The 56,756-nt window shown below is 67.3% G+C and carries 50 protein-coding genes, 1 tRNA gene and 1 pseudogene (2 of these 52 cut by a window edge); 15 read left to right on the top strand and 37 right to left on the bottom strand.

Annotated features, from left to right (window positions below; genetic code table 11):
- The 5 genes from AC06E7_RS16205 to AC06E7_RS16185 form a co-directional block, all read right to left on the bottom strand.
- On the bottom strand, positions 1-1,175 hold the 5' portion of the coding sequence (locus AC06E7_RS16205) for an AGE family epimerase/isomerase (protein ID WP_478065332.1). The gene continues 19 nt to the left of window position 1, outside the view; 1,175 of the gene's 1,194 nt are visible here — the first part of the coding sequence; its start codon is at positions 1,173-1,175; its stop codon lies off the left edge, out of view.
- Positions 1,172-2,170 carry a carbohydrate kinase family protein gene (locus AC06E7_RS16200; RefSeq protein ID WP_478065331.1) on the bottom strand — a complete coding sequence of 333 codons (999 nt, stop codon included), beginning with the start codon at positions 2,168-2,170 and terminating at the stop codon, positions 1,172-1,174. Before AC06E7_RS16200 ends, AC06E7_RS16205 begins: the two co-directional genes overlap by 4 nt.
- Positions 2,171-2,177: 7 nt before the next feature.
- Positions 2,178-3,488, bottom strand: coding sequence for an L-fucose:H+ symporter permease (gene fucP, locus AC06E7_RS16195; RefSeq protein ID WP_426805865.1), 1,311 nt, complete (start codon positions 3,486-3,488; stop codon positions 2,178-2,180).
- A 43-nt stretch (positions 3,489-3,531) separates the two neighbouring features.
- Positions 3,532-4,599, bottom strand: a complete 1,068-nt coding sequence (locus AC06E7_RS16190; protein WP_093534539.1) for a LacI family DNA-binding transcriptional regulator — start codon at positions 4,597-4,599, stop codon at positions 3,532-3,534.
- A gap of 72 nt (positions 4,600-4,671) precedes the next feature.
- Positions 4,672-7,134: a GH92 family glycosyl hydrolase gene (locus AC06E7_RS16185; RefSeq protein WP_478065330.1), complete on the bottom strand. Its 2,463-nt coding sequence runs from the start codon at positions 7,132-7,134 to the stop codon at positions 4,672-4,674.
- Between the two features lie 354 nt (positions 7,135-7,488).
- Here AC06E7_RS16185 and AC06E7_RS16180 point away from each other — a divergent pair, with 354 nt between their 5' ends.
- Positions 7,489-10,569 (top strand): TonB-dependent receptor, encoded by a 3,081-nt coding sequence (locus AC06E7_RS16180; protein ID WP_426805867.1) that lies wholly within the window; start codon positions 7,489-7,491, stop codon positions 10,567-10,569.
- 387 nt (positions 10,570-10,956) lie between these two features.
- On the opposite strand, the gene AC06E7_RS16175 is transcribed toward AC06E7_RS16180, so the two are convergent.
- The 14 genes from AC06E7_RS16175 to hisS all read right to left on the bottom strand — a co-directional run bounded on the left by AC06E7_RS16175 (position 10,957) and on the right by hisS (position 25,089).
- Positions 10,957-11,694: a copper homeostasis protein CutC gene (locus AC06E7_RS16175; protein WP_478065329.1), complete on the bottom strand. Its 738-nt coding sequence runs from the start codon at positions 11,692-11,694 to the stop codon at positions 10,957-10,959.
- Between the two features lie 2 nt (positions 11,695-11,696).
- Positions 11,697-12,695, bottom strand: coding sequence for a glycosylasparaginase (locus AC06E7_RS16170; protein WP_478065328.1), 999 nt, complete (start codon positions 12,693-12,695; stop codon positions 11,697-11,699).
- A gap of 50 nt (positions 12,696-12,745) precedes the next feature.
- The gene (locus AC06E7_RS16165; protein WP_478065385.1) at positions 12,746-13,762 is read right to left on the bottom strand and encodes a glucokinase; all 1,017 of its coding nucleotides are present in this window, start codon (positions 13,760-13,762) and stop codon (positions 12,746-12,748) included.
- 125 nt (positions 13,763-13,887) lie between these two features.
- Positions 13,888-15,486, bottom strand: coding sequence for a calcineurin-like phosphoesterase C-terminal domain-containing protein (locus tag AC06E7_RS16160; RefSeq protein WP_478065327.1), 1,599 nt, complete (start codon positions 15,484-15,486; stop codon positions 13,888-13,890).
- Positions 15,487-15,575: 89 nt separating this feature from the next.
- Positions 15,576-16,199: a bifunctional phosphoribosyl-AMP cyclohydrolase/phosphoribosyl-ATP diphosphatase HisIE gene (gene hisIE, locus AC06E7_RS16155; RefSeq protein ID WP_478065326.1), complete on the bottom strand. Its 624-nt coding sequence runs from the start codon at positions 16,197-16,199 to the stop codon at positions 15,576-15,578.
- Positions 16,189-16,965, bottom strand: a complete 777-nt coding sequence (gene hisF, locus AC06E7_RS16150; protein WP_478065325.1) for an imidazole glycerol phosphate synthase subunit HisF — start codon at positions 16,963-16,965, stop codon at positions 16,189-16,191. The genes hisIE and hisF overlap by 11 nt, the downstream gene beginning before the upstream one ends.
- On the bottom strand, positions 16,959-17,693 hold the full coding sequence (hisA, locus tag AC06E7_RS16145; RefSeq protein WP_184123780.1) for a 1-(5-phosphoribosyl)-5-[(5-phosphoribosylamino)methylideneamino]imidazole-4-carboxamide isomerase: 735 nt from the start codon (positions 17,691-17,693) through the stop codon (positions 16,959-16,961). The genes hisF and hisA overlap by 7 nt, the downstream gene beginning before the upstream one ends.
- Positions 17,690-18,292: an imidazole glycerol phosphate synthase subunit HisH gene (gene hisH / locus AC06E7_RS16140; protein ID WP_093534481.1), complete on the bottom strand. Its 603-nt coding sequence runs from the start codon at positions 18,290-18,292 to the stop codon at positions 17,690-17,692. The genes hisA and hisH overlap by 4 nt, the downstream gene beginning before the upstream one ends.
- On the bottom strand, positions 18,289-19,362 hold the full coding sequence (hisB, locus tag AC06E7_RS16135; RefSeq protein ID WP_478065324.1) for a bifunctional histidinol-phosphatase/imidazoleglycerol-phosphate dehydratase HisB: 1,074 nt from the start codon (positions 19,360-19,362) through the stop codon (positions 18,289-18,291). Before hisB ends, hisH begins: the two co-directional genes overlap by 4 nt.
- Entirely contained in the window at positions 19,359-20,447 is a 1,089-nt protein-coding gene (gene hisC, locus AC06E7_RS16130) for a histidinol-phosphate transaminase (protein WP_478065323.1), read from the bottom strand. The genes hisB and hisC overlap by 4 nt, the downstream gene beginning before the upstream one ends.
- Positions 20,444-21,739, bottom strand: coding sequence for a histidinol dehydrogenase (gene hisD / locus AC06E7_RS16125; protein ID WP_210132414.1), 1,296 nt, complete (start codon positions 21,737-21,739; stop codon positions 20,444-20,446). The genes hisC and hisD overlap by 4 nt, the downstream gene beginning before the upstream one ends.
- Positions 21,736-22,647 carry an ATP phosphoribosyltransferase gene (gene hisG, locus AC06E7_RS16120; RefSeq protein ID WP_093534473.1) on the bottom strand — a complete coding sequence of 304 codons (912 nt, stop codon included), beginning with the start codon at positions 22,645-22,647 and terminating at the stop codon, positions 21,736-21,738. Before hisG ends, hisD begins: the two co-directional genes overlap by 4 nt.
- 11 nt (positions 22,648-22,658) lie before the next feature.
- The gene (locus tag AC06E7_RS16115; protein WP_068851414.1) at positions 22,659-22,985 is read right to left on the bottom strand and encodes a YerC/YecD family TrpR-related protein; all 327 of its coding nucleotides are present in this window, start codon (positions 22,983-22,985) and stop codon (positions 22,659-22,661) included.
- Positions 22,986-23,691: 706 nt separating this feature from the next.
- Entirely contained in the window at positions 23,692-25,089 is a 1,398-nt protein-coding gene (gene hisS / locus AC06E7_RS16110) for a histidine--tRNA ligase (RefSeq protein WP_478065322.1), read from the bottom strand.
- A gap of 145 nt (positions 25,090-25,234) precedes the next feature.
- On the opposite strand from hisS, the gene AC06E7_RS16105 reads away from it, so the two are divergent.
- On the top strand, positions 25,235-25,984 hold the full coding sequence (locus tag AC06E7_RS16105) for a Crp/Fnr family transcriptional regulator (protein ID WP_478065321.1): 750 nt from the start codon (positions 25,235-25,237) through the stop codon (positions 25,982-25,984).
- Between the two features lie 147 nt (positions 25,985-26,131).
- Here AC06E7_RS16105 and thrC read toward each other — a convergent pair whose 3' ends face one another.
- The 6 genes from thrC to AC06E7_RS16075 all read right to left on the bottom strand — a co-directional run bounded on the left by thrC (position 26,132) and on the right by AC06E7_RS16075 (position 33,006).
- Positions 26,132-27,421 carry a threonine synthase gene (gene thrC, locus AC06E7_RS16100; RefSeq protein WP_478065320.1) on the bottom strand — a complete coding sequence of 430 codons (1,290 nt, stop codon included), beginning with the start codon at positions 27,419-27,421 and terminating at the stop codon, positions 26,132-26,134.
- Between the two features lie 32 nt (positions 27,422-27,453).
- On the bottom strand, positions 27,454-28,368 hold the full coding sequence (locus AC06E7_RS16095; protein ID WP_184124338.1) for a homoserine kinase: 915 nt from the start codon (positions 28,366-28,368) through the stop codon (positions 27,454-27,456).
- A gap of 14 nt (positions 28,369-28,382) precedes the next feature.
- Entirely contained in the window at positions 28,383-30,905 is a 2,523-nt protein-coding gene (thrA, locus tag AC06E7_RS16090) for a bifunctional aspartate kinase/homoserine dehydrogenase I (protein WP_478065319.1), read from the bottom strand.
- Positions 30,906-30,992: 87 nt separating this feature from the next.
- The gene (locus AC06E7_RS16085; RefSeq protein ID WP_157771711.1) at positions 30,993-31,130 is read right to left on the bottom strand and encodes a hypothetical protein; all 138 of its coding nucleotides are present in this window, start codon (positions 31,128-31,130) and stop codon (positions 30,993-30,995) included.
- Positions 31,131-31,256: 126 nt separating this feature from the next.
- Entirely contained in the window at positions 31,257-32,204 is a 948-nt protein-coding gene (locus AC06E7_RS16080) for a DMT family transporter (protein ID WP_478065318.1), read from the bottom strand.
- Between the two features lie 73 nt (positions 32,205-32,277).
- Positions 32,278-33,006 (bottom strand): helix-turn-helix transcriptional regulator, encoded by a 729-nt coding sequence (locus tag AC06E7_RS16075; RefSeq protein WP_478065317.1) that lies wholly within the window; start codon positions 33,004-33,006, stop codon positions 32,278-32,280.
- Between the two features lie 143 nt (positions 33,007-33,149).
- Here AC06E7_RS16075 and AC06E7_RS16070 point away from each other — a divergent pair, with 143 nt between their 5' ends.
- Positions 33,150-33,635 carry a GNAT family N-acetyltransferase gene (locus tag AC06E7_RS16070; RefSeq protein ID WP_478065316.1) on the top strand — a complete coding sequence of 162 codons (486 nt, stop codon included), beginning with the start codon at positions 33,150-33,152 and terminating at the stop codon, positions 33,633-33,635.
- A 6-nt stretch (positions 33,636-33,641) separates the two neighbouring features.
- Here the strand turns inward: AC06E7_RS16070 and AC06E7_RS16065 are convergent, their stop codons facing one another.
- Positions 33,642-33,926, bottom strand: a complete 285-nt coding sequence (locus AC06E7_RS16065; protein ID WP_068851393.1) for a hypothetical protein — start codon at positions 33,924-33,926, stop codon at positions 33,642-33,644.
- A 154-nt stretch (positions 33,927-34,080) separates the two neighbouring features.
- A complete protein-coding gene (locus tag AC06E7_RS16060) occupies positions 34,081-34,530 on the bottom strand; it encodes a PA2169 family four-helix-bundle protein (RefSeq protein WP_478065315.1) in 450 nt (149 codons plus the stop codon).
- Between AC06E7_RS16060 and AC06E7_RS16055 the strand changes: the two genes are divergently transcribed.
- A complete protein-coding gene (locus AC06E7_RS16055; protein ID WP_478065314.1) occupies positions 34,523-34,702 on the top strand; it encodes a hypothetical protein in 180 nt (59 codons plus the stop codon). The two genes, AC06E7_RS16060 and AC06E7_RS16055, sit on opposite strands and share 8 nt — an antisense overlap.
- 77 nt (positions 34,703-34,779) lie before the next feature.
- Here AC06E7_RS16055 and AC06E7_RS16050 read toward each other — a convergent pair whose 3' ends face one another.
- From AC06E7_RS16050 to kdsA, 3 genes are all read right to left on the bottom strand, one after another.
- Complete coding sequence (locus AC06E7_RS16050) at positions 34,780-34,902, bottom strand: hypothetical protein (RefSeq protein ID WP_255220500.1); 123 nt, start codon at positions 34,900-34,902, stop codon at positions 34,780-34,782.
- A 186-nt stretch (positions 34,903-35,088) separates the two neighbouring features.
- A tRNA-Arg gene (locus AC06E7_RS16045) sits at positions 35,089-35,165 on the bottom strand.
- A 123-nt stretch (positions 35,166-35,288) separates the two neighbouring features.
- Entirely contained in the window at positions 35,289-36,134 is an 846-nt protein-coding gene (gene kdsA, locus AC06E7_RS16040) for a 3-deoxy-8-phosphooctulonate synthase (RefSeq protein ID WP_093534453.1), read from the bottom strand.
- 179 nt (positions 36,135-36,313) lie between these two features.
- Between kdsA and amaB the strand changes: the two genes are divergently transcribed.
- From amaB to AC06E7_RS16005, 7 genes are read left to right on the top strand one after another with little or no spacing between them, the layout of a single operon-like run.
- Positions 36,314-37,846, top strand: a complete 1,533-nt coding sequence (gene amaB, locus AC06E7_RS16035) for an L-piperidine-6-carboxylate dehydrogenase (protein ID WP_095364601.1) — start codon at positions 36,314-36,316, stop codon at positions 37,844-37,846.
- The gene (locus AC06E7_RS16030; protein ID WP_478065313.1) at positions 37,846-38,613 is read left to right on the top strand and encodes an SDR family NAD(P)-dependent oxidoreductase; all 768 of its coding nucleotides are present in this window, start codon (positions 37,846-37,848) and stop codon (positions 38,611-38,613) included. The genes amaB and AC06E7_RS16030 overlap by 1 nt, the downstream gene beginning before the upstream one ends.
- Positions 38,614-38,664: 51 nt before the next feature.
- On the top strand, positions 38,665-38,949 hold the full coding sequence (locus AC06E7_RS16025) for a DUF4190 domain-containing protein (RefSeq protein ID WP_068851376.1): 285 nt from the start codon (positions 38,665-38,667) through the stop codon (positions 38,947-38,949).
- A gap of 7 nt (positions 38,950-38,956) precedes the next feature.
- The gene (locus AC06E7_RS16020; RefSeq protein ID WP_478065312.1) at positions 38,957-39,727 is read left to right on the top strand and encodes a class I SAM-dependent methyltransferase; all 771 of its coding nucleotides are present in this window, start codon (positions 38,957-38,959) and stop codon (positions 39,725-39,727) included.
- Positions 39,728-39,736: 9 nt separating this feature from the next.
- Positions 39,737-40,792 (top strand): quinone-dependent dihydroorotate dehydrogenase, encoded by a 1,056-nt coding sequence (locus AC06E7_RS16015; protein WP_093534445.1) that lies wholly within the window; start codon positions 39,737-39,739, stop codon positions 40,790-40,792.
- Entirely contained in the window at positions 40,789-41,838 is a 1,050-nt protein-coding gene (gene murB, locus AC06E7_RS16010) for a UDP-N-acetylmuramate dehydrogenase (protein WP_093534443.1), read from the top strand. Before AC06E7_RS16015 ends, murB begins: the two co-directional genes overlap by 4 nt.
- Positions 41,839-41,870: 32 nt before the next feature.
- Complete coding sequence (locus AC06E7_RS16005) at positions 41,871-42,758, top strand: DMT family transporter (protein WP_068851364.1); 888 nt, start codon at positions 41,871-41,873, stop codon at positions 42,756-42,758.
- Positions 42,759-42,777: 19 nt separating this feature from the next.
- Here AC06E7_RS16005 and AC06E7_RS16000 read toward each other — a convergent pair whose 3' ends face one another.
- The 5 genes from AC06E7_RS16000 to AC06E7_RS15980 form a co-directional block, all read right to left on the bottom strand.
- Positions 42,778-43,803, bottom strand: a complete 1,026-nt coding sequence (locus AC06E7_RS16000; RefSeq protein WP_478065311.1) for a phosphotransferase enzyme family protein — start codon at positions 43,801-43,803, stop codon at positions 42,778-42,780.
- 114 nt (positions 43,804-43,917) lie between these two features.
- Positions 43,918-46,122 (bottom strand): hypothetical protein, encoded by a 2,205-nt coding sequence (locus AC06E7_RS15995; RefSeq protein ID WP_478065310.1) that lies wholly within the window; start codon positions 46,120-46,122, stop codon positions 43,918-43,920.
- Positions 46,119-47,330, bottom strand: coding sequence for a helix-turn-helix domain-containing protein (locus tag AC06E7_RS15990; protein WP_478065309.1), 1,212 nt, complete (start codon positions 47,328-47,330; stop codon positions 46,119-46,121). The genes AC06E7_RS15995 and AC06E7_RS15990 overlap by 4 nt, the downstream gene beginning before the upstream one ends.
- A 90-nt stretch (positions 47,331-47,420) precedes the next feature.
- Positions 47,421-47,945 (bottom strand): DUF3592 domain-containing protein, encoded by a 525-nt coding sequence (locus AC06E7_RS15985; RefSeq protein ID WP_306988937.1) that lies wholly within the window; start codon positions 47,943-47,945, stop codon positions 47,421-47,423.
- Between the two features lie 150 nt (positions 47,946-48,095).
- Positions 48,096-48,608 carry a helix-turn-helix transcriptional regulator gene (locus AC06E7_RS15980; protein ID WP_478065308.1) on the bottom strand — a complete coding sequence of 171 codons (513 nt, stop codon included), beginning with the start codon at positions 48,606-48,608 and terminating at the stop codon, positions 48,096-48,098.
- Between the two features lie 508 nt (positions 48,609-49,116).
- On the opposite strand from AC06E7_RS15980, the gene AC06E7_RS15975 reads away from it, so the two are divergent.
- On the top strand, positions 49,117-52,206 hold the full coding sequence (locus AC06E7_RS15975) for a galactose-binding domain-containing protein (RefSeq protein WP_478065307.1): 3,090 nt from the start codon (positions 49,117-49,119) through the stop codon (positions 52,204-52,206).
- A gap of 24 nt (positions 52,207-52,230) precedes the next feature.
- Here the strand turns inward: AC06E7_RS15975 and AC06E7_RS15970 are convergent, their stop codons facing one another.
- Complete coding sequence (locus tag AC06E7_RS15970) at positions 52,231-52,728, bottom strand: hypothetical protein (protein WP_478065306.1); 498 nt, start codon at positions 52,726-52,728, stop codon at positions 52,231-52,233.
- Positions 52,729-52,813: 85 nt separating this feature from the next.
- Positions 52,814-53,401, bottom strand: a complete 588-nt coding sequence (locus tag AC06E7_RS15965) for a TetR/AcrR family transcriptional regulator (protein WP_478065305.1) — start codon at positions 53,399-53,401, stop codon at positions 52,814-52,816.
- A 96-nt stretch (positions 53,402-53,497) separates the two neighbouring features.
- On the opposite strand from AC06E7_RS15965, the gene AC06E7_RS15960 reads away from it, so the two are divergent.
- The 3 genes and pseudogenes from AC06E7_RS15960 to AC06E7_RS15950 all read left to right on the top strand — a co-directional run.
- Positions 53,498-54,607, top strand: a complete 1,110-nt coding sequence (locus AC06E7_RS15960) for a response regulator (protein WP_095364615.1) — start codon at positions 53,498-53,500, stop codon at positions 54,605-54,607.
- A pseudogene (locus tag AC06E7_RS15955) lies at positions 54,604-55,110 on the top strand (MCP four helix bundle domain-containing protein); the annotation flags it as partial. The gene AC06E7_RS15960 and the pseudogene AC06E7_RS15955, both read left to right, overlap by 4 nt.
- Before the next feature lie 84 nt (positions 55,111-55,194).
- Positions 55,195-56,756, top strand: the beginning of a protein-coding gene (locus AC06E7_RS15950) for a response regulator (protein ID WP_478065384.1). The gene runs 2,275 nt beyond the window's last position; the window shows 1,562 of its 3,837 coding nt (coding positions 1-1,562); its start codon is at positions 55,195-55,197; its stop codon lies off the right edge, out of view.

Genomic DNA, 56,756 nt, shown 5'->3' with positions numbered 1-56,756 from the left:
ACTTCGTAGCACGCGCCCATGGTGTGGTAGTCGGTCTTGCCGGCCGGGCTCTTTTCGTTGCTGTATTTGCGGTTGTCCGCATCCAGGATTCGGTACCACGCGCCGTACTGGTGGTCGATCATGTGCTGCCAGGCGTACGCCCAGAGCTTGTCGTACCAGTCCCAGTAGACCGCGTCACCGGTACGCGCGGCCAGCAGCGCCGCGGTGGCCAGCGATTCGGCCTGCACCCAGAAGTACTTGTCGTCGTCGCACACGCTGCCGTCCGGTGCGAACCCGTAGTACAGGCCGCCGCGCGCTTCGTCCCAGCTGCGCTCGACGGCAACATCGAACAGGTGGCGCGCGGTTGGCACCAGCCAGTCGGCCTGCACATGGCGGTCGAGGATCAGCAGCAGCTTGGCCCACTCGGTCTGGTGGCCGGGCTGGAAACCCCACGGGCGGAACAGGTGCTTGGGGTTGTCGAGGTTGTAGTTCCAGTCGATCTGCCAGTTGCGGTCGTAGTGCTCCCAGACCAGCCCGTTGCCCTGCGCCGCCTGGCGGCGGGTCATGTGGTCGGCCAGCAGCAGCGCACGGTCGCGGTAGCGGGCTTCGCCACTGGCCTCGAACGCGGCCAGCATCGCTTCGCACATGTGCATGTTGGCGTTCTGGCCGCGATAGTCGCTGAAGTTCCAGTCGGCGTCGGCTTCGTCCTTGTACAGGCCGAACTGGGGTTCCCAGAAGCGCGTTTCCAGCAGCGCCCAGGTTTCATCCATCCACGCACGTGCTTCGCCGATGCCGGCCTTCAGCGCGCAGCTGTAGGCCAGCAGCACGAAGGCCACGCCGTAGCAGTGGTTGGTGGCATCTTCGACCACGCCGTCGCGCAGGGTCCAGGCGTAGCCGCCGGTGACCGGGTTGCGGTGCACCTCGCGCAGGTAGCGGATGCCGTGCTCCACCGCCTTCAGGTCGTCTGCCTTGCCGAATTCGCGGTAGGCCATGGCGTGGTTGAACACGAAGCGGGTGCTGCTCACCAGGTGGCGGTGGCTGGCGTCGTAGACCGTGCCATCGTCCAGGTAGTAGTGGAAGAAGCCGCCGTTGGGGTCGATCTCGTGCGGCTGGTAGAACGCCATGCTCTGCGCGATGTGCGCGCGCAGGAATTCCGGCGAACGGAAATCAGGCTGGGCGGGAATGGCGGTGGTCATGCGGCGGTTTCCTGTTGTTGCTGCAGCAGTGTCTGGACATCGGCCAAGCTCGGCATCGCGGCGAACGCGCCCTTGCGGGTCACGGCCAGCGCGCCGACGGCGGCACCGAAACGGATGGCGTCCTGCAGCCCGGCCGCGTCGCGGCAGAAGTCGACGAACGCATCGCCATCGGCACCGCGCTCACCGAGCGCGAACAGCAGCCCGCCTACGAACGCATCGCCTGCGGCGGTGGTGTCCACGGCAGGCACCTGGAAGCCGGTGACCACGCCGCTGCCATGGCGGGTGTGCCAACGCATCGGGGCCGCGCCATCGGTGACCACCACGGCCTGCGCATGCGCGGCCAGCAGGCGCTGGATGACCACGGCATTGCCGTCGGCGCCCAGCGGCGCGGCCAGGTATTCAAGTTCCTCGCGCGAGAGCTTGACCAGGTCGGCCAGCACCAGCGCTTCCCACAGCTGCGCGGTCGGGTCGACATCGGCCGGCCACAGCGCCGGGCGCAGGTTAAGGTCCAGGCTGACCATCGCGCCGGCCGCACGTGCGCGCTGCATGCCGTCGAGCGTGGCCTGGGCGATCGACGCTTCAGTCAGGCTGTTGGAGCACACGTGGAAGCTGCGGGTGCCGTCGAAACAGGCCGGGCTGAAGTGCTCGGCGCGGAACAGCAGGTCCGCGGCCGGCGGCCGGTAGAAGCTGAAACTACGCTCGCCGTGCGCGTCCAGCGCCACGAATGCCAGCGCGGTCTTGGCCGCGTCGGTGCGCACGACGCAGTCGGTGGCGACCCCGGCACCGGCCAGGCTCTCGGCAAGGAAGTCGCCGAACATGTCCTGGCCGAGCATGCCGGCGAAATGGGTGTCCGCCCCGAGCCGCGCGGCGGCCACGGCAACGTTGGCAGGGGCACCGCCGGCGTACTGCAGGAACGCGCGAGGCGTGTCCGGCGTGGCCGGCGGCTGCGCAAGTAGATCGATCAAAATTTCGCCGAAACAAACAATCTTGGTCATGACGCGCTCAGCCCCCCTGGCTGAAACCGGCGCGCGGGCGCGAGCCCCACACGCCGTAGAAGAGGATGTAGCCGTAGCACAGCAACGGCAGGATGAAAGACAGGTGCAGGCCGATGCGGTCGGCCAGCAGGCCCTGCAGGAACGGGATGATCGCGCCACCGACGATGGCCATGATCAGCAGGCTGGAGGCCTTGTTGGTCAGCGCGCCCAGCCGCTCGATGCTGAGCGCGAAGATGGTCGGGAACATGATCGAGTTGAACAGGCCGATGGCCACCACCGAGTACATCGCCACCTGCCCTTCGGTGGCCATGGTCACTGCCAGCAGCACCGCGTTGGCCGCGGCAAACAGGGTAAGCAGGAGGCGCGGGGAGAAGCGGGTCATGATCGCCGAGCCGGCGAAGCGACCGATCATCGCCATCGTCCAGTAGGCGGACACGTAGCCGGTGGCCTGCTGTTCGGTCAGGCCGCCGATGTTCGGCATCGACAGGTAATTGACCAGGAAGCTGCCGATCGAGACTTCCGCACCGACGTAGAAGAAGATGCCCAGCACCCCGAAGGTCACATGGCGGTGGCGCAGCGCATCCATCAGGGTGTGCTTGACCGGGTCGGCCTGTTCGGTGGTTTCATTCAACGCCGGCAGGCGGAACAGGTAGACGAACACCGCCAGCAGCGCCAGCGCGATCGCCAGGCCCACGTACGGGCCCTGCACCGACTGTGCTTCCTGGGTGCGGTAGGCCAGCTGTTCGGCCGCGCCGAGTGCGGCCAGTTCATCGGCACTCTTGACCGTGTTGCCGAGGATCAGCAGGCCGCCGAAGATCGGCGCGATCGCCGTACCCAGCGAGTTCAACGCCTGCGCCAGGGTCAGGCGGCTCGAGGCGGTCTGTTCCGGGCCGAGCAGCGCCACGTACGGATTGGCCGCCACCTGCAGCACGGTGATGCCGGTGGCGAGCACGAACAGCGCACCAAGGAAGGCTTCATACACCCGCAGTTCGGCGGCCGGCCAGAAGCCGAGCGCGCCAACGGCGGCGATGGCCAGGCCGGCCACGATGCCCTTCTTGTAGCCCAGGTGCGCCACCAGCCGACCGGCCGGCAGCGACATCAGGAAGTACGCGCCGAAGAAGGTGAACTGCACCAGCATCGCCTTGGCGTAGTTCAGTTCGAACACCGCCTTCAGGTGCGGAATCAGGATGTCGTTGAGGCAGGTCAGGAACCCCCACATGAAGAAGATCGTGGTGGCCACCGCCAACGCCATGCGCGTGTTGACCACGGGCGCGGTGGATGACGATGTGGGCAGGCGATGCGTTGGAGAAATGGGCATGCGTAACGCGCCTCAGTGTGCGGGCAGGTGAAAGGGAACGGGATCAGCCGACGGCGGGACCGCTGCTGTCACGGATACGGAGCTGCACCGGTGCCACGGTATGGCGCGGTGCGGCGGTGGGATCGTCCAGCCGCTGCAGCAGCAGTTCGGCCGCCTGGCGGCCGCGCTCGCGCGGATTGACGGTAAGGGTGGTCAGCGGCGGCAACGCCACCGCTGCTTCGGAAATGTCATCGAACCCGGTCACCGCGAAATCGCGGCCCGGCTGCACGCCGCGCGAGGCCAGGCCCAGCATCAGGCCCAAGGCTACCGTGTCGTTGTAGCAGACCGCTGCGGTGGGCACGTCGCCGGCAAACAGCTCGCCCGAACGCGCGGCGGCTTCCAACCGGTTGGGCGCCGATTCAATGAGCCAGTCCGGCTTCACCGACAACCCCGCCTCTGCCAAGGCCTGCGCGTAGCCAGTACGCCGCTGGTGGCAGGAGCTGGACTCGGCATGGCCGCCGAAGAAGGCGATGCGGCGATGGCCCTGCTCGATCAGGTGGCGGGTGGCCAGGTAAGCGCCCTGCTGGTTGTCCAGGGTGAGGAAATCCCAGTCGCCGCCCTTGAGCTCGCGGTTGAACAGCAGCACGTTGGCATAGCCCACGGCCTGGCGCACTTCGGTGGCATCGCTGCCTTCGGCCGGCGACAGGATCAGGCCGGCCGGGGTGTGCTCCATCAGCGTGGTCAACACCGCCTGCTGCCGCACCGGCGATTCACCGGTGCTGCCCAGCAGGGTCACGTAGCCCTTCGCGCCAAGCGCCTCGTCTACACCGGACGCGAATTCGGCGAAGAACGGGTTGGACAGGTCGTTGATGACCAGTGCCACGCTGGTCGAGGTCCGCCGGCGCAGGTTGGCTGCGCCGCGGTTGTACACATAGCGCTGCCGGCGCAGTTCGGCTTCCACCCGCGCGCGGGTGTCGACATTGACCAGCGGGCTGCCCCGCAGCACCAGCGACACCGTGGCGCGCGACACGCCGATGGCATCGGCGATGTCGGTCACGGTGACCGCACGTGCGGCACCGGCACGGGGCGTGCTGGCGCGGGTTCCCTTGGCAGCGGAAGTGTCCTTTTTCATCGTGGCGTCGGCGTCCTCATGGTCCTGCAAGCCTAAACGATCACATCGGTCAACGGATCGCGGCCGGCGGGCTCATTCCAGCGCGGCCCCCGGAGTGGCGCAGTACGACACCGGCAGGGCGTCGACCTGGGTACCCCAACCGCTTTCCGGTGCGGTATCGCCCAGGGTGTAGGCGATGGTGCCGCCCTGCTGCAGGCGGTTCCAGTCCACCCACACCGGGGCATGCGCCTGGCCATCGACCTGCACGCCCTGCACGTACTGCAGCTTGCGGCCGTCGGCACCGGGAGCCTGCAGGCGCAGCGTGCGGCCCTGGCCGAGGTCGACCTCGACCTTGGCAAAGCGCGGGGTATGCAGCAGGAACTCGCCGCTGCCCGGCACCGCCGGGTACAGGCCCAGCGCGCTGAACAGGTACCAGGCCGACATGGTGCCCAGGTCATCGTTGCCGGTGACGCCATTGGGCGCGTTGGTGAACAGCTGCTGCGCGGCGCGCACCACCGTGGCGGTCTTCCACGGCTGGCCGATCAGCGTGTACATCCACGGGGTGTGCAGGTCCGGCTCGTTGTTGGGGTTGTAGCGGTACTGGTTGTAGTAGCTGTACGGGCCCACCACCCATTCCTTGCGGGCGGCCTGCAGCGGCGACTGCAGCAGCGCGTCGTAGGCAAAGAACGCATCGAGGCGCTTGCCGGCGTTCTCGCGGCCGTGCATGGCCTGGACCAGGCCGGGGATGTCCTGCTGGGCCAGCCACTGGTACTGCCATGCCGTGCCTTCATGGAACCCATGGTGCGAGCGCGGGCTGTAATGCCCGTCGGCCGGCAGGTACCACTTGCCATCGTCCATGCGCGGGCGCGGGAAGCCGCTCATGCCGGTTTCCTCGTCACGCACGCTCGGGTCCCACACCTTCTGCCAGTTGCGGCCGCGCTGGCGCAGCACGCCGGCATCGTCGGCATGGCCCAGGCCATCGGCCATCTGTGCCAGCGCGCAGTCGGCCAGGGCGTATTCCAGGGTGGCCGAGCCGCCGTGGTGCGGATCGACATCCATGCCCTTGGACGGGAAGGCGCGGTCGTAGGCGACGTAGCCATTCTCAACATAGCCCGGGTTGCCCGAGCGGCCGGCATGCCGCGAGTTCATCGGCGGCAGTTCGAACGCATTGCGGCGCAGTGCGGTGTAGGCCTCGCCTTCGCGCCCGGCCAGCGCGCCGAAGCGCCACAGGTCGACCATGAAGGGGGTGACCGGGTCGCCGGTCATGATGTTGGTTTCGAAGTTCGCGTAGCCCCAGCGCGGCAGCCAGCCGCCCTGCTCGTTGATCGCGAGCAGGCTGCGGCCGATATCCCTGGTCACCTGCGGGCGGGTCAGCGCCAGCCACTGGTTCTGCGCACGGTAGGTATCCCACAGCGAGAAATACTCGTAATAGGTCCAGCCCTCGGCGCGGTGGATGTTGTCGTCGTAGCCACGGTAGCGGCCGTCGGCATCGCTGCCGGTCAGCGGCTGCAGCAGCGCGTGGTACAGCGCGGTGTAGAGCACGGTGCGGTCGTCGGCATGCTTGCTGTCCACGCGCACGGTGGACAGTTCCTTGCGCCACTGCTGCTGCGACAGGCTGCGCATGCGCTCGAAGCCAAGCAGGCGGCCATCCTGCATGCCATCGCTGCGCAGGTTGGCGCGTGCGCCGTCGGCATCCACGTGCGAAATGGCGCTGACCGCGGTTACCGCGCGGCCCTTGGACAGGTCGAAGCTCAGCCACGCACCGCTGGGCTTGAGCTCGCCTTCCATGCCATGGCGGGCGCCGGGCAGGCCACCGCCCTCGCCCCAGGTGCCATGGGCCTTGAACGGGCGGTCGAATTCGATGCGGAACCAGGTGGTGTACTGGTGGCCACCGCAGAAGCTCTTGGTGACCAGCTTGCCTTCGACCACGCGGTCGCCGACCACGTCGATCACGCTGCCGATCACCGAATGGCGCTCGTTGGCCTGGCCCACGTTGACCAGCACGTGGCCGGTACCGGCGTCGGCCGGGAAGGTGTAGCGCTCGGCGGCGGCACGGGTGCGTGCGGTAGCTTCGGCGTCGATGCCGCCGTAGCTGGTCAGGCGCACCTTGTAGTAGCCGGCCTGGCCGACTTCGCCTTCGTGGGTGTAACCGGAGGCGTAGGCCTTGTGGTCGAAGCTCTTGGCGTTGTCGGTATCGAAATCACCGCCCGGGCCGATGGTGCCGGTCACCGGCAGCACCGAGACCTGGCCGCCCTGCTCCCAGCAGCCTGCGCCGGACAGGAAGGAATGGCCGAAGCCGCGGATCTTGGGATCGTCATAGCGCCAGCCGGCATAGTGTTCGCCGATGGGGCTCACCTGGATCAGGCCGAACGGGGCCGAGGCGCCCGGGAACGTATTGCCGTCATCCTTGCTGCCGATGAAGGTGTTGACCTCCCGCTCGAGCGCGGCCGGGGCGGCCTGCAGCATCGGGGTGAAGGCCAGCACGGCCAGGCAGGCCAGGCCCGCCAGCGGGCGGCGCAGGGGCGGAAGGGCAAGGCGGGACGGCAATCGGCGCATGCAGTGGGTCCTATGGTTTGGATCGCTCCAAAGTCACGACGACGTGAATTTAGATCGATTTAAGTAAACCATGGACAAATTGCGGGATGCATTCTGCGGCGCAACATAACAGACCACCCACCAGGGGCCATAGGCACATCTGCCCCCTCCCCGTCCATATTGCGCAGCAGCATGCGTCCCGGGCCCGGCCGTGTTAAAAATTCGCCGCCAGCGGTTTAGATCGATCCAACTCCAAACCGTCACAGAACCGGCCACGGCGGGCGTGGAGCCCTGTAACCCCACGCCAATTCGGCCTCCGAATTTAGATCGATACAACGTGTCAGCCATACGCTTCAATCCAAGGGAGAGAGTGGAATGAACCAGATGTCCCGCAAACACGGCCGCGACGCGTTGTCGGCCGCCATCACCTTCGCATTGGCCGCCGCCGCCTTCGTGCCGGCCGCCGCGTTCGCCCAGCAGGCCACCACCCCGTCCGAGACCCCCTCGGCAACCACGCTCGACAGCGTGCAGGTGACCGGCTACCGCTACGCCATCGAGAAGAGCCTGCAGCAGAAGCGCGACGCCAACGCCGTGGTCGAAGTGATCACGGCCGAAGACGTGGGCAAGTTCCCCGACAAGAACGTCGCCGATTCGCTGCAGCGCGTGCCGGGCGTGGTGATCACCCGTGACGGCGGCGAAGGCAAGAGCGTCAGCGTGCGCGGTCTGGACCCGGACCTGACCCTGACCCAGTTGAACGGCAATTACATCGCCACCTCGGAAACCAATGACGAGGCGAGCCGTTCGTTCAATTACACCCTGCTGCCGTCGAACATGCTGTCCAGCGCCGAGCTGTTCAAGTCGCCCGAAGCGCGCATCGACGAAGGCGGCATCGGCGGCACGGTCATCCTGCACACCCGCCGCCCGCTGGAGATGGAGTCCAACTCCGGCTACGTGACCCTGGAAGGCACCTCCTCGGACAACAGCCGCGACGTCGACCCGCAGGCGTCGGCGCTCTACTCCTGGCACAGCGACGACGAGCGCTTCGGCGTGCTGGTCGGCGTGACCCAGCAGAAGCGCACCAGCCGCACCATGGAAGCCACCACGGAAAACTACCAGTGGTATGGCACCGACACCACTGCGCGCGACGTGTTCGGCAATGACATGAACCAGGGGGGTGTCAACTACTGGTGGGGCAACTCCGGCTTCAACGACCAGAACGGCCGCAACTACACCGACTTCTACATGCCGACCTCGGTGAACTTCGCGGTCAAGGAAGAAGAGCGCCAGCGCAAGGGCGGTCAGCTGACCTTCCAGTTCAAGCCGACCGACAACGTAACGCTGACGGCGAACTACTTCCGCTTCGAGCTGGAGGGTGACTACACCCAGAACATGCTCAAGATTCCGGAATGGAACATGGCCCGCTACAACCAGGACGGCAACTGGGCCGGCGGTCGCCTGCTCAACGGCCTGACCATGGATCCCAGCGGCTCCATCGTCACCGGCGCGCAGTTCGAGAAGATCCCGGGCAAGACCTACTACTGCAGTGAAGACGAAGCTGCCGCCGCCGGCCTGCCGCCGGGTGGCTGGGGTCCGGACGATTGCACCATCCCCACCCCGCAGCTGACCGGCGATTACAGCCGCGAAAAGGCGCTGTCGCAGACCGCCGACCTGAGCGTCGACTGGGACATCAGCCCGCTGTGGAAGGCGTCCTTCAGCGGCGGCCGCACCTGGTCCGAAGGTGGCCCGTCGATGAAGTTCCGCATGTCGGCCAAGCCGCGCCGCCGTGTCGATGGCGTGTGGCAGACCGGCAACCAGTACTCGGCATGGGACCTGACCGGCACGCCGTCGGCCACGTTCTCGCCCGACCTGCAGCAGCAGCTGATGAACGGCATTGCTGAAGTGGACACCGGCTCGACCGATTCGTCGTGGATGCAGACCGAGATCAAGCAGAACCACTTCCAGGCCGACTTCACCAAGCTGTTCGAGACCGGCTGGCTGGATTCGTTCCAGTTCGGCGCCAAGTACAGCGATGGCAAGGTCCACCGCAATACCGGCAACACGTACTGGGTCTGCCCGGGCACCGACCCCGCCGACTATGACAACAACCGCTACCAGGCGGGCTGCGACAACACGGCCGGTATCGCGCAGCCGGGCTTCTTCCTGTCCAACCCGATCAGCGGCATCAACGGCGGTTTCAACGCCAACGTGTTCCCGGGCATCAACTACCCCGCGTACATCAACTACCTCAACGACCGCTACGGCGGTTCGCACAACCGCACCGAAGAAGATTTCGTCTACAACGTCAACGAGAAGGTCTACGCCGGCTACTTCCAGGCCAACTTCCGTACCGACCGCCTGCGCGGTAACGTCGGCCTGCGCGTGGTGCGTACCGAGCAGTTCGCACAGTCCAGCGATGCGATCGAACGCTTCAACGACTACTTCCTCGACAATGCGTCCGGTGCGCCGATGTCGTGTACCGACCCGGCGGCGGCAGCGTTCCCGACCTACGGTTGCGAAAGCGGCTTCGTCCGCCTGCCTGACAGCCTGGCGCGGCAGAAGTCGTTCGAGCTGATCGGCACCGACAAGACCTACACCGACTTCCTGCCGAGCTTCAACATCGCCTGGGACATCACCGAGAACCTGGTGCTGCGCGGCGCGGCGTCGAAGGTGATCGCGCGCCCGAGCTACACCAGCATTGCCGCACCGGGCGCACTGAGCTACTACAGCGCCGAGTACGTCAACGACCGTCGCGTCGCCGGTGGCGCGCCGCAGGAAGGCTGGCAGGGCCACGGCAGCAACAAGAACCTGGAGCCGTTCGAGGCCACCCAGTTCGACGTGGGCCTGGAGTGGTACTTCAAGCCGGGCGCGGTCGCGGGTATCGGCCTGTTCCGCAAGAACGTGGACAACTTCACCGTGCCGGTGGTGCGTGACGTGCAGATGGTGGTCGGCGGCGAGTCGGTCACGGTGCAGGATTACGAGACCCAGGCCAACGGCCGCGATGGCGTGTCGCAGGGCGTGGAGCTGTACGGTCAGTACACGTTCGACATGGGCTTCGGTGTGCAGGCCAACTACACCTACAACGACACCAACCTGGCCTCGATCGTGCTCGACGGTGAAAGCATCGGTTCGTCGCCGCTGGTCGGCAGCGCCAAGAACCAGGCCAACGTGACGGTGTTCTACGAGAACGAGAAGTTCCTGGCACGTGCCTCGTACAACCGTCGCGGTGAAGTGGTCGGTGGCCTGAACGGCGGCATGACCGAGTACACCGAGCCGTACGCACAGCTCGATCTGAACGTGGCCTACAACTTCACCGACGCGCTGACCTTCACCGCCTCCGTGTTGAATGCCACCAAGGAAGAACAGCGCGTCCACCTCGGCAACGATACCGATGCCCGTCTGATCTCCAGCCTGTACTCGGGCCGCCAGCTGTACTTCGGCGCGACCTACAAGTTCTAAGCGTCAACCCAACCCTGCCTTCGGGCAGGGGAAACGCTCCTCCACGGCAACCGCGCTTTCATAGGCGGTTGTCGTTTTTTTTTGGGCGTCGACTTCGATTATTTTCATGCGTTACTGGGCGCGGTGTGTTTCACGGCAGTCGTTTGGGAACCGACCCTACCCCGCCCTAGCGGCTTGCACCCTCGTAGAGCCACGCCCTGCGTGGCTGCTTGAGCCAACCGCACACGCAATCCGTCGGGGAGGCAGGCGGGTAGCCCCTGTAGGGACTGTCAAAAAACATGGATGTTTTTGCCAAGCCCCCACGGATGGGTTTACGGCGTGTCCCGTAAGGGGCTGCCCGACTGCCTCCCTGCTCGTAGCATTGAAGACGCTGCTGTTGCTGTTGCCTTACGAGACGATACCGTCCAGCGCAGCGCGCAACCCAGCCACGATGTTGGCATCCGTCTGCGTCCAGTCGTTGTCCAGGCCACGCAGGTTGGCATTGCGATAACGCATGCCCGAGACGCGGATCGCCTTTGCAGAGGCGTGCAGTTCACGGCATCCGGTGGCCGTCGCGATGCTGGCGATGTTGCCCGGCCCGATACCCGCGCCAGCCATGACCGACAGGCGCTCACCTGCCTGGGCGACCAGCCTGGCCAGCATGTCGCTACCCGCTTCCGCGCTGGCCTGGCCACCGGAACTCAGCACCCGCTGGCAGCCCAGCGCGATCACCTGCTCCAACGCGGTCGCCAGGTCGCGCGCAGCGTCGAATGCCCGGTGGAAGGTGACGCCCAGCGGGCCGGCGGCCGCGACCAGTTCGCGGCACAGCGCGGTGTCGATGTTGCCGTCTGTATCCAGCGCGCCGATCACCACCCCGTCGCACCCCAGCTGCCGGCACTGTGCGATATCGCGCAGCATGATGTCCGTTTCGAGGGCGTCGTAACGGAAGTCACCCGGGCGCGGGCGGATCAGCACGAACAGCGGAATCCGTAACCGATCCCTCGCCACCGCGATGCTGCCGTGGGACGGCGTGGTGCCGCCCTCGGCCAGGTTGTCGAACAGTTCGATGCGGTCGGCGCCGCCCTGCTGCGCCGCCAGGGCCGATGCAACGGAGTTCGAGGCGATCTCGAGGGTGCGCCGCTGCATGCTCAGGTCTGCTCGCTGGTGTATACCGAGGCCGAATCGCGCAGGTCGTCCTGGCGATCCTTGTCGCATACCGCGTAGACGAAACCGCGATGCAGTGCGTACGCGCCGACCTCACCATTGCGGTCCATGGCCAGGAAACAGACCTGCAGCGTCCTGCTGGCTTCGGGGCGCTTGCGCACCACCCGTGCGATCGCTTCGCGACAGGCTTCTGCCGGAGAGCGGCCCTGGCGCATCAGTTCCACCACCAGGAATGACGCTGCGTTGCGGATCATTTCCTCGCCTACGCCCGACGCGGTGGCCGCGCCCACCTCGTTGTCCACGTACAGGCCGGCACCGATGATCGGGCTGTCACCTACCCGACCATGCAGCTTCCACGCCATGCCGCTGGTGGTGCAGGCGCCGGCCAGCTGGCCCTGTGTATCCATGGCGAGGATGCCAAGCGTGTCGTGGTTGCTGCTGTCGCCTGGCCGCGTGCGCCGTTCGGCGTTGATCTCGGGGGTGTACTGCGCGGTCTTCAACCACTCCTGCCAGGCTTTTTCCGCGGCCGGAGTGAGCAGTTTTTCGCGCTTGAAGCCCTGCTGCACCGCGAACTGCTGGGCACCCTCGCCTACCAGCATCACGTGCGGGGTCTGTTCCATCACTTTGCGGGCAACCGATACCGGGTGCAGGATCTCGCTCAGCGCCGCCACCGAACCACAGCGGCCGTCGCCGGACATGATGCTGGCATCCAGGCTCAGCACCCCGTCGCGGTCCGGGTTGCCGCAGCGCCCCACGGTCGGATTGCACAGTTCGCTTTCCGCCCAGCGCGCTCCGGTTTCCACCGCATCCAACGCACTGCCGCCGGTGGACAACACTTTCCACGCAGCCTGGTTGGCGCCTACGCCGAAATCCCAGGTGGAAACGACCCGCGCGCGCCCGCTGGCCTTGGCCTGCACGCGCGGAAACGCCATCACGCCTGCGGCCAATGCACCGGCCTGTAGGAACTGTCTACGATCAGTCACTGGTTGCTCTCCCAACGCCATGAACCAGCCCGGGAGGGCCGGGAAAATGCTTATGCGGCCGCGCAGCGATGTTCGGCGTGCCATACGGCCGCGCCCACCACGCCCAACTCGCCATGTTCGACCCGCCATACCGGCACCTGTTCCAGTACCCGGCGCATCACGCCCTTGGCCAGGAAACGGGTGCGGAAATGGCCATCGTCGAGGAAACGGGCCACGTGGCTGGAGATCCCGCCGGCCAGGTACACCGAGCGCGCCCCGAAGGTCACCGCCAGGTCCCCGGCCAGGCTGCCCAGCCAACCGCAGAACACCTCCATCGTCTCGACCGCCAGCGCGTCGTCGCCCGCGTGCGCGGCGGCGATCAGGGCTTCCGGCGTGGTCCACTGCGGTTCCACCCCGCGAATGCCGCACAGGCAGGGATACAGGTTCATCAGGCCGCTGCCGGACAGGATGCGTTCGTTGTCCACGTGGTCCCAGCGCGCCAGCATCTGCTGCAGCACCTGCAGTTCCAGTGCGGTGCCGGCGCCGAGCGCGGCATGCCCGGCTTCGCTGGCCAGCACCGCGCGTGCACCGGCCTCGAAGCGCAGTGCGCCGCCCAGCCCCGTGCCCGGGCCCAGCACCAGGGCCGGCCAGCGGTTGCCGTTGGCTGGCTCGCCGTTCAACGCCACCAGGGTGTCCGCTGCCACGTGCGGAATCGCATAGGCGACGGCTTCGAAATCGTTGATCAGGTCCAGCGTGGCGAGCCCTGCGTCCCGGCGCGTGTCCGCCACCGAAACCGGCCACGGCAGGTTGGTGTTGACCAGGTGGTCGCCTTCCAGCAATCCGGCGATGGCGACCACGGCGGTGGCGGGAGCCAGGTGCTGCGAAGCCCGGAACGCGGCGAGGATGGCCGCCAGGCTGGGGAACTCGGCGCAGGCAAAACGACGCAGGTTGCGGATGCGCGGCGCCTGGCCGGGCACCACGTCGGCCAGGGCGAGGCGTGCGTAGGTACCTCCGACATCGGCGACGATCAACGTGTCGCCTTGGGAACCCGCGCGCGGGTGGACCGGATGCGCGTCCGGGAACGGTATTGCAACGCTCACGCGCAGGCCTTGGGTGGATTCGATGTCATTGCCGGGATTTTCGGTGATCGTGTTGGCTTTGCAAAGCCGGGGTTTGCCGTACCTGGGCGTATTGCGGTGTGCGCCCTGGACCGTTACGGGTTGGCTACCTGCAGGCGGTAGGTGGTACTGGCCGTTGCCGTGGGGCCGTCGGCGTGGACGGCGCGAACGTCCACTTTGTGGGCGCCAGCGGCCAGATCCGTCGGCAGCGCGCCGCGCCAGAGGTGCGGCGAGGGCGTGGCTTCGGGCGAGCGGTCGAAACCGCGCAGGCGTTCGGCGGTGTCGTCGGCGACGTTCTCGACCACCAGGCGGGGGTCCGGCTGCTCCACCCGCTTCATGCTCTGCCACGCGCCATCGTCGACGCGATACTCCACGAGCGTGTCGGCCTGGCCCATGAACACATTGGCGTACACGCCCCAGGCCGGGTAGGCGCCCTTGCGCAGCACCTTGGGCGCGTGCAGGGCGATCTGGTAATCATCCGGCGCGCGCGCCACGTAATAGCGCAGGCCGTACTCGCCACCCGGCTTCACCGAGAGCACTGCGTACCCATTCGGGGTGCCGTCGCTCATGGTGGCATCTGGAATGCCGCTGCTGTCTTTCACGCCTGACCAGAACGCACCGCAGGCCGCGCCCACGTTGTACTCATGCAGCGGCTTGCTGCCCTGCCAGCCTTCGGCCGCACCGTGGTAGTAGTGCTGCTGGGTGTGGCTGTGACCACTGAGGACCAGCACGTTCGGGAAATCCTTGAGCAGGGCGAACAGGCGCGCGCGGTCGGCGTGGCGGAAGGTCTCGCGGCCCGGCGCGGCATCGAACAGCGGAATGTGCATGCCCAGCACCAGCAGGCGGTCACGCGGCACGCTCTTGAGGTAGTTGGCCAGGAAGGTGAACTGGTCCGGGCGCAGGCCGCCGACGTACTTCGGCTTCGCCGTCGGGTCATACACCACGTCATCCAGGAACACGAAGCTGGCGCCGCCCTCCTCCACCGCGTAGGTGTCCGGGCCATAGACCGCGCGCCAGCTGTCCAGCGAATGGCGGTCATCGCCGGCATCCATGTCCAGGTCGTGGTTGCCCGGCACATGGAACCACGGCACCTGCAGCTGTGCGGTGGCCTTGTTGATCTGCGGGTACAGCGACAGATCGTCGTTGACGATGTCGCCCAGCGTGGTGCCCAGCCGCGCCGGATGCTTGCCGATGATCGGTTCGACGATGGCGCGATGGTAATAGCCCACGTCCTGGCGGCTGGCGGCCTGCGAATCGGTGAACACCAGCATCTCGAAGCCGGCGCGTGCGGCATCGGCGTCCTTGACCGGCTCCAGCGCGAAATCCCAGTTGCGCACATTGCCGCCGGTGGCGGCGATGCCGTCGTACTTCAACCGCGGCGACCCCTGCGGGGCGTAGTGCCGCCAGTAGCTGGGCATGCCGTTGGCCGCGGCGGGGAAGCGGAACTCGTCGGGCTTGATCACGAACACGGTCTGGCCATCGCGCACCGGCAGGCTGTAGCTGCCGTCGGCGGCGCTGCGCACGATCTGCTCACCGTTGGAGACCTGCACCCCTGCCAGCGCCGGGTCGGTCGGACCGCGACCGGGCTTGCCGTCGCGCTCCTGGTAGACCTTGCCGGTCACGGTCGCCTCGCTGGCCCAGGCAGGTGCGGACATCAACAGCAGGCAGGCCAGCCAGGCAGCAGTGCGGGTCATCGGGGCGTTCCGTTGGAGGTGGGCGATTGTAAAGCCGCACATCATCCCCTGTGGCCCGTTTCAACGACGTTAAATCACGTGCTGCCCGCTCAACCGGCGTGGCGGGCCACCAGTACCCCCACCGCATCCTGCAGCGACAGCCCACGGGCGCGCAGCAGCACGGTGAGGTGGAACAGCAGGTCGGCCGATTCGCCCAGCAACGCTCCATCGTCCTGCGCCACGCCAGCCAGTGCCGTCTCTACGCCCTCTTCGCCCACTTTCTGCGCGATCCGGCGCAGACCCTGCTCGAACAGGGTGGTGGTGTAGCTGTTGGCCGGGCGCTGCTGTTCGCGTTCGCGCACCAGCGCGTCGAGGCGACCGAGGAAATTGCCGGGCGCCTGGGCGAAGCAGCTTTCGCTGCCGGTATGGCAGGTCGGGCCGGCCGGGCGCGCGCTCACCAGCAGGGTGTCGCGGTCGCAGTCCACGCGCACGGCGACCACCTCCAGCACGTTGCCGGACGATTCGCCCTTGGTCCACAACCGCTGCCTGCTGCGGCTATAGAAGGTCATGCGCCCGGTTTCCAGGGTCAGCGCCAGCGATTCGGGGTTGGCGTAGCCCAGCATCAGCACCGCGAGCGTGTCGGCGTCCTGCACCACCACCGGCAACAGCCCATCGCCCTTGGCCCAGTCCAGCTGTTCCAGCGACTCACGGGCGGGCAATACTTCAATAGACATCACGAACCTCGATCTGCTGCTCGCGCAGGAACTGCTTGAGCGCGGGAATGGCAATGGCGCCACTGTGGAACACGCTGGCGGCCAGCGCGCCGTCAACATCCGCCTGGTCGAACACATCGGCGAAGTGCTGCATGTCGCCGGCACCGCCGGAGGCGATCAGCGGCACGCTGCACAGCGCCCGCGCCTGGCGCAGCTGGGCTACGTCGTAGCCGCGGCGCACGCCGTCGCTGTCCATGCAGTTGAGCACGATCTCGCCGGCGCCACGGCGCTGGGCTTCCACCAGCCAGTCCAGGGTCCGCACCGGCACCGCCTGGGTCTTGTCCGGGTCGCCGCTGAAGCGACGCACGCGCCACTCGCCATCGGGCTCGCGTACCGAATCGATGCCGACCACCACGCACTGCACGCCGAAAGCATCGGCCAGCTCTTCGATCAGCGCGGGGCGGCCCAGCGCCGGCGAGTTGATCGAGATCTTGTCCGCGCCGGCATACAGCACGTGGCGGGCGGTCTCCACGTCGCTGATGCCACCCGCCACGCAGAACGGAATGTCGATCAGCCGCGCGATGCGCTCGATCCAGCCCACGTCCACCGCGCGCCCTTCCGGGCTGGCGCCGATGTCGTAGAACACCAGCTCGTCGGCGCCCTGGTCGCGGTAGCGCAGCGCCAGTTCGGCGATGTCGCCCATGTCCACGTGATCGCGGAAGCGCACGCCCTTGACCACGCGGCCATCGCGCACGTCCAGGCACGGAATCAGCCGGCGGCTCAACATGCCAGCGCCTCCTGCAGGGTCATGCGGCCTTCCAGCAGCGCTTTGCCGAGGATCGCCCCGCCGCAGCCGACCGCCTTGGCGTCGGCCACGTCTGCGCCACTGCGTACCCCGCCCGAGGCCTGCACCGCTACGCCAGGCAGCAGGTTGGAGAGATGACGGTAGAGGTCGATGTTGGGGCCGGACAGCATGCCGTCGCGGGCGATATCGGTGCACAGCAGGTGGCGCATCCCGGCCTGCGCATAGCGCTGGGCCAGCTCGTCCAGGGTCACGTCGGCAGTTTCAGTCCAGCCATGGACCGGCAGCAGCCAGCGGCCGTCGTCGGCCTGGCGCGCGTCCAGTGCGATGGTCAGGCGCTCGGCGCCGAACGCCTGCAGCCAGCCGATCACGGTCTCGGGCTCGCGTACCGACACCGAGCCCACCACCACGCGCGCCGCGCCGGCATCCAGCAGCCGCGCCACATCGTCGCGGCGGCGGATGCCGCCACCGGTCTGCACCTTCAGGCCGCTTTCGCTGGCAATCGCGCTGAGCAGCGGGGCCAGGGTGTAGCCGCCGGCGCGCGCGGCGTCCAGGTCGACCAGGTGCATCCAGCTCGCACCCGCTGCGGCGAACGCCTTCGCGCGCGGCAGCGGATCGTCGCCGTAGGTGGTCTGCTGGGCGTAGTCGCCCTGCAGCAGGCGCACCACGCGCCCCTCACGGATGTCCAACGCGGGATAGACGGTGAAACTCATGCGGGTTCGTTCTCGAGGAAGTTGCGCAGGATCCGCGCGCCGGTGGCGGCGGAACGCTCGGGGTGGAACTGCGCGCCACTGTGGCGGCCTCGCTGCACCACTGCCGCGAACAGGCCGCCGTGGTCGCAGGCGGCCACGGTGTGTTCGTTCAAGGGGGCGGCATAGCTGTGCACGAAGTAGGCGCTGGCGCGGTCGGCCACGCCGTCCATCAACGCGGCCTGGCGCAGCGGCAGCAGCCGGTTCCATCCCATGTGCGGGACGCGGATGCCGGTCGCCGGGTGCAGGTGGCGGACCACGCCCGGCAGCAGGCCCAGGCATTCCACGTTGCCCTCTTCGGAGTGTTCGAACAGCAGCTGCATGCCCAGGCAGATGCCCAGCAGTGGCACCTGCAGCTCACGCAGCGGCTGCACCAAGCCCTGCGCATGCAGGCGTGCCATGCCGTGCGGCGCCGCGCCCACGCCGGGCAGGATCACCCGCGATGCGCCGCGCAGGCCTGCCGCATCGCGCACCAGTTGCACGCGTGCCCCCAGTCGCTCCAGTGCGTAGCGCACCGAGCCGAGATTGGCGCCGCCGGCATCGATGAGGGCAACGTCGGTCACAGCGCCCCCTTGGTGCTGGGCAGCGCCGTGCCCTGCCGTGGCAGCGCCTGGCGCAGTGCGCGGGCCAGCGCCTTGAAGCAGGCTTCCACCTTGTGGTGGTCGTTGTCGCCGCGCACGCTCAGGTGCAGGTTCAGGCCCGAGGCATCGCACAGCGAACGGAAGAAGTGCGGCACCAGCTCGGTCGGCATGTCACCCACGCGCTCGCGCTTGAACTCGCCTTCGAACACGAAGTATGGGCGGCCGCTGAAGTCCAGCGCAGCGCTGGCCAGGGTCTCGTCCATCGGCAGGGTGAAGCCGTAGCGGCCGATCCCGCGCTTGTCGCCCAGTGCTTCGCGCAGGGCCTGGCCCAGCGCCAGCCCGGTATCTTCGATGGTGTGGTGCTCGTCGATGTGCAGGTCGCCTTCGGCCTGCACGCTCAATGCAAACCCGCCGTGCTTGCCGATCTGCTCCAGCATGTGGTCGAAGAACGGCAGCCCGGTGTGGGTCTGCGGTTCGGCGGTGCGGTCCAGGTCGACCTCGACCCGGATGCGGGTTTCCCTGGTGTTGCGCTGTACGGTGGCGCGGCGTGGCGCATCGGCCAGTTCATGGGCGATGCCGTTCCAGTCCCACTCGCCGCCAAACTGTCCGGTGCGCAGCTGGAAGCCACGGATGTTCATGTTCTGCGCGAACTGGATATCGGTCGGGCGGTCACCGACCATGGCCGAGCGCGCCCAGTCGATGCTGCGGTCCTGCAGGTACGGCAGCATCATGCCGATGCCGGGCTTGCGCGTGGGCGCGTTGTCGTGCGGCCAGCTGCCATCGATCAACACGTCACGGAACACGATGCCCTGGCTGGCGAAGATCTGCAGCATCAGGTCGTTGGGGCCGTCGAAGGACGCCTGCGGGTAGCCTTCGCTGCCCAGCCCGTCCTGGTTGCTGACGATCACGAACTGGTAGCCGGCATCGCGCAGCTTCAGCATCGCCGGGATCACATCGCGCACGAAGCGGATCTTTTCGTAGGCGTCGATCTGGAAATCGGCGGGCTCTTCGATCAGGGTGCCGTCGCGGTCGACGAACAGGATGGGGGTCATGCGGCGGCCCTCCGGGCGCTGAGTACCTGGAGCACGCGGTCGTTCTCCTCCGGGCTGCCAACGGTGATGCGCAGTGCATCGTGCAGTTGCGGCGCGGCGCGCTGGTCGCGCACCACCACGCCAGCGGCGAGCAGCGCGTCGAACGCGGCCTGGGCGTCACTGAAACGCACCAGCAGGTAATTGCCCTGCGAGGGGTACACGCGGACCACGCCGGGGGCCTGCTGCAGGGCCGCCGCCAGGCGGCCACGTTCGGCCTTGATCTGGGCCACGCGCGACGCGGTGACCTCGAGCGCAGCCGGTTCCAGCGCGGCCAGGGCCAGTGCAGTACACGGCGCGGGCACCGGGTACGGGGCCTGGCAACGGCGCAGCGTCTGGATCAACGCGGGGGCGGCGATCAGGCTGCCGATCCGGGCGGCGGCCAAGGCGTGGGCCTTGGACAGGGTGCGCAGCACCGCTACGTTGTCACGGTGCGCCAGCAGACTGGTCGCCGATGCCTGCTCCGCGTACTCGCCGTAGGCCTCATCCACCACCACCAGTGCCCTGCCCTGCAGCGCCCGGGCAACGCGTTCGATGTCGTCCAGCGAGATCGTGCTGCCGGCCGGGTTCGACGGCGTGCACAGGAACACCAGCTTGGCATTGCCTGCCAGGGCGGCGGCGATGATGGCGTCGATATCCGCCTCCAACCCAGCCCCGGTATCCCGCAGCGGCACTTCCAGCAGCGGTGCATTCTGCAGGCGCGCGCACACCGCATACATGCCGAACACCGGTGGGGTCACCAGCACGGCGTCGCGGCCGGGTTCGCACAGTGCGCGCACCAGCAGGTCGATGGCTTCATCGCTGCCACGGCCGATCAGCAGCTGGTCGGGGGAGCAGCCGTACAGCGCGGCCAGCCGCGCGCGCAGCGCTTCGGGTTGCGGTTCTGGGTAGCGGCGGGCGATGCCCTGCGCGTCGGCAGGATTGGCCCAGGCCGATTCATTGGCATTGAGCCATACGTCACCCACCAGCGCGCTGCTGCGTGCCGAGGAATACCCGGCGAACGCGCGCAGGTCGCTGCGCACCAGGTCAAGCACGGTACCGGCGCTCATGCGGCCGTCTCCATGCGCAGTGCCACCGCGTTCTCATGCGCGTCCAGCCCTTCGGCACGCGCCAGCACGCGCGCGCAGTTGCCGATGGCGGCGATGCCCTGTGCGGTGGCGGCCTGCACGCTGATCATGTTCTGGAAGCTGGCCACGCTCACCCCGCTGTAGGCGCGCGCGGCGCCGGCAGTGGGCAGCACGTGGTTGGTGCCGCTGCAGTAATCGCCCAGCGCTTCGGGGGTGTAATCGCCCAGGAACACCGAACCGGCTGCTTCCACCTGTGCCAGCCAATCGCGCGGTTCGCGCAGCGCCAGGATCAGGTGCTCGGGAGCGTAGCGGTTGCTGATCTGGAAGGCCTGCACCAGCGAATCGACCAGGATCAGCCGCGAGGACTGCAGTGCCTGCGCGGCGATGTCGGCGCGCGAGAGCTGCGCCAACTGTACCTGCACCTGCGCCTCGACCCTGGCCAGCATGTCGGCATCATCGGTAAGCAGCAGTACCTGCGAATCGGGGCCGTGTTCGGCCTGCGAAAGCAGATCGGCGGCGACGAAGGCGGGGTTGGCGCCGGCATCGGCGATCACCAGGACTTCCGAAGGGCCGGCCGGCATGTCGATCGCCGCCGCGCCATCCTGGGCGACCTGCTGCTTGGCTTCGGTCACGTAGCTGTTGCCCGGGCCATACAGCTTGTCGCAGGCGGGTACGCTGGCCGTTCCGTAGGCCATGGCGGCGATCGCCTGCGCACCGCCCAGCTTGAACACGCGGTGCACGCCGGTCAGGCGCGCGGCGACCAGCACGGCCGGATCGGCGCTGCCGTCGCGGCGCGGCGGGGTGCACAGCACCACTTCACGGCAGCCGGCCAGCTGCGCCGGCACGCCGAGCATCAATGCGGTGGACGGCAGCGGCGCGCTGCCTGCCGGCACGTACAGGCCGACGCGGCCAATGGGCCGCACCATGCGTTCGCAGCGCACGCCCGGCGCGGTTTCCACCGCATAGCCTTGGCTCATGCCGGCCTTGTGGAACAGGCGGATGCGCTCGGCGGCTTCGGTCATCGCCTGGCGCAATTCGGCCGGCACCGTACGCTCGGCGGCGGCAAACTCCTCATCATTCACTTCAAACGAGGCCGGGGCCACGCCGTCGAAACGCAGGCTGATTTCGCGCAGGGCGGCATCACCATCATCACGCACCGCCGCGATCAGGGCGGCCACCGATTCGCGGGTACGCGCGGCCACGGCCTGCACCGGGCGCTGCAGCGCCTGTGCCTGTTCGCTGTCGCTCAACTGGGACCATTGCAGACGATTCATGCCAGCGACCGCTCCACGCTCAACACCATCAACCCCTGGGCGCCTGCGCGCTCCAGCTCTTCCAACCGCTGCCAGGTCAATGCGCCGTGGCACATGGTCTGCAAACGCAGGTGGCCGCCATCATCGGGCAACTGCACCAGCGGGTCGGCATCGGGCAACAGGCGGGCCAGTTCAGACACGCGGTCCAGTTCGGCGCGGAACATCAGCAGCTTGCTGTCCTGCAGCTTCACCACGCCGTCGAGGCGGCGCAGCAGCATGGCCATCAGGCCAGCGCGGGCATCGTCGGGGGTTTTCACCGGGCCGGCCAGCACGGCTTCGCTTTCCAGCAGCGTTTCCACCGGCTTGAGCTGGTTGGCGGCCAGGGTGGCGCCGCTGGAGACCAGGTCGCAGATCAGATCGGCGGTGCCGAGGCGGGGGGCAATCTCCACCGAACCGGACAGCTCCACCACCTGGGCATCCACGCCGCGCTCGGCCAGCCAGTCGGCCAGGATCGCGGGGTAGCTGGTGGCGATGCGCTTGCCGGCCAGCTGCTGCACGCCCTGCCAGTCCCATTCCTCGGGCACGGCCAGCATCAGCCGGCACTGGCCGAAGTTCAGGCCGCGCAGCGCCTGGTAGGCATCGGGCAGGCCGATGCGGCGGCGGGCGGCGCCCTGCTCGTCCAGTTCATTGCGGCCGACGATGCCGAAATCGCAGACGCCGTCGGCGATCAGGCCGGGGATGTCGTCATCGCGCACCAGAAGCAGGTCCACCGGCAGCGATTCGCCGTAGCAGAACAGCTTGTCGCGGCTCTGCCGCCAGCTCAGCCCGCAGGCGGTCAACAGGCTGCGCGCCGGTTCGGCCAGGCGCCCGCTCTTCTGGATGGCAATACGCAGCCGGTCACGTGCCGGGGCGGTCTGGGTTGCACTCATGGGGGAGGTCTCTACTCGGATTCGGGGGCTGCAGGCGTGGCGGTCGCGGCAATGGCGGCGGCATAGCCGCCGTGGCCATGGTCCAGCGAGCGCGCCACGCGCCCGGTGGTGGTCACGCTGACACCAGTCAATTCATGGATTTCGCGATACGGCACGCCCTGCCGCAGCAGCGGCACTACCTTCCAGCGGTCGGACAGCGCCTCCAACTCGGCCGGGGTGCACAGGTCGCGCAGGAACGCAGTGACCTGCCCGGCGCTGGACAGGCCGGCAAACGCGCCAGCCAAGCTGTCCAGGTCGGCCTGGGGGTCTTTCTCACGGGGAACAGGGCGGATTTTCATCGTATCAATGTAATAGCGTGCTATTACATTAGCGCAAAAGCGGGCTGGTGCCAAATCGGCTTCAACTTCCCGTTTCCTCCGTTCAGGTTTAGGCCCTCATTCCAGCGGGGATCGAGCTACCCGTTCCGTCGCCGGGCGCTGCCCGGCTGGCGATGGATATGGGCGAACAGCTGGCGGCCTTTGGATGGCCCAAGCTGGGCCGGCGGGTGCGGGTACGCGGGACACGCCGTGAACCCGTCCATGGGGACTCGTAGAAAACATCCATGTTTTCTACGGTCCCGCATACCCGCCCCCGCCGACCCTCGACGGTGCGTTGGTGGCCATGGAACGTCAAAGGCCGGGTTCGATGTTTTTCATGCGTTACCGGGCGTTGAGTTGTTCGGTGCGGTCGTTTGGAAACCAACCCTACCGCTGCTACCCATGACATCCGCAGCGGTAGGGTCGGTCGTAAGACGACTGCCAGGAAGCCATCCACATGCGATAACGCATGACCCGGAAACGAAGCCGCTATCGCTGTAACCCCTGGCCACCAACCACCCCGCACCGTCCCACCAAACCAGGAATCACGTGCAAACAGGCTGTTCTCCTGGATGCATGGAAGCACCGGGCAACGCCCAGTGCACAGTGAAATCCCGCTATCAGACACCCAGAAACAACAACGGCACCCGAAGGTGCCGTTGCCAGACAAGCATCAACCAAACCAGACTCACGCCATCGCGCGCGTCTGCTCCAGCTCCACCTGCAATGCACTGGCCAGCTCATCGCGGGCAACGTCGAACTGCTGCTCGCGCAGCAGATCCTTCACCGCCACCACGCCGCGCGCCAGCTCGTCTTCACCGGCCAGCACCACGAAGCGGATGCCTGCCTTGGCCGCGTACTGGAACTGCTTGCCGATCTTCTTCGGCTCCATCTGCACTTCCGCATTGATCCCGCCCACGCGCAGGCGACGGGCGATATCCAGCGAATCGGCCAGGCCGTTGTCGTCCATCAGCGCCACCAGCGCGTGCACGCTGCTGTCTTCGATGCCCGCGATCAGCCCCGCCTCGCGCAGCTGCCAGAACAGGCGGGTCAGGCCGATGGAAATGCCCACGCCCGGCAGCTTTGACTTGCTGTAATGGCTGGCCAGGTCCTCGTAACGGCCGCCCGAACAGATCGAACCGATCTGCGGGTGGTCGGTCAGCGTGGTTTCGTACACCGTGCCGGTGTAGTAATCCAGGCCGCGCGCGATCGAGAAGTTCAGGCAGTACGCCGTTTCCGGCACGCCCAGCGCCTTCACCAGCTGCAGAACCTCGCGCAGCTCGGCCACGCCCAGCTGCAGCGTCTCGCTGGCAGCGCCATCGGCCACCAGCGCATCCAGCTGCGCCAACGCATCGGCATGGCTGCTTGACCGCACCGCCACGAACGCCAGGATCCGGTCCACCTGTTCGGCCGGGATCGCGAAGCCTTCGCCGGTCAGCGTTTCGCGCACGTAATCCGGGCCGCGCTTGTCGAGCTTGTCGACCTCGCGCAGCACCGCCATCTGGCGCTCGCCGTCGGCCACGCCGAGGCTTTCGAAGAAACCGCGCATCAGCTTGCGGTTGTTCAGCTGGACCGAGAAATCACCGATGCGCAGCTCCGCGAACACCGCATGGATGACCGCCAGCACTTCGGCGTCATAGCGGGTGCTCAGGCTGTCCTTGCCGATCACGTCGATGTCGCACTGGTAGAACTCGCGGAACCGGCCGCGCTGGGCGCGCTCGCCGCGGTACACCCGCTGCATCTGGTAACGGCGGAACGGGAAGGTCAGGTCGTGTTCGTGCTCGGCCACGTAACGCGCCAGCGGCACGGTCAGGTCGAAGCGCAGCGCCAGCTCCGGCAGGCTCTTGTCACCCGCTTCGGCCGCATTGGCCAACGCGCCGGTCGACTGCACGAAATACACCTGGCGCTCAGTCTCGCCACCGGACTTGGTCAGCAACACATCGGACAGCTCGAACACCGGGGTCTCCACCGGCAGGAACCCGAACCGCTCGTAATTGCGGCGGATGACGTCCAGCATGCGCTGGAACGCGATCTGCTCGCGCGGCAGCAGTTCCATGATGCCGGGCGGCGTACGGGGCTTGATCACTTGCGGGACTCCTGCGGGGGAACTTGGGGGAAGAGCGAGCTGCATATTCTAGCCGCAGCCGGGCCGCGCGGCCGTCATCGGCCGCGTCGAACTTGGCCAACGGCCGCATGACGTATCATAGGCAGGCCCCGCTCCCTGGTTCGACATGACCCGGCCCCACTCCGGAACCACCGTTGACGCTGTAGAAGATCCCGCACCGGGCTGCTCGCCGCTGCGTGACTGCCTGCACTGCTCGGTGCGCCACCTGGCCGTGTGTTCGGCGCTGTCGCCCGATGAAGTCCAGGCCCTGGAACGGGTCACGGTGTCGCAGCCGCTGCCGCTGGGGGCCACCCTGGTCCGCGCTGGCGAGGCCCGCCAACATGTCTATACCTTGACCGAAGGCGCGCTGCGGCTGGTCCGCACCCTGGCAGATGGCCGCCGCCAGGTCAGCGGATTCGTGCTGCCCGGTGATTATCTCGGGCTGACCGGCAGCGACCATCACCGCTACGACATCGAAGCCATCGCCGACAGCCGGGTCTGCCGCGTGGGCCTGGCCCCGATGAAGGACCTGCGCGCACGCTATCCGCACCTGGAGCGCAAGCTGCTGCAGCGCGCCTGCCAGGCGCTGGACGAAGCAGCCGATGCCGCGCTGGCGCTGGGCCGCCTGCAGCCCGCCGAAAAGCTGGCTGATTTCCTGCTGCGGCTGGCCGCGCGTGAAGCGCGGCTGGGCGGGGATGGGTTGCGGGTGATCCTGCCGATGGGGCGCAGCGACATTGCCGACCATCTTGGCCTGACCATGGAAACGGTGAGCCGCACATTCACCAAGCTGCGGCAGCAGGGCTTGATTGCCCTGCCCCACCTGAACACCGTGGAGATTCTGGATGAGGCTGGGTTGCAGGTGCTGTGCGGGGGCTGAGGGGTAGCTTCGGTCACCTTTAAACTCCGGCCGGGTGTGCATCAGCCGAAACAGCACGGTTTTTGATGCTTGCGCCGCGCGTTGCGCGGTGGTCGACCAACGGTCGACCCTACGAATTGCTACGTCCCGGGTTGGGATCCGGATACATCAGGACAGCAGGAATTCGCGCAGCGCCGTGTAATGCGGTGGGCACGGTTGGGCGTGCGCGGGGCGTTCCAACAGCGCCGACAGTGCTGGCGGTACCTCGATGGGGCGGCCGATCAGCGGTTCGACCACCGATTCGAATTTGGCTGGATGTGCGGTTGCGGCGACCGCCCAATCGCCCTGCACGCCTTCGGCGCGAAGTTGTTCCAGCAGCTTCACCGCCGTGGCGGTGTGCGGGCAGAAGACCTCGCCCGCTGCCGCATGGCGCCGGGCGATCAGTTCGCGGATCGCCGCATCGTCGACCGCCTCGACGCGGAACGCCGCGCGCAGTGCATCGTCGTCTTCTTCATACAGCCAGCGCAGCCGCTCGAAGTTGCTGGGCGCGCCGACGTCCATCGCGTTGGCCAGGGTGGCTACGCTGTGCAGCGGCCGGTATCCACCGCCGTGGAAAAAGCGCGGCAGCACGTCGTTGGCATTGGTGGCCAGTGCGATCTGCCCCAGCGGCAGGCCAATCGCGTGGGCAAGTACCGCTGCCATCGCGTTGCCGAGGTTGCCGGTGGGCACCACCAGGTTCAGTACCTCGCCGGTCGCCTCATGGTGGGTCAGAGCCGCGTCGGCGTAGTAGCTCATCTGGGGCAGCCATCGGCCGAGGCTGATGCTGTTGGCCGAGCTCAGGGGAACCTCTGCCTGCAGCTCGCGGTCGCCCAGAGCCTGCTTCACCATCGCCTGGCAGTCGTCGAACGAACCGGCCACGCGCAGCGCGTGGATGTTGTCGCCGAAGCAGCCCAGCTGGTGCGCTTGGCGCGGCGATACCCGGCCATCGGGATACAGCACCACCACGCGGATGCCCGGCTGGCGATGGAACGCGGCCGCGACGGCCGCGCCGGTGTCGCCCGAGGTGGCCACCACGATGGTCAGCGGGCGGGCACGGTCACGCTGTAGCTGGGCCAGGCTGGCCGCAAGGAAACGCGCGCCGAAATCCTTGAACGCGGCGGTCGGCCCATGGAACAACTCCAACACGTGGTCGCCCGGGGTGGCCAGCGCACGCAGCGGTGCCGGGAAATTGAAGGCCTCCGCGCACAACGTGGCCAGGTGCGGCGCAAGCGCGTCACCGGCGAAGAACGGCGCCAGCACCGCTTCGGCGTTGCGCGCCAGGCTGCCCTGCGCCTGCCAGCGCTGCGCCTGGGGTCGCTGCTGCGGAACATACAGCCCGCCATCGGGGGCAAGGCCGGCGGCGATGGCCGCACTCAGGGTGGCTGCAGGTGCGGCGTGACGGGTCGAAACGAATTGCATGGAAGATCCTGGCAGAAGAGTGGAAAGCGCGCTCACAGCAGGCATGCCCCGGGCGCGTCCAACGGCGATACCCAGCCCTGGCTGTCGAAACCAGCAACGGCAAAAGCGTCCTGCACGGCGTGCTGCGCGGCCTGCGCCGCCGCTTGGCTGTCAAACCACGCGAACACGCTGGGGCCGGCCCCCGAAATGCTGGCGCCCAGTGCACCGGCCGCCAACGCAGCGTCGCGCGCCGCGTCGAAGCCCTCGATGAGGCCGGCGCGACGCGGTTCCACCAGCACGTCGCGCAGGCCGGCGCGCACCAGCTCGGCATCTCCGCGGAAGCAGCCGCTCAACATCAGCGCCAGGTTCGCGCTTTGCGTGACGAATTCGGAAAGGTGGTAGCTGCCTTGCAGTGCCGCGCGCGCACGACGGGTTTCCAGGACGGCGTCTGGATGCACCAGCAGGCTGTACCACCCGGCGGGCACCGGGATGCTCACCAGCCGGTCCGCCGTGCTGAGCACCAACCCGCCCAGCAGCATCGGTCCGAGATTGTCGCCATGCCGGCCGCCACTGGCCACCGCCTCACCGGTCAGCGCGAACGGATACAACGCCTCGCGCGACAGCGGCGTATCCAGCAGCGCATTGGCCGCCACCAGCGCGGCCACGCACGACGCCGCCGAGCCGCCCATGCCCGAGCCCAGCGCGATGCCCTTGTCGATCTCCAGTTCGAAGCCGAACGGCAACGCAAGCGCGTCGATCATCGCCAGCAGCGCCGCCCCTGCCGTGTTGTCGGCCGCCACCAGCGGCAGATCCACCGTGGTGCCGCGGATCGCCAGGATTCGCACGCCCGGCGCGTCAGTGCGGCGCACGGTCACGGTGTCGCCTACGCCCGCGATGACATGGCCGAGGATGTCGAACCCCACCGCGACATTCCCCACCGATGCCGGCGAGAACGCGCGCGCCTCCAGCACGTCGTCTGGATTCACAGGCGCGCTCCTTCACCCGCCGCGACCCGCAGCACATCGGCAAACACGCCCGCAGCGGTCACCTCAGGACCCGCACCGGGGCCCTGCACCACCAGCGGGTTCTCGCAGTAGCGACGCGTGGTGAACTGCACCACATTGTCGGTCAGGCGCAGGTTGGCAAACGCATGGCCGGCCGGCAGCTCCACCAGCCCCACCTGCGCCGCATCCGCCGACAGCCGCGCCACGTAACGCAGCACCGCACCGCGTGCACGCGCCTGCTCCAGCCGTTCGGCGAACACGCTGTCCACCGATGCCAGCCCGCTCATGAAGTCGTCCACGCTGGCCTGGCGCAGGGCTTCGGGCACCAGGCTTTCCACGCTGACCTGTTCCAGGCTCAGTTCACGGCCGGCCTCACGCGCGAGGATGACCAGCTTGCGCGCCACATCCACGCCGGACAGATCGTCGCGCGGGTCCGGTTCGGTGTAGCCCATGCCGCGCGCCTGCGCGACCAGCTCGGAGAACGGCACCTGGCCGTCGTACTTGTTGAACAGCCAGGCCAGCGTGCCGGAGAAGATGCCATCGACCGCCAGCACTTCATCACCGGTATCGACCAGGTCGCGCAACGTGGTGATCACCGGCAGCCCCGCGCCGACCGTCGCTTCGTAGCGGAACCGCGCGCCGGTGGCAGCGGCCGCCTCGCGGATGGCGTGGTAGCGCTGCAACGGGCCGGCGCCGGCCTGCTTGTTGGGAGTGACCACATGGATGCCGGCCGCCAGCCAGCCGGCGTAGCGGTCGGCGACATCGGCACTGCCGCTGCAGTCGACGATCAAGGCGTGCGGCAGGTGCGCCGACAGCAGGTGCTCGGTGAACTGGTCCAGGTCTGTCGCCTGGGCCTGCCCGGCGAGCGCAGCGCGCCAGTCGCCCTGCACGCCCCGCGCATCCAGGTGCATGCGGCTGCGCGATGCCACCGCACGCACGCGAAGGTCCACGTTGGCACGCGTCAGCAGGGTGGGCTGGGCGACCAGCAACTGGTCAAGCAATGCCGCGCCCACGTTGCCAGGGCCAATCACGCCGACCGAGAAGGTCTGCGGCGACAGCCAGAACCCGGCGTGCGCCGCGCGCAGCGCCTTGGTCGCGTGGCGGCTGTCCACCGCCACCGAGATGTTGCGTTCGGAGGAGCCCTGCGCGATGGCGAGGATGTTCACCTGCGCACGTCCCAGCGATTCGAACAGGCGCGCGGCCACGCCTGGCTGCCCGGCCATGCCATCGCCCACCGCCGCCAGCACGCTGACATTGTCGGTGAGCTGCACGCGCTGCACCTGGCCCAGGCCGAGTTCGTGCGCGAACGCCTGCAGCAGCGCATCGCGCGCCCGCTGCGCTTCAGCCTGGCGCACCACGCAGCAGATGGAATGTTCCGACGAGCCCTGCGAAATCATCACCACCGACACGTGCGCGTTGCGCAGCGCGGCAAACACGCGCTCGGCCGTGCCGGGCACGCCGATCAGGCCGGTGCCTTCCAGGTTCAGCAGCGCCAGCTCCGGGCTCAGGGTGAGGCCCTTGATCGGGCCGGAGCTGGTGCGTTCGGCGGTGATCCGGGTACCGGGATGGTCCGGATGGAAGGTATTGCGGATGATGATCGGCAGGCCGCGTTCGATGGCGGGCGACATGGTCTGCGGGTGCACCACCTTCGCGCCGAAATACGCCAGTTCGCAGGCCTCGTCGTAGCTCAGCGCTTCCAGCTGCACGGCTTCGGGCACCATCCGCGGGTCGGCCGAAAGCACGCCGTCCACATCGGTCCAGATATGCAGCTCATCGGCGTTGAACAGAGCGGCAAAGATCGCACCGGAGTAGTCACTGCCGTTGCGCCCCAGGGTGGTCACCCGGTCGCGGCGGTCGCGGGCCACGAACCCGGTGGCCACCACGCGCGCCGCCGGGTGCGCGTCGCGCCATACCGCCAGACGCTGCGCGCTCTGCACCCAGTCCACGTCCACGCCCAGTTCGCCGCGGTCCACCACCAGCACCTCGCGCGCATCCAGCACGGCGCAGTCCTCGCCGATGCTGCGCAGGTAGTGGCCCAGCAGATGCGCCGAATACACCTCACCCAGGCCCTGCACGCGGTCGAGTACCTCGCTGGGCAGCTCACCGATCACCGCCAGCGCGCCCAGCACTTCGGCCAGGTGGTCGAAGCGCGCATCCAGCCATTCCACCGTGTCGCCTGCATGCTCGCCCAGCAGCGCAACGGCGGCACCGCGATGGCGGGCGCGCAGTGCATGCCAGTCGTCGCGCCACTGCGGCGCGTTGTCGGCAGCGGCACCGGCCAGCGCGATCAGCGCATCGGTCACGCCCTTCATCGCCGATACCACGGTGACCTGCACCGCTTCGTCTCGGGCCAGCAGCAGCTGGGCCACGTGGCGATAGCGGTCGGCGTCAGCCACGGAGGTGCCGCCGAACTTGTGCACGACCGTCGAGGTGGCCGCGCGCAGCGGCGCGGGGGAGGCAGGTGATGCAGCGGCATCGGGTGAAGCGGCGACAGAAGACATGCTGACCTCGATTCGAGGCCCCGCGTCAATCAGGCTGAAGGAGATCCCCCGCAACCTGATCTGGTGCGGGGCCGTTGTTTTCGAAAATTACGCGAAGACGACGGGCCGCACCAGGCGAGTGGTGACGGTGGTAATGGTGGTGGTACCGGTGGCCAGGGCACCGCTGCGCATGCCGCCGGTGAGGGCGGTGGAGCGAAGCGTGACGGTGGCGGCGGCAAGGACCATGGACCAAGAAAACTACGCCGACCGGGTGCTTGTCAAGTGTTGCACCGCAAAAAATCAGACGCGACGAACAGCAGGCATCGCCGGCCAAAAAGTTGCGAATGTGACCATCCAGGCCGCGCAACGGAATCAGCCAGCGTGCTCGACCACCGCGCGTGGCGGCCGGTGGGCATGCGCGCACAACAGCACCCCGGAGACCAGGCAGACGATCGCCAGCGATTCCATCAGGGTCGGCCAGCGCCGCTGCCAGCCGAATCCGTACAGCAGCGCGAACAGCGTCTCGAACACGATCATCTGCCCGGTCAGGGTCAGCGGCAGATTGCGGCTGGCCCGGTTCCAACAGGCGTTGCCGAACACCGAGGCAACCACGGCCACGCCCGCGCTGAGGGCCCAGAACCACATCCAGTCGGCTGGTGCGTGCGTGGGACCCGGGACCACAAACGCGCTGGGCACCAGCAGCAGCGCCAGCGCACCGGTGGCCACGCCGGTCAACAAGGACCAGTCGTGGCCGGAAATGTCCGGGCGCCGCGCCAGCCAGCGGCTGTTGCCGATGGAATACAGCGCCCACGAGAACAGCGCACCAAACGCACACAGCAGGCCGAGCAGGCGCTGGTTGGCCGAGCCCTGCGCATGCTCGGACTGCAGCGCCTCATAGCCCACCAGGCCTACCCCGAACAGGCACAGGGTCAGTGCGGGCGCGAGCTGGCGCAGCGGCACTGCGCCCTGCTCGCGCACCCCAGCCACGGTCACCACTACGGGAATCAGCCCGACGATCAGCGACGCCGCCGCCCCGCCCGCCCACTGGACCGCATGGGCCAGCAGCACGAAGTACACCAGGTTGCCGGCCAGGCTGAGCCACAGCAGGCCACGCCATTCGGCCGTGCCGATCCGCTCGCGCAGCTCACGCCAGCGCGGCGCCAGCAGCACCACGGCAATCAGTCCATAGACCAGATAGCGCCCGGCCGACAGCTGCACGGCACTGAAATGGCTGAGCACCGCCGGCGCCAGGAACACCACCCCCCACAGCGCCCCGGCAGCCACGCCATTGGCGATACCCACGCCCATCGAACGATTCATCAGCAGCCATGCGCCCGGCAACAAAAAGACCGCGCCAGTGTAGGCGCGACGCGGCGGACAAGCTTGACCCAGACTACTGCGAGTGCCGGAAGCGACGGCGATAATCGGCCGGGGTCATGCCCCACTCCCGGCGCAACGCGCGGGTCAATGCGCTCTGCTCGGAATAACCGGCGTGCTGGGCGATGTCGGCAATGGACGCATCACTCGCAGCCAGCTGCCCGCGCGCCCAACGCAACCGGCTGGCGCTCAACCAGGCCTGTGGGCTGAGCCCGAAGGCCTGGCGGAACACGGCATGCAACCGGCTGCTGCTGACCCCGACCTCACTGGCGATGCGCTCCACCGGCCACGCCTGTCCGGGTGCGCGTTCCATGCGCGCACAGACCGCCTGCAGCCGTGTTGCACTGCCGGCCAGCGAAAACGCCTGCATCAGTCCGGGCAGTTCGCATCGGACCGTGTCGTCGTTGACCCGTTCGTGTGCGGCGTCCGCCACCCGCTGCGCCATCGCGCGCACCTGCACTGGCAGGGCCAGCACGGGCTGGCGATGCAGGCGTTCGAGCGTGTCGTCGTCGATCATCTCCGCCGGGCAGTCCACGATCAGGAAGCGGTCGTCATCACCGGCGGCCTGGGCATGCCCGGCCATGGGCGCCACGAAGGCGCCCTGCAGGGGGTCCAAGCGTGCGCCATGTCCTTCCAGCTCGAACGCCAGTTCACCCCGCACCGGCACCACCCACTGCGCGAACGCGTGATGGTCCACGCTGGACGAGCGGCCATAGCGGCGAAGGTTGAACGCGGGTGAAGACACCGTGAGCGCAGGCCTGAGCGAAGATCCAAGTCTGCGCGCGGTTCTCAAAACCTGCAACGCGTCACGACAAGGGGCCAATACCCCAGTGGTATAACGGGGGCGTAGTCATGGGAAGTACCGTCGCGCCGTACAGGGAGTACCCGATGCCGTTTCTGACCCTGAGCCATGCACCGCACCTGTTGCCCGTTGTTGCACGCTGGTACTTCGACACCTGGGGCCACCGCGTGCCCGGTTGGACGCTGGAAGACGAACAGCAGCGGCTGGAAGTGTTCCTGCACGACAACGAACTCCCCATGCTGCTGATGGCAACGGACAACGAGGTGCCCGTTGCTGCCGCGCAGCTCAAATTCCATGAACTCACTGAACGCCCCGAACGGCTGCACTGGCTGGGTGGCGTTTACGTGTGCCCGTCGCATCGTGGCCATGCGCTCGCCAGCGACCTGATCGCGGCACTGATGCAGAAAGCGCAAGGCTACGGCGTGCGCGAAGTGTTCCTGCAGACCGAGCACGATGATGGTGGCCTGTATGCGCAGCTGGGCTGGGAGCCACTGGAGCGGCAGACACATCGCACAGGCGTGCCGGTGCGCATCATGCGCCGGGTACTGCCCCTCGCCCGCCAGGCAAGGTAGCACGCCTCAGCGGAAGCGCACCGGCTGTGGTGCCGGGCGATCGGCAAGCGAGCCCATGGTGAAGGTGTAACCGGCCTTTTCCAGCAGCTCGCGCATGCGCAGCTCGGCCCGCTTCGGGTAGGCCAGCGAAGTGGGCGCATGCAGCGCGTAGGCGGTCGAGCGCCCGTCCGTATCGCGGGTCACCGACGACTGGTTCGTCTCGCACGCGTTGGACCACAGGTCCTTGAGAACGCCAGGACCGATGGACTGGTTATTGCCAAGACGAAGCGTGAGCCAACGCATGTGTTCCATGAGCAATCCCGCCGGTAACTGTGATCGAGTATGCACCATATCCGACGAGGCCGTACGCGGGTGTGTGGAGTCGCTTGATTGGCTGATACGCAGACGCCCCGGCTGAACCGGGGCGTCTGCAGACAGGAGGGGCGAACGGGGTCGCCGCGGCCCGTTAGTGCTTCATGGCGTGCTTGCGGTTACGCATCACGTCGTGGGTTTCCTGGACCAGCGGCAGCAGGCGGCTGACTTCGGCGCGGGCGGCCGGCGGGGTATCGCTGTCGGTCAGGGTCTCCTTGAACGCCTTCAGCAGGCGGTCTTCGGATTCCTCGAGCTCGGCAACGTAGCCGTACTGGGTATCGCCCAGCGTGGCGCGGACCTTGCCGTAGAACTGCTGCATGGAGCCCACCACGGTGCCATGCTCGGCCGGCTTGGCGCCGGTGGCGGCAACCGTGCTGCTCAGCGAGGTGACAATCTGCGACTTGACGCCAGCAATCTTGGTAAACAGCGCGGACAGCTCAGTATCTTCCACCTTGCGCGCGGCTTCGGTGTAGAAGTCCTGGCCATCGCGGGCAATCTCGATGATGTCGTTGAGGGTATGCGCGGTCTTGGATTCGGTGCTCACTGATTTCTACTCCTGGAAGAATTTCGTGTTGACCCGTGTCGGGGTGAGTCCACTTTTCCGCAACTGCAATGAAGTCGGCGTGACCTTTGAGCGCTTGGAAAATGCGGCGTTAAGTGATGTCTGCATCATGGAAAGCCGGCGTCGTCGTGACGTGTTCGCACCGCGACGGTGAAATCACATCGACGTGCAACCTATTCTCGCCACAACAAAAAGCGCCGCAGTGAATGCGGCGTTTCAGCAACAAGCGTGTCATTCCTGGCGGGAAGGAACCGGTGCCTCCAGCGGCGGCTCCGCCGGTGGAGGATCGCCTTCGGGCGGCGCTTCGCTGGGTGGCTCGGTGACCGGCGGCTCGCGCAGAGGCGGCTCTTCCATCGGCGGATCCGGTGCAGCAGGAGACGGCTCGGGCGCAGGAACCTGAGCAACGGGTTGCCACGGAAATTCGAGACGGTTGTCCAAGGTCGACATGGGGGTTCCTTCGGTGGCGTCGAAGCAACCCTGACAGGTGGTTCGTCAATGGACGGCGAGGGAAGCGTGCAGACAGCGTCCTGCGGGACGTGATGGTGACCCCGGCCCGATTCGAACGGGCGACCTTCCCCTTAGGAGGGGGACGCTCTATCCAGCTGAGCTACGGGGCCATGTGCCGGCCAGGCGTGCAGCCTGGCTGCAGGCTGCATGCACCTTGCGTGCATGCAGCGGTGAAGGATACCGGTATTCAGCGACAGGACCAAGGCCGATGGCGCCGCACGGGTACGCCCGGATCAGCGGATTTCCAGCTCCGCGAAGCCCTTGACCAGCTCGTCCACGGCCTTGATCTGGGCCAGGAACGGTTCAAGCGCGCTCAGCGGCAGGGCGCTGGGGCCGTCGCAACGGGCGTGGTCCGGATCGCGGTGCGCTTCCAGGAACAGGCCGGCCAGGCCCAGCGCCATGCCCGAACGGGCCAGTTCGGCCACCTGGCGGCGGCGGCCACCGGAGGCTTCGCTGCCGGCATCGCGGCGCTGCAGGCTGTGGGTGACGTCGAAGATCGCCGGCAGGCCCCCGGTGGATTCAATCATTTCGCGGAAGCCGAGCATGTCCACGACCAGGTTGTCGTAGCCGAACTGCGAACCGCGTTCGCACAGGATGATGTTCTCGTTGCCCGCTTCGCGGATCTTGGACACGATGTGCTTGATCTGCGTGGGGCTGAGGAACTGCGGCTTCTTGATGTTCACGGCACGGCCGGTCTGGGCGATGGCCACCACCAGGTCAGTCTGGCGGGCCAGGAACGCCGGAATCTGCAGCACGTCGACCACTTCGGCCACCGGGGCGGCCTGGGCGACTTCATGCACGTCGGTGATCACCGGCACGCCGAGCTGGCGCTTCACTTCCTCGAAGATGCGCAGCCCTTCGTCCAGGCCCACGCCGCGGAAGGAATGGATCGAAGAGCGGTTGGCCTTGTCGAACGAAGCCTTGAACACGTACGGGATGCCCAGCTTGGCCGTGACCTTGGTGAAGTGTTCGGCCGCGTGCAGGGTCGAATCGAGGTCTTCGAGCACATTCAGGCCGCCAAACAGCACGAACGGGAGACGGTTCCCGACGACCACGCCTTCTGCAACGGTAACGTTCATTCAGATTCCTGGGGGGCGAACAATGGTGTCCATTCTAGCGGTCGCCGCGACCGGGCGGGCGGCGCCGTGTGGCGCTGCGGCAATGCCGGCTGGGCGCTGCTGATAGAATGGCGGGTCTGCACGCCGCACCCCCACCCTGCCAGCGGCTGCGCCCTTTTCGATCCGCAACAGGAGTTTGCATGTCCTCTGACCTGCTCAAGGCGCTCGGCCTCGACGCGACCAACGCTGGCACCTACCTCGGCAACGGCGAGTGGTCGTCGGCCACCAGCGCGGGCGTGATCACCTCGGTCAACCCGACCACCGGCGAGGCCATCGCCCAGGTGCACGCCACCACCGACGCCGACTACGAAACCATCGTGGCGCGTGCCCAGGAAGCCTTCAAGGTGTGGCGCACCACCCCGGCCCCGCGCCGTGGCGAAGCCGTGCGCCTGTGCGGCGAAGCACTGCGCGCCAACAAGGATGCGCTGGGTTCGCTGGTTGCGCTGGAAATGGGCAAGAGCAAGCCGGAAGGCGACGGTGAAGTGCAGGAGATGATCGACATCGCCGACTTCGCCGTGGGCCAGAGCCGCATGCTGTACGGCTACACCATGCATTCCGAGCGCCCCGGTCACCGCATGTACGAGCAGTACCAGCCGCTGGGCCTGGTCGGCATCATCAGCGCGTTCAACTTCCCGGTCGCCGTGTGGGCATGGAACTCGTTCCTGGCCGCAATCTGCGGTGATGTGTGTCTGTGGAAGCCGTCCAACAAGACGCCGCTGACCGCCATCGCGTCCATGCGCATCTGCAACGAAGCGCTGCGTGGCGCCGGCTTCCCGGACATCTTCTTCCTGGTCAACGACGCCGGCACCGAGCTGTCGCAGAAGCTGGTGGCCGACAAGCGCGTGCCGCTGATCAGCTTCACCGGTTCGACCCAGGTCGGCCGCCAGGTCGCCGAAAAGGTTGCCCACCGCCTGGGCCGCTGCCTGCTGGAACTGGGCGGCAACAACGCCATCATCCTGGATGAGAGCGCGGACCTGAAGCTGGCCATCCCGGGCATCGTATTCGGTGCGGTCGGCACTGCTGGCCAGCGCTGCACCACCACGCGCCGCCTGATCGTGCATGAATCCATCTACGACAACGTGCTGGCCACGCTGGTCAAGGCGTACAAGCAGGTGGAGGGCAAGATCGGCGATCCGACCGATGCGGCCAACCTGATGGGCCCGCTCAACAGCGACAGCGCCGTGCAGCAGTTCCTGGCCTCGATCGAAAAGGCCAAGGCCAGCGGCGGCACCATCGAAACCGGCGGTACCCGCATCGACCGCGCCGGCAACTTCGTGCTGCCGGCCATTGTCACCGGGCTGAAGAACAGCGACGAAGTGGTGCAGCACGAAACCTTCGCGCCGATCCTGTACGTGATGAAGTACAGCACCCTGGACGAAGCCATCGACATGCAGAACGGCGTGCCGCAGGGCCTGTCTTCGTCGATCTTCACCCAGAACCTGAAGGTGGCCGAGCGTTTCCTGTCGGCAGCCGGTTCGGACTGTGGCATCGCCAACGTCAACATCGGCACCTCCGGTGCGGAAATCGGCGGCGCGTTCGGCGGCGAGAAGGACACCGGCGGTGGCCGTGAGTCCGGTTCGGATGCATGGAAGGTCTACATGCGCCGCCAGACCAACACCATCAACTACTCCGATTCGCTGCCGCTGGCCCAGGGCATCAAGTTCGACCTGTGATGGTTGACCGCCCCAGCCTGGATTACACCGGCCGCCGCGTACTGGTGGCCGGTGGCAGCAAAGGCATCGGCCGCGCGATGGCGCTGGCCTTTGCCGCTGCCGGTGCCCGTGTCTCGGTGTGCGCCCGCGGCGAACCCGGCCTGGCCGCACTGCGCGATGACGCCGCTGCCCAGGGACTGTCGCTGCACACCGCGGTGGCCGATCTTTCACGCCTGGCCGATATCGAGCACTGGCTGGCCAGTGCCGCCGATGCCCTCGGCGGTATCGATGTGCTGATCAACAACGCCACCGGCTACGGCATGACCGACGATGAAGCCGGCTGGGAAGCCAGCCTCGGCGTCGACCTGATGTCGGCGGTGCGTGCCTCCCGCCTCGCCCTGCCCTGGCTGAAGCAGTCGACCGAGGCCTGCATCCTCAACCTGGCCTCGATCGCCGCCCAGCAGCCGCGCCCCGGCGCCGCCCCGTATGGCGCCGCCAAGGCCGCACTGATGCACTACACCACCTCGCAGGCGTTGGCGCTCGCCCCGCACCGGATCCGGGTGAATGCCATTGCCCCGGGCTCGATCGAGTTCGAGGACGGGCTGTGGGCACGCCGGCGCGAGCAGGACCCCGACCTCTACCACGGCACCCTGGCCAGGATCCCGTTCGGCCGCTTCGGGCAGCCGCAGGAAATCGCCGATGCCGCCCTGTTCCTGTGCTCGCCGATGGCGCGCTGGATCACCGGGCATACCTTGAATGTCGATGGCGGCCAGGTCCTGATGGGATAAACCCGTCGCTGGCCCTATGATTCCCTTGTCCCACCTTCCCCCAGGAGCCGCATGAGCCTCCCGCCCCGCCAAACCAGCGCCATGGCCCTGATCAGCCTGATCGCCGGCATCCTCGGCTGGACCGCCCTTCCCTTCCTGGGCAGCGTGGTCGCCATCGTCACCGGGCACATGGCCCGCGCCGAAATCCGCCGCCGCCCGCTGGAACTGGAAGGCGATGGCCTGGCATTGGCCGGCCTGATCATGGGCTGGGTGGTGGTGATCGGCAGCCTGTTGGCGCTGCTGGCCATCGTGCTGTTCTTCGGCGGGCTGGCCTGGTTCGTTTCCCTGCAATCGTGAGGTGCCCATGAGCGGATCGGACGCAACCGGACGTTTCAGCAACCGCGTGGCGGATTACGTCCGCTACCGTCCCGACTACCCACCGGCACTGCTGGACTGGGTGCACGGCGAGATGGGCGTGCCCACCGAAACCCTGGTCGCCGACATCGGCGCCGGCACCGGCATCTCCACACGCCTGTTCCTGGCCACCGGGCATCCGGTGATCGCGGTGGAACCCAATGCGCCGATGCGCGAGGCGGCCGAGAAGCTGCTGGCCGCCGAGTACCTGCGCCTGAAGCTGGTGGACGGCACCGCCGAAGCCACCACGCTGGCCGACGACAGCGTCGGCCTGGTCGCAGCGGCGCAGGCCTTCCACTGGTTCGACACCGATGCGGTGCGCACGGAATGGAAGCGCATCCTGCACCCGGAGGGCCTTGCGCTGGTGTTCTGGAACTCGCGCCTGCTCGACGCCTCGCCGTTCCTGGTCGGCTACGAACAACTGCTGCTGGAGTTCGGTACCGATTACACCCAGGTGGCCGAGCGCTACCAGGACGACGATGCCATGCGCGCGTGGTTCGGCCCGGGCCTGCGCGGCACCGCCCGGTTCCCCAACGCGCAGTACATGGATGCCGACGGCCTGCGCGGTCGCCTGCTGTCGTCATCCTATGCCCCGCCGCCGGGCCACCCGCGCCATGCCCCCATGCTGGAGGCGCTGCAGCAGCTGTTCGATGCGCACGCGGTCGATGGCAAAATCGCTTTTGAATACCAAACCCGTGCCTTCGTCGGCACGCTGGACTGACTGGACGCCATGTACTCGCTTGCCCGACCCTTCCTGTTTTCCCTGGACGCCGAACGCGCCCATGGCCTGGGCCTGAGTGCGCTGGACCTCGCCTACCGTACCGGCACCACGCCGCTGCTGGCACGCCGCCCGGCCCCGTTGCCGACCAACGTGTTCGGGCTGAACTTCCCCAACCCGGTCGGCCTGGGCGCCGGCCTGGACAAGAACGGCGAGCACATCGACGCGCTGTTCGCGCTGGGCTTCGGGTTCGTGGAGATCGGCACCATCACGCCGCGGCCGCAGGAAGGCAATCCCAAGCCGCGCCTGTTCCGGCTGCCCGCCCACCAGGCGATCATCAACCGCATGGGTTTCAACAACCTCGGCGTGGATGCACTGGTGCGCAATGTTGAACGCGCGCAGCGCCGCAGCGGCCTGCTTGGCATCAACATCGGCAAGAACAAGGACACTCCCAACGAGCAGGCGTTCGACGATTACCAGCACTGCCTGCAGAAGGTGTACCCGCTGGCTGATTACATCACCGTCAACATCTCTTCGCCCAACACCGCCGGCCTGCGTGAACTGCAGGAAGAAACCGCGCTGCGCCAGCTGGTTTCGCAGCTGCGCGAAAGCCAGGAAGCGCTGGCGGCCAAGCATGGCAAGCGCGTTCCGATGCTGGTCAAGGTCGCCCCGGACCTGAGCGACCGCGACATCGATGCCGCAGCGCGCGTGCTGGGCGAATTGAAGGTGGACGGAGTGATCGCCACCAACACCACCATTGACCGCAGTTCGGTTGCCGCCGACCGGCATGCCAGCGAAGCCGGCGGCCTGTCCGGCGCGCCGCTGCTGGGCCAGTCCACCCTGGTGCTGCGCCGCCTGCGCGCGCGCCTGCCCGAATCCACCCCGTTGATCGGTGTCGGCGGCATCCTGTCCGGTGCCGATGCCGTGGCCAAGATGGCTGCTGGCGCCGCGCTGGTGCAGTGCTACAGCGGCCTGATCTTCCGCGGCCCGGCGCTGGTGCACGACTGCGTGGAGGCGATCCGCCGACGCCGCGAAGCACCGAGCCGTGGCGCGGTGGCCCCCCTATGAGTACTGCAATGCCTGCCTGGTCACTGACCGAAAACGCCTCGCTGAAGGCCCTCAACACCTTCCACGTCGACGCGGTTGCCGAGCAGCTGCTGGAGCTGCACGACGCTGCCCTGCTGCCCGATGTGCTGGCCCTGCCCCAGGTCGCCGGCCACCCGCTGCTGGTACTGGGCAGCGGCAGCAACGTGCTGATCGCCGACGACGTGCCCGGCACCGTACTGGTATTCGCCAACCGCTCGATCGAAGTGCTGGAACACCGCGCCGACCACACCGTGGTGCGTGCCGGCGCCGGCGTGAACTGGCATGGGCTGGTGATGTGGTCGCTGCAGAACGGCCTGTCCGGGCTGGAGAATCTGGCGCTGATTCCCGGCACGGCCGGTGCGGCCCCGATCCAGAACATCGGCGCCTATGGCGTGCAGGTCGATGAGTTCATCCAGGCGGTGGAAGCCTGGGACCGCCAGAACAACGAATGGGTGCGGCTGGACGCCGACGCGTGCGCCTTCAGTTACCGCGACAGCGTCTTCAAGCACGATGCGGACCGCTACCTGATCAGCGCCATCGAACTGCGCCTGCCCCTGTTGCATGCCCTGCGCCTGGGCTATGCAGGCATTGCCGAGGAAATGCAGGCGATGGGCGTGGAGCTGCCGGTGGCCGCCGACGTGGCCAATGCGGTGATCGCCATCCGCCGGCGCAAGCTGCCCGACCCGGATGTGCTGGGCAATGCCGGCAGCTTCTTCAAGAACCCGGTGCTGCCGCTGGAACAGGTAGAGGTGCTGCTGCAGCACTTCCCCGGCCTGCCGGTGTACCCGGCCGACCAGGACGACCGGCGCAAGCTCTCGGCCGCCTGGATGATCGAAGCCTGCGGCTGGAAGGGCTTCCGCGAAGGCGATGCCGGCGTGGCGCCCCAGCATGCCTTGGTGCTGGTCAACCACGGCAATGCCACCGGTGCCGAACTGCTCGCGCTGGCGCGGCGCATTTCCGCCTCGGTGCTGGAGAAATTCGGCGTTCCCATCGAACCGGAGCCGCGCCTGATCGGCGCACAGTGGTGACCGTCCAGCTTGCCCTTCCCGCGCCGACACCGATGCGTGCGGCGCTGCTGATGCTGGGCAGTACCCTGGCCTTCGGGTTGATGGCCGTGGCGATCCGCTATGCCACCCGCTACGTGCCCACCCAGGAAGTGGCGTTCTTCCGCAACGCGTTCGGCCTGCTGGCGCTGCTGCCGTTCCTGTTGCGCCCGGGCAGCTCGCCGTTCCGCACGACACAGTTGCCCCGCTATTTCGTGCGCAGCCTGATCGGGCTGGCCTCGATGCTCTGTGCGTTCTGGGCCATCGGCCACCTGCCGATGTCGCAGGCGATCTCGCTGTCGTACTCCACGCCCCTGTTCGTCACCATCGCAGCCGTGCTGTTCCTTGGCGAGAAGGTACGCGCGCGCCGTTGGGCGGCCGTGGTCTGTGGCTTCATCGGGGTCCTGATCATCGTTCGCCCCGGCGCCGCCACCTTCAGCCCGGGCGTGCTGGTGGCGGTGCTGGCCGCCGTGCTCAGTTCGCTGGTCGCCATCCAGATCAAGCAGCTGACCCGCGTGGACGGGGCCGACACCGTGGTGTTCTACACCTACGTGTTCTGGGTACCGCTGTCGCTGGTGCCTGCCCTGTTCGGCTGGGTATGGCCCAGCGGCGTTGCGTGGGCCTGGCTGGCCGCTACCGGCGTGCTGGGCACGTTGGGCCAGCTGTTATGGACCCGCGCGTTGCGGTTGGGCGAAGTCTCGGCGCTGACCCCGATCAGCTTCATGCAGCTGCCGCTGGTCAGCCTGCTGGGCTGGCTGCTGTTCAATGAAACGCTGGACCGCTGGACCGTCATCGGGGCGGGCATCATTCTTGCCGCCAATGCCTACATCGCGCACCGCGAGGCGGTACTGGTGCGGCGCGCGGCATCCGAAGCCGCCACGGCCGGCGCCAAGCCGGGCGAGTAAGCACGGTCGACGACCCGCGCTACGCCACGGCAGCCCAACTGCGGGCAGCCGCGTCGATCACGTTGCCCGGCGCGAACTGCTCCTCCATGAAACGCAACGCCTGGCGGCGCTGGCTGGGCGGACGCGAGGCCGCACCCGGCTCCAGCAGCAGGTCGTGGAACTCCTGCAGGTCGTGCAGGATCCGCCAGTGGCGGTAGTACGCCAGCCGGGCCGGATCCAACGCCACCGCGCCATAACCTTCGCGGAACCGCGGCGGATCATCGCGTCCCCAGCGACCGCCCACGCCTGCGCCGACGAACATCAGGTCGCGCTCGCGCGGCGCCAGCACCATGTCGTCCCAGTCGATCAGGTGCAGCCCACCATCGGCGCGCAGCAACAGGTTGCCGGCGTGCAGGTCGCCATGGCACAACCCCCGTGACCAGCGCTGCCCGGCAAGGCGCTCACGCAGCGTCATGCAGTGCTGCCAGACCTCGGCCACCCGCGCCTGCCGCTGCCGCCAGACCCGCCGGTAGTCCTCCGCCAGGGCATCGGGAATGGGCCAACGCTTATCACCGCGCTGCAGCCACGACCCCACCCGCTCCACCGCCGTGTCATCGTCGAAACCCGGTTGCGCAAGACCGGACGCCAACCGGGCCGGCAACGCGGTGTCGTGCACCTGGCGCAATACCTGGCCCAGCCGGTGCCACTGCGCCTGCGACAGGGCCACTTCGAACCCCGACTCGCCCTCCACATAGGCAAACAGCGTCCACTGCAGGCCCTCGGCGTACGTGGCCGGGGCACCATCAAGCGCGGGCTGCGGGGCCACCACCTCGTCCAGGCCGAGCGCGCAGCGCAAATGCTGCATGACCTCCCACACGGCATCGGCCACGGCATAGCGGCGGCACTTCAACCACCAGCGCGTGCCGTCATCGGAGGTCACCTGGTACACCGTGGCGCCCGCATCGGCACCCGCCGGCCGCTGCACGAGATGGCTGACCTGCAGGCCGTAGGCCTGGGCCAGCACGGCGCCGATCTGCGACGAAGACAAATCCTGTGGATGCAGCATCAACTCCGCCGTGGCGCACGAACATCGCACCACTATCCCAGAATCGCGTCGATACACACAGGGAAATGCGTCACGAAGAGACGTAATTTCTCATTCGTTATCTTGATACAGGAGTCATACCGCCGCGCCCGCGGCCAGCGCCTGCAGTTCGCGCTGCAGCAGTGCCTGCACTTCTTCACGCTGGAACTGGGTAACGAACACCGGCACCGCAAATACGTAGGGCAGCCCATCGGCGTCACGGCGAACCACATACGCCAGCTGCAACCGTGCCAGGGCGTGGCGGACCTGCTCCGGATCGACCCGCGCACCCGCTGCATCGAATGCAGCCAATAGTTCCACCAGGGTGATGCCGCGCTCGCCGCTGCCGACCAGCTGCGCACCGGCGACCTGGTACACCACGATGCGGTCGATACGGCACGCCAGGGGATCGGGACTCAGCCGCGCCCAGCCGGCCAATGCATCGAACATCGGCTCGCTCACCAGCGCCGCGTGTACCTGCGTTGCATCCAGTACGCGCTGGCCACGGTCCAGCTGGCCCAGCAGCTGCTGGCAGGCAATGGCGACCAGGTTGGCGCGGCGACCACACGCCGCCACCAGCCGCTGCGGCAGGTCCGGGCTGGCAAAGTGCACGCCCAGGCGCGCCATCGGTTCGGTCGCCAAGGCCACGCAGGCGTCCTGTTCCAGCCCGCCAATATGGATCACCTCGCCGAAGTTGCGCAGCGGCGATGCGAAATCCAGGGTGACCGCTTCGTACAGGTCCCAGAACCCGGCCAGCATGAAGTGGCAGCGTCCCTCTTCGCTCAGCGCGCGCAGCGCCGCCAGCTGCGGGTAGCCCTGTGCGGCTTCCGCGCGCAGGAACAGGTCGGTCTCGTCGATCAGCAGCAGCAGGCCGCGCCCCGCCGCCCGCGCGGACAACTCGGCGACCAGCGCATCGATCCCGGTGTCCTCGGCCAGGCCCAGTTCCAGCGCCAGCCGCATTGTCAGCCGATGATCGCGCAGCGACAGGTACACACAGTGCACGCGCGGGTGGCCGACAAAGCGTCGCTCGATGGCCTTCATCAAACTGGTCTTGCCCAGCTGCCGACCGCCCACCAACAGGTAGTTGCCGGGCTCGCGGTTGAGCACGCGCGCGAGCAGCGACTCGCGTCCAAAGAAGGCCGCCGGGCGGGTGATGCCGCCATGGGTCTGGTAAGGCGAGATGCGGGTCACCCGGAGCTGCCGGGCCAGCAGCCCGACCAGCGCGTCGAGCGCGCCCGGCTGCAGCAGCCAGCGGGTCTGGGCGGCCTGGCCAAGGCACACGCACAGGTTGGCCGGATCCTCGGCGTAGGCAGCCAGTTCGGCCTCGACCGCCAGCGATGGGCTCACCACCAGCACCACGTCCTGACCGTTGGGCATGGCGCGCAACTGCTGCACGATGGCATCGGCCGCCAACGCCGGATCGGGCTGGTACAGCCACAGCCGTTCCAGGGCCAACGGCAGCTTGTCCGGCAGGGTCCATTCGCGCACCAGGCCGGTGAGCGCCCAGCCGGTTGCCGGCGCATCGATCGCACCGATGCGCGCGGCCAGCTGCAATGCGCGTGTGGTTGGGGTGGCCTGCAGGTGGCGCAGCGCGTCGCGCCAGCGCACCGTGGCGATCCCGGCACCGGCGAGGACCCGATCTCTGAGCCGGAGCCATCCCAGCTGGCGGTCGATGGCGGGCAATGCCTGCAACGGCTGGGCAAGCAGCCGTTGTGGCTCGCGCACGATGTCGGCCACCGCCGGTCGCACCCAGTACCAGAGCATGCCAAGCCCGGCCAGGCCCAGCACCGACAGCCCCAGCACCACCGACAGCCACTGCACGATGCCCCACGGTGCCTGCGCCCTGCAGTTGGCCGGTAGCCAGCGGGACGGTGGCGCAGGATCGCCAGGGCGGCAACGCCAGTACTGGGTGCGCGGCTCCAGCGTCTGCTCGATCACCGCACCGCGCAGCCCGCTGTTGGCCGGGAAGCGGTCGGTGAAGCGCAGGCGCAGCACGAACGGCTGCGGCAGTTCGGCAACCACCAGCGTTTCTTCCGGATCATGCACGCCCGGCACGTGCACCTGCCGCGGCCAGCTTTCATGCTGCAGCCAATACGACAACGCCTCTTCGCGCAGGAACATCATGTCGGTGTTCGCCCGCTGCATGAGCATCATGCTTTCGCCGTCGCGCTGCATGCGCAGCAGCTGCACCGGGTTGAGCCAGGGCACGAACAGGTAGCTGCCAACGAACCAGGTCAGGCCGGCCACCAGCAGCAGCCACCACCAGCGCAGCACCGGCTGTCGGCGCGGTGGCCTGCTCATGCGGTCTGCACCTGCATGCCATCGATCACCTGCCGCACGGCGCGGCGGATCGCCTCGCAGCGCCATTCCAGGCACTGCCCCTGCGGGTGCGCGCGCGCGGTCAGAAGGTTGTTCCAGTACAGGTGGCGAAGCAGCGGATCGGCCAGGTACGGCCGCGCCGGCGCCACCACCGGCTGTGCCAGCCAGCCCTGCACGGCGGCACGCGCCGCGTCATCCCGCAACAGCGGTACCAGCGCTTCCCACAGGCGCGGATGGCTGGACAGCGTATCGGTGACCGCCTCATCGTCGACAGTAGTGTCAACGAGCAACGTCAACGCCGCCTGCGCCAACAGCGGATGCCCGCCGGACAACCGCAGCGCGCGCGACAGCGTGTCATCGCCAATGCCAGGGGCACTGCGCCGCATGTCCTCGATTCCCAGCTCCGGCCAGCTCTCGCTGGCCGCAATGTTGAGCAGCGAAAGATCGCCGCCCTGGTACTTCAGGTCGGCCAGCGCGGCCCCGCCACAGATCAGCAGGTGCAGCTTGCCGCTGTACATTTCGCTGAGGCTGCGCAGGATGCCGGCCAGCACGTCGCGCGGCCCGGACTCCCCCTGCTCGAACCGGCTCACCAGGCAGAACAGCGCACCGGGCTGCTGCAGCCGACGCGCCAGCGCCATCTCGAAACTGGCGTCCGAGCCAACGCCGTCCAGCCCGCACTGCGCGGCCAGCAAGGCAAAGTAGTCCTGGTCGCCCTCGCCGGAGCGGAACGGCGGCTGAAGGTGCAGCACGCGCGCCTGCCCATAGCGCTTGGCTGCTTCAGCGAGAATCGCCGCGCGCTCCGGGGGCTGTCCCCAATGGGCCTGGGTCAACAGCAGGCTCACCGGATACGGGCGCAGCAACTGCAGCCGGTCGAACAACCGGGTGACGGTGGGCGGCACTGAAACGGCGGGATCGGCGTGCTCTTCCCGTGCCGATACCGGCTCCACCGGGAATTCCGGCTCGAACCCCACCGACTGCAGCAATGCATTGCATTCGGTTTCGGTCAGGCGCAGGTAATTGGCGCAGGCCAGGACCCGGTCGCGGTGCCGGCGGCTGGGCCGCGAGGTGCCGGCCCGCCAGTTGTTGACCGCCTCGCGGCTGATGCCGATTTCGGCGGCCACCCCGCCGGCACTGGCCCGGATCCGCCGCATGTGTCGAGACAGCAGGTCCGCGAACTCAGGGGCAGGCATCGGAAACGACCAGAACGGAAGAGAGTCGCACACCCTACCGTGACCGTATGGACTGTCAACCATGCCTGCGCTCCCCTGCCTGCCGCCGGCTCAGACCGCAGGAAGCGCAGGGCCCTGGCGCACGAACAGCTTGCGCGTCACCAGCAGGTGCACCACGAAGACCAGGATCGCCAGCATGCCCAGCGCCACGATCACCCGGCCCAGTACCGAACCCAGCCCTTTCTGGCCTTCGAGCCGATCAAGCCGGTCGAACTGCGCCGGGTTGCTGCGTGCGTAAGCCACGTCGACCTGCGGCGCTTCGCCCAGGTACGGCGTGGCGTTGTCCTCGGAGGTGGAGAAGTGGCCGGTGTACTCAACGCCATCAACGCTGAAGTCGTAGCGGAAGTGGTACTGGTAGGACACCCGCCCCTTGCGGCGCTTTTCCTCGATGTGGTCGACCTGTACCGGTGCCTGCACGGTCACCGCATCCTTGAGGATGGCTTCGGCCTGGCGGTGTCCGCTCAGGGCCGACCAGGCAAAGAACACTGCAAGGAAAGCGTAGCCGATGCTGCACAGCCAGCGCGAAACGCGGGACAGGCGGGCGTGCGAGGTGTCTGAAACAGGAATGCTGATCATCTGGTTTTCCCCTTGATGGTTCGACTGCGTCGACAGCCGGGTGGCTGTGACTTCGTGAACCAGTCTGGGGAAAGCGCGGTCATGCATGAAGCAGCAGCCCGTCAAGTCGCGGCCTGCACCACTTGACGATTCGTCAAGGCAGGCAGGCGCTCACTTCGCTCCGGCAGGATTCGACCGGGAAAGCCGCATCCCTTCCCTGGCGACATTCACTTCGAGCGCTGCCCGGGCAACCTCCACAAGGCCCGCGGTCAGCGCATAGCCACCGCGTGCCTGCAGCCAGGCCAGGACATCGGCCAGGTGCCAGATCGAGGTGCTGCCGTCGTGAACGGGGAGGGGAAAACTGTCTGGATGGGACAGCATCAGCTTCCGCATGTTCTGCCGCGACACCCCGACCAGGGCGGCGACGTCGGTGAGGCCGACCAGATCGGGCGTCACCTCGATAAGGGTCGCGCCTGGCAGGGCACGCCGCACATCGTCAAGCGCACTGCGCACCGCAGCGTCAGCATTCCCGGCCTCACGGGTAAACTCCAGCGCGATACGGCCTGGCAATCCGGTGCCGACCAGGGCGTCATCGCACCCCTGCTCCCCGAGCTGTTCAACCAGCGCCTGCAGGTCGCCATGGGCGTCTGGCAACTGGTACTTCAGGGTGAAGATGTACTCCATGATCCTGCTCCTCGGACATTGATCACCTGCGCTTCGCGCAGTTGTTTACGACGCGACGCAATGCGTCTGCGTGGTTGCCTGGATTCTTCGGCGTACTCCAGATGCTGGAAACGCAGAATTCACCACAGCGGCAGTCCTTGTCGTTGAAGGGGCAGTAGATGCGCCCCCATGCATGGCTCCCGCCAACCACTACCCGCCAACCCATCAATTCGGCGTGCGCGATGGCAGCTTCTATTTCCCGCTTTGGATGCTTCGGTCTTGCCATCGGACGGCTCCAGTGTGGTGGTGCGGGCAACAGTTGTCAACTGACAACCATCACCTTCTTCCGTGAACAGGTGTCCTGATCGTGCTTTGCTGGTCGGACTCCTTCCACCGCCATGTGAAGAATGTGTGGAGTACCGCACCTTTACGCGGGTCCCGATATTGCATCGCGTCGTGTAACCGATTACAGCGCCTGATAGCGTTGGCCCTGCCTCATTGGCGAGGCATATCAGGCAGGGACTTTTTGATGGGTTTGCACATCGCTCGTCGCGCCGCGCTGCTTTCGGTTCTCGGCCTGGCCTTCGCTCCGGCCAGCTTGGCCCAGGACCTCCCTGACCGTGGTCAGTGGCGTGCCAGCAGTTCCTCCCAGCAAGTCCCGGCCATGGCGGTCAGCCACCTCATCGACGGCGATCCCAAGACCGTCACCGGCGGAGCGTTCAGCCCGGGCCACTGGTTCCAGGTGGATCTGGGAAAACCCAGCACGCTCAGCGGCGCACGCCTTACCTGGGACGTCTCCAATCCGGAGGGCTACAGCCTGCAGACCTCACTGGATGGGAGGCAGTGGCAGACCGCTTACACCATGCGCGACTCGCTCGGCGGCATCGAAACCCTCTACTTCGCGCCGCGCCAGGCCCGCTACCTGCGGCTGGCCAGTCCTGAGCGGACATCGGACTGGGGCGTGTCCATCTTCGAACTCGAGCCGCTGGACCAGCGCGCGACAGCACGCATGCCCGGATTGGACGCGACCCAGGCAGCGGCCGTGTGGCAAGGCGGAAGCGCCGTGGCCATCCCCGCCGGAAAAGACGGCAGCCACGTATTGGAGATCGCTCTGCCGAGGGCCCTCTCCACCACCGGGTTGGCAGTGGACTGGGCAGGCGCGCACGGCGGCGCGCGCCTTCAGGTACAGGATGCACAGGGCCGCTGGAGCGAACTCGCGCATGACCCGCAGGCCGGCAGCCGGCAGCAGAGCTGGCTGGCCGGCACCGCGCCGGTAACAGCACAGGCGCTGCGCCTGCAGGTGCAGGGTGATGCGCCGAAGATCGCGCGCCTGCGCCTGCTCGGTCCGGCGGCAGTGATGACGCCGATGAAGCGCTACCAGAACGCGGCCAACGGTGCGCAGCGGGCCCTGTTCCCGGCCTCCCTGCACCTGCAGCAGACCTACTGGACGGCGGTGGGCGTGCACGGCGGCCTGCAGAAATCGATCTTCGACGAGTACGGCAACATCGAGGCGTTCAAGGGCGCACCGTTGGTACAGCCGATCTGGCGCAATGCCGATGGCACCGCCGCCGGCGCCGCCGACCAGCCAGTGCAGCACGCGCTGCGCGACGGTTGGAAGCCGATGCCGTCGGTGACATGGAAACCGCAACCCGGCCTGGAATTGAAGAGTGAGGCCTTCGCCGTGGAGCTGGGCGGCCAACCGGTCACGCTGGTGCGCCACCGCCTGCGCAACGTGGGCACTGCGCCCATCGCCGGCAGCCTGTCGCTGGTGACGCGCCCGATGCAGATGAACCCACCGTGGCAGAACGGTGGCCTCTCTCCGATCCGTTCGGTAGCCATCGAAGGCACCACGGTGCGGGTCAACGGGCGTTCCCTGCTGCATTCGCTGACGCCGGTGGATGCTTCAGGCGTGGCGCCGTTCGACCCCGATGGCAGCACCGAGATCACCGCTGCCGTGGCGCAAGGCGAACTGCCCAATGCGCAACAGACCGATGACCCGGATGGCCTGGCAGCGGCCGCCCTCGCCTACCGTATCGACCTCGCCCCGGGTGCCACCGAGTCGGTCGTGGTCGCGTTCCCGCTGGGTACCGCGGCTGCCAATAGCGACGGCGCGCTTCCGGAGCCGCCGCCGATCGCATTCGGCGTCAACAGCCGCGATCCCGATGCGATTTTCGACAGCCTTGCCACCCGCGTTTCCGGAGATTGGCAGACGCGGCTGGGCCAGGTCGGCCTGCGCCTGCCCGACCCTTCGCTGGTGGATATGCTGCGCGCCCAGGCGGCGTACATGCTGATCAACCAGACCGGCCCGGCGATGCAACCGGGGCCGCGCAACTACAACCGCTCCTTCATCCGCGACGGCATGGCCACCTCGGCAGTGCTGCTGCGCATGGGCGAATCACGGATCGCGCGCGACTACCTGGACTGGTACACCGAGCATGGCGTGCACGCCAACGGCCTGGTCTCGCCGATCCTCAACAACGACGGCAGCGTCAACACCGGCTTCGGTTCGGACATCGAATACGACAGCCAGGGCCAATACGTCGCGCTGGTGGCCGATGTCGCGCGTCTGGACGGTGGCCCGGAATCGGTGCGCGCCTACCTGCCGAAGGTGAAAGCAGCCCTGCGCTTCCTGCAGGAGCTGCGCGAGCGCACGCTGGTGCCCGGCTACATGGCCAGCCAGCCCGCACCGGAGCGGTTCGCCGGCATCCTGGCACCGTCGATCAGTCACGAAGGCTACCCCTCGCCGACCCACAGTTACTGGGACGACTACTGGGGCCTGAAGGGCTGGCACGACGGTGCGTGGCTGGCCGAATCGCTGGGTGATCACGAAACCGCCGCGTGGGCGCGCGAACAGTACCGCTTGCTGCACGACGCGCTGGCCGCTTCGATCCGCGCCACCATGGCGTGGAAGGGCATCGACTTCATCCCCTCCTCCGCCGACCTGGGCGATGGCGACCCTACCGGCGTTTCAATCGCGCTGGACCCCACCGGCGCGCAGGACGTGCTGCCCGAGCAGGCCCTGCGCACCACCTTCGCGCGCTATCTGGAAGACGTGCGCAAGCGCAACCAGCCCGACGCGCTCTATGCCTACACGCCGTACGAAATCCGCAATGTGCTCAGCTACGTGCACCTGGACCAGCCCGACGCCGCAGACGAACTGCTGCAGGGCCTGCTGCGCGACCGCCGGCCGCTGGAATGGCAGGTGCTGGCGGAAGTCGTCCACTCGCGGCTGCGCTTCCCGCGCTACCTGGGCGACATGCCGCACACGTGGATCGGTGCCGAGTACGGGCGCACGTTGTTCGGCATGTTGATGCGCGAAGACGACGATGCGCTGTCGCTGCTGCCGGGTACGCCGCCGTCGTGGCTGGCGGGCGACGGGTTGGCGGTGGAGCGGTTGCCAACGGCGTTCGGGACGCTGCAGATCGACGCGGTGCAGCGCGGCAACACGCTCAAGGTAACGTTGGGCAAGGGCCTGCGGAAGGACGCTGCGGTCCGGGTCTGGTGGCCTTCGCGCACGCGGCCCAGCCAGGTGCGGGTGGATGGGCGGGATGTGCAGGAGTTTGATGCGAAAGGGGTTCTGATCAGCAAGCCGTTCCGGACGCTGGAAGCAGTCTGGTAGAGCCGGGCCCTGCCCGGCTGCACGTCACTCCATGCGCCTGTTGCGCGCATGGATCATCCAGCCCTGCGCGGTGATGCCGATGAGGAACACGACAAAGCAACCCAGCAGGGTCTGCAGCACTACCGGCGCCATCGGTGCGGCGGCCAGCGGATGCGACACCGGCAGGCGGGTCAGCGATTCATTGACGGCAGGCACCAACCCGAGCAGGAAACTGAAGGACAGCGCGAACGCGGACAGGTACGGTCGCAGTCGCCCAAGGAAGCCGATCCGGTTCACCAGCACCCCGCCGAACGCCACCAGCATCACCACGATGCCGAAGGCGTGGCCGGGGTTGAGGCCACCGGTGCTGGAGACGGTAAACGAGGTCGCCACAGCAAGCACCAGGCCGACCAGATAAAGCTTTCCGGCCCCGGTGGCGGGGTCGATTTTCCGATGGCGCACGAAGCCGTACAGACCGGCGAACACGGGGATGAGGCTGATGGCGGTATGCAGTACACCGAGTGCGGAGAGCGGGTGTGTCATGGGAGCGATCCTCGATTAAACCTACTAGTAGGTAGGGTGGGCGGTCATGAAAAAGTCCGCACAAGGCGGGCTTACGAAAAACGGTTCAACGCTGTGCAGTCACCCGCGCAACCGACAGCCGCGCCAGGGCTGCGAACGTCTGCGCATCACCAAACCCACGCGCGGCCAGCATCGCCCCGTGCACGGAAGCCATGAATGCCTTGGCCTCGTCCGAGGGTGCGCCCTGCAGCTGGAACTGCCCCTGCGCTACGCCCTTTTGCAAGGTGGCGGCCAGCCAGCCACTGAGATCCTCGAAATGTCCGCGCACTTCTTCGGCAATTTCGGGCGGAATCATCGGCGACTCCGCCGCCAGCATGGCGCAGATGCAGAACGAGGCCGTGCCACCGGCGATGCAGCTGGACCAGTAGTCGACGTAGGCATTGAGTTCTTTCAGCGGATCACCCAACTGCCGGTCCAGCATGGCCAGGCCCGCGCGGGCCTCGGCGCGGTACAGCGCCACCACCGTGCGAACCAGCTCGGCCTTGCTCGGAAAGTGATGATGAATGCTGGCCTTGCTGATGTTCACCCTGGCCGAGATATCGGCATAGCTGAAGCCGTTGTAGCCGCCGGCCTCCAGCAACGTACGGGCGTGGGCGACGATTTCAGCGGCTTTGGGGGAGAGGTCGTGAACCATTCCTCATCCTACTAGTTGGTAGCCTGCTGATCAAGACAGCTTGCACGTGTCCCGTTGGCTGGAGGATAGTGCCGAAAATGAACCGGGGGTAAGGGAATGGATACCGTTACGGAAGCCGCTTCCCGCCCGACCATACTTGCGGTCGACGATTCGCCCGAGAACCTCTGGCTGATCTCCGGCCTGCTGAAGTCGCGTTATCGAATCAGGATGGTCAACTCCGGCGAGGCAGGCCTCGAGGCCGCTGGCACCGAACCGCTTCCCGACCTGATTCTACTGGACGTCATGATGCCCGGCCTTTCAGGACATGATGTCTGCAGGGCACTGAAGGCATCACCGGTGACCCGGCACATTCCGATCATCTTCCTCACGGCAATGGCCGAACCCGAAGATGAAAAGAAAGGGCTGGAACTCGGGGCGGCGGACTTCATCACCAAGCCGATCAATCCGCCAGTCCTGATCGCCCGTGTCGCCACGCAACTGCAGGCCAAGGCAGCAGCCGATTTCCTGCGGGACCAGAACGCATTTCTTGAAAACGAGGTACAGCGACGCACGCGCGAGCTGACCGCGATCCAGGACGTCACCATCCATGCCCTCGCGTCGCTCGCCGAAACGCGCGACAACGAAACCGGCAATCACATCCGCCGCACCCAGCATTATGTCCGTGCCCTGGCGACTGCGCTCCAGAATCATCCGCGTTTTCGTTCGCAGCTGGATGACGCCACCATCGACAGTCTGTTCAAGTCCGCCCCCCTGCATGACATCGGCAAGGTGGGCATCCCGGACAGCATCCTGCTCAAGCCCGGCCCGTTCGAACCCCACGAGTTCGAGATCATGAAGACCCACACCACGCTGGGGCGCGACGCGATTCAGCACGCAGAAGACGCGCTCGGCATGCCGGTGGAGTTCCTGGCGTACGCAAAGGAAATCGCTTACGGGCACCAGGAGAAATGGGACGGCAGCGGGTATCCGCAGGGGCTTGCAGGCGAGGCGATCCCGTTGTCGGCGCGGATCATGGCGGTCGCGGATGTGTATGACGCGCTGCTCAGCCGTCGGGTCTACAAGAAGGCCATGTCCCAGGAAGAAGCGGTCGCGATCATGCGTGAGGGCCGCGCCAGGCATTTCGACCCTGACATCCTGGATGCTTTTCTCGGGCTGCTCCCCGAGCTGGAGCGGATATCCCGTCAGTTCGAGGACACTTCGCGATGAACGCCCTGAGCCGCTACCTGCAAGGTGCGTCGCTGGGCCACAAACTGTCGGCGGCCTTCGCCGTCATGCTGTTGCTGGCCGTGGGGCTGGGCATCCTCGGCGTCCACGCGCTGGGCAGGTTCAGCGCGGAAATCCAGCGCATGTACGAAAAAGACCTGCAGGGGGTCTCCAACGCGCGCGCCGTGCAGTTCCACTACGCGACCATGGGTCGCCACCTGCGCCAGGCGCTGCTCACCGCCGATCCGTCGCTGCAGGTCTTGGCGTCACAGCAGATCGAACGCGAGCACGCGCAACTGCAGCGAGAGCTGGACCAGCTGCACCAGCGTGTCTTCCGCGACATCAACCGTGCGCACCTGGCGGCGTTCGAGCGGGACTACGCCACCTACCGGCGAAACATGACCGCCGTACTCCAGCTGGCGCGCCAAGGCAGGCTCCAGGAAGCGCGTGCTCAAGCATCGAGCCCGCAGTTCGCTGATATGGGCGACGCGGTAGCCAACGCCATGGAAGCGGTCGCCACGACCAAGGAAGAAGGCGCGCGGCTGTCGTTGCAGAAGGTGCAGGCACTGGCCGTTGATACGAAGTGGTGGGTGTGGACGATCCTGCTCCTGGGTGGTGTGTTCAGCACGATCTTCGCCTGGCTGATCACGCGCTCGATCGGCATCCCCGCAGTCGAGCTGAGGAAGGCGGTGGAGCGCATTGCGGGCGGGGACCTCCAGCACGAGGTACCGCATACCGCATATCCCAATGACATGGGCGCCCTCGCCCGCGCCGTTGCCGTCCTTCAGGTGGCCGCGCGTGAGCTGGAAGACCAGCGGTGGGTCAAGGCATCGTCGGCCGCCTTGTCGGCCGAACTGCAGTCCGCGACGAGTACCCAGGAACTCGCCAAGGTCTTCTTTGCCTTCATGGCGCCCCTGCTCGGCGTCGGCCGGGGTGCCCTGTACCTCCATGACGAAGTGCATCACAGGCTGCGCCTGCTCTCGGGCTTCGCCAACGATGGCCATGACGCCCCGCCGGGCCAGATCCGCCTGGGCGAGGGCCTGGTCGGCCAGTGCGCGGCAAGCAGAGCGCCGATCCTCCTTACCGATCCGCCCGCCGACTACCTGCGCATCGGCTCCGCGCTGGGCAGCGCGGCGGCAAGGTCCGTAAGCGTGATCCCACTGATCCGGGGTGCCCGACTGCTCGGCGTACTCGAAGTCGCCAGCCTCGACCTACCCAGCCCTGCGCGGCAGGCGTTGCTCGAGGCCGCCTTGCCTGCGCTGGCGGGCAATCTGGAGATCATGCAACGCGCCGAGCATACCCAGCTGCTGCTTGAGGAAACCCGGGCCCAGGCCTCGGAACTGGAAATCCAGTCCACCGAATTGGCCGCACAGAAGGATGCGATCCAGGCGACCGAAGCATGGTACCGGGGCATCTTCGATTCCTCCCCCGATGGGTTGCTGGTGGCCGGCGCGGACGGCCGCATCACCATGGTCAACCCTCAACTCGAGCGCATGTTCGGCTATGCCACTGGCGAGCTGCACGGCAAGCTTATCGAAACGCTGGTGCCCGATGCCGTGCGCGCGGCCCATCCCGGACTGCGAGACGGTTTCATGCAGGCCGGCGGCATGCGTTCCATGGCGGTGCGCAACAACGAACTGTCGGGGCGACGCCGGGACGGCAGCACATTCCCGATCGACGTGGGCCTGTCGCGGCTTCCCGCGTTCGGGGGCGGCGGGGTCTGCGTATGCGCGGCAGTGCGCGATGTCACCCGCCTGCGTGCCACCGAACAACGGCTGGGCTTCGCCCTGCGCGGCGGCAACCTTGGCCTGTGGGACTGGGACGTGGCCACGGGCACCAGCGAGGTCAACACGATATGGGCGCAGATGCTGGGATACACCTTGGATGAGCTGAGCAGTGCCGGTGGAGCGGCGAAAGCGTGGAACGCGATGCTGCATCCGGATGACAGCGTCGAGGTCCATCGGCAGTTCGACCATTGCATCAACGACCCCGAGGCCGACGACTTCGACGCCCATTTCCGCATGCGGGACCGTTCGGGCGCGTGGCGCTGGATCCACTCGTTGGGTCGCGCCACCGAACGTGACCACGGCGGACGCGCCGTGCGCCTGGTCGGCATCCACCAGGACGTGACCGAGCGCAGGCAGCTGGAGGA

The sequence above is a fragment of the Stenotrophomonas sp. Steno-Z4 genome, assembly GCF_056393145.1.
The sequence above is the reverse complement of the archived record's forward strand: the minus strand, read 5'-3'. Positions and strand labels throughout refer to the sequence as shown.

Excerpts from the sequence above, each read along its gene's own strand:
- AC06E7_RS16175 (WP_478065329.1), bottom strand. The coding sequence starts at position 11,694 with ATGCAGCGGCGCACCCTCGAGATCGCCTCGAACTCCGTTGCATCGGCC.
- AC06E7_RS16085 (WP_157771711.1), bottom strand. The coding sequence starts at position 31,130 with ATGGTCCTTGCCGCCGCCACCGTCACGCTTCGCTCCACCGCCCTCACC.
- AC06E7_RS15970 (WP_478065306.1), bottom strand. The coding sequence starts at position 52,728 with ATGACACACCCGCTCTCCGCACTCGGTGTACTGCATACCGCCATCAGC.
- hisD (WP_210132414.1), bottom strand. The coding sequence starts at position 21,739 with ATGAATCGTCTGCAATGGTCCCAGTTGAGCGACAGCGAACAGGCACAG.
- AC06E7_RS16070 (WP_478065316.1), top strand. The coding sequence starts at position 33,150 with ATGCCGTTTCTGACCCTGAGCCATGCACCGCACCTGTTGCCCGTTGTT.
- thrA (WP_478065319.1), bottom strand. The coding sequence starts at position 30,905 with ATGTCTTCTGTCGCCGCTTCACCCGATGCCGCTGCATCACCTGCCTCC.
- AC06E7_RS15990 (WP_478065309.1), bottom strand. The coding sequence starts at position 47,330 with ATGCCTGCCCCTGAGTTCGCGGACCTGCTGTCTCGACACATGCGGCGG.
- hisIE (WP_478065326.1), bottom strand. The coding sequence starts at position 16,199 with ATGTCTATTGAAGTATTGCCCGCCCGTGAGTCGCTGGAACAGCTGGAC.
- AC06E7_RS16020 (WP_478065312.1), top strand. The coding sequence starts at position 38,957 with ATGAGCGGATCGGACGCAACCGGACGTTTCAGCAACCGCGTGGCGGAT.
- AC06E7_RS16105 (WP_478065321.1), top strand. The coding sequence starts at position 25,235 with ATGACCCGGCCCCACTCCGGAACCACCGTTGACGCTGTAGAAGATCCC.
- AC06E7_RS15960 (WP_095364615.1), top strand. The coding sequence starts at position 53,498 with ATGGATACCGTTACGGAAGCCGCTTCCCGCCCGACCATACTTGCGGTC.
- hisA (WP_184123780.1), bottom strand. The coding sequence starts at position 17,693 with ATGAGTTTCACCGTCTATCCCGCGTTGGACATCCGTGAGGGGCGCGTG.
- amaB (WP_095364601.1), top strand. The coding sequence starts at position 36,314 with ATGTCCTCTGACCTGCTCAAGGCGCTCGGCCTCGACGCGACCAACGCT.
- AC06E7_RS16025 (WP_068851376.1), top strand. The coding sequence starts at position 38,665 with ATGAGCCTCCCGCCCCGCCAAACCAGCGCCATGGCCCTGATCAGCCTG.
- murB (WP_093534443.1), top strand. The coding sequence starts at position 40,789 with ATGAGTACTGCAATGCCTGCCTGGTCACTGACCGAAAACGCCTCGCTG.
- AC06E7_RS16065 (WP_068851393.1), bottom strand. The coding sequence starts at position 33,926 with ATGGAACACATGCGTTGGCTCACGCTTCGTCTTGGCAATAACCAGTCC.
- AC06E7_RS16050 (WP_255220500.1), bottom strand. The coding sequence starts at position 34,902 with ATGGAAGAGCCGCCTCTGCGCGAGCCGCCGGTCACCGAGCCACCCAGC.
- AC06E7_RS15965 (WP_478065305.1), bottom strand. The coding sequence starts at position 53,401 with ATGGTTCACGACCTCTCCCCCAAAGCCGCTGAAATCGTCGCCCACGCC.
- fucP (WP_426805865.1), bottom strand. The coding sequence starts at position 3,488 with ATGCCCATTTCTCCAACGCATCGCCTGCCCACATCGTCATCCACCGCG.
- AC06E7_RS16190 (WP_093534539.1), bottom strand. The coding sequence starts at position 4,599 with ATGAAAAAGGACACTTCCGCTGCCAAGGGAACCCGCGCCAGCACGCCC.
- AC06E7_RS16200 (WP_478065331.1), bottom strand. The coding sequence starts at position 2,170 with ATGACCAAGATTGTTTGTTTCGGCGAAATTTTGATCGATCTACTTGCG.
- AC06E7_RS16160 (WP_478065327.1), bottom strand. The coding sequence starts at position 15,486 with ATGACCCGCACTGCTGCCTGGCTGGCCTGCCTGCTGTTGATGTCCGCA.
- AC06E7_RS16080 (WP_478065318.1), bottom strand. The coding sequence starts at position 32,204 with ATGAATCGTTCGATGGGCGTGGGTATCGCCAATGGCGTGGCTGCCGGG.
- AC06E7_RS16180 (WP_426805867.1), top strand. The coding sequence starts at position 7,489 with ATGAACCAGATGTCCCGCAAACACGGCCGCGACGCGTTGTCGGCCGCC.
- hisC (WP_478065323.1), bottom strand. The coding sequence starts at position 20,447 with ATGAGCGCCGGTACCGTGCTTGACCTGGTGCGCAGCGACCTGCGCGCG.
- AC06E7_RS15995 (WP_478065310.1), bottom strand. The coding sequence starts at position 46,122 with ATGAGCAGGCCACCGCGCCGACAGCCGGTGCTGCGCTGGTGGTGGCTG.
- kdsA (WP_093534453.1), bottom strand. The coding sequence starts at position 36,134 with ATGAACGTTACCGTTGCAGAAGGCGTGGTCGTCGGGAACCGTCTCCCG.
- AC06E7_RS16185 (WP_478065330.1), bottom strand. The coding sequence starts at position 7,134 with ATGCGCCGATTGCCGTCCCGCCTTGCCCTTCCGCCCCTGCGCCGCCCG.
- AC06E7_RS15985 (WP_306988937.1), bottom strand. The coding sequence starts at position 47,945 with ATGATCAGCATTCCTGTTTCAGACACCTCGCACGCCCGCCTGTCCCGC.
- AC06E7_RS16015 (WP_093534445.1), top strand. The coding sequence starts at position 39,737 with ATGTACTCGCTTGCCCGACCCTTCCTGTTTTCCCTGGACGCCGAACGC.
- AC06E7_RS15980 (WP_478065308.1), bottom strand. The coding sequence starts at position 48,608 with ATGGAGTACATCTTCACCCTGAAGTACCAGTTGCCAGACGCCCATGGC.
- hisG (WP_093534473.1), bottom strand. The coding sequence starts at position 22,647 with ATGAGTGCAACCCAGACCGCCCCGGCACGTGACCGGCTGCGTATTGCC.
- thrC (WP_478065320.1), bottom strand. The coding sequence starts at position 27,421 with ATGCAATTCGTTTCGACCCGTCACGCCGCACCTGCAGCCACCCTGAGT.
- AC06E7_RS16000 (WP_478065311.1), bottom strand. The coding sequence starts at position 43,803 with ATGCTGCATCCACAGGATTTGTCTTCGTCGCAGATCGGCGCCGTGCTG.
- AC06E7_RS15975 (WP_478065307.1), top strand. The coding sequence starts at position 49,117 with ATGGGTTTGCACATCGCTCGTCGCGCCGCGCTGCTTTCGGTTCTCGGC.
- AC06E7_RS16115 (WP_068851414.1), bottom strand. The coding sequence starts at position 22,985 with ATGAAAATCCGCCCTGTTCCCCGTGAGAAAGACCCCCAGGCCGACCTG.
- AC06E7_RS16005 (WP_068851364.1), top strand. The coding sequence starts at position 41,871 with ATGCGTGCGGCGCTGCTGATGCTGGGCAGTACCCTGGCCTTCGGGTTG.
- hisB (WP_478065324.1), bottom strand. The coding sequence starts at position 19,362 with ATGACCCCCATCCTGTTCGTCGACCGCGACGGCACCCTGATCGAAGAG.
- hisF (WP_478065325.1), bottom strand. The coding sequence starts at position 16,965 with ATGTTGAGCCGCCGGCTGATTCCGTGCCTGGACGTGCGCGATGGCCGC.
- AC06E7_RS16030 (WP_478065313.1), top strand. The coding sequence starts at position 37,846 with ATGGTTGACCGCCCCAGCCTGGATTACACCGGCCGCCGCGTACTGGTG.